This window comes from Agrobacterium sp. NPDC058088 (genome assembly GCF_042885035.1).
Lineage (GTDB): Bacteria > Pseudomonadota > Alphaproteobacteria > Rhizobiales > Rhizobiaceae > Agrobacterium.
Map to the genome: position 1 here is coordinate 947,685 of NZ_JBHVSU010000001.1, position 56,437 is coordinate 1,004,121.

The 56,437-nt window shown below is 58.8% G+C and carries 54 protein-coding genes and 3 tRNA genes (2 of these 57 only partly in view); 31 read left to right on the forward strand and 26 right to left on the reverse strand.

The annotated features are described in order from the left end of the window. Both gor and ACFVTJ_RS04740 read left to right on the forward strand, forming a co-directional pair. A protein-coding gene (gene gor, locus ACFVTJ_RS04735; protein WP_386905025.1) for a glutathione-disulfide reductase crosses the window boundary here: on the forward strand, positions 1-951 show its 3' portion. The gene continues 438 nt to the left of window position 1, outside the view; only the last 951 of its 1,389 coding nucleotides appear in the window; its start codon lies off the left edge, out of view; the stop codon is at positions 949-951. A 240-nt stretch (positions 952-1,191) separates the two neighbouring features. Further along, complete coding sequence (locus ACFVTJ_RS04740; RefSeq protein ID WP_386905027.1) at positions 1,192-2,568, forward strand: class II 3-deoxy-7-phosphoheptulonate synthase; 1,377 nt, start codon at positions 1,192-1,194, stop codon at positions 2,566-2,568. A gap of 74 nt (positions 2,569-2,642) precedes the next feature. Here ACFVTJ_RS04740 and ACFVTJ_RS04745 read toward each other — a convergent pair whose 3' ends face one another. From ACFVTJ_RS04745 to ACFVTJ_RS04770, 6 genes are all read right to left on the reverse strand, one after another. Then, positions 2,643-4,382, reverse strand: a complete 1,740-nt coding sequence (locus ACFVTJ_RS04745) for a TadG family pilus assembly protein (protein WP_386905029.1) — start codon at positions 4,380-4,382, stop codon at positions 2,643-2,645. A 1-nt stretch (position 4,383) separates the two neighbouring features. Next, on the reverse strand, positions 4,384-4,806 hold the full coding sequence (locus ACFVTJ_RS04750) for a TadE/TadG family type IV pilus assembly protein (protein ID WP_386905030.1): 423 nt from the start codon (positions 4,804-4,806) through the stop codon (positions 4,384-4,386). A gap of 148 nt (positions 4,807-4,954) precedes the next feature. Further along, a complete protein-coding gene (gene radC, locus ACFVTJ_RS04755; RefSeq protein ID WP_386905032.1) occupies positions 4,955-5,797 on the reverse strand; it encodes a DNA repair protein RadC in 843 nt (280 codons plus the stop codon). A 13-nt stretch (positions 5,798-5,810) separates the two neighbouring features. Then, positions 5,811-6,644, reverse strand: a complete 834-nt coding sequence (gene map, locus ACFVTJ_RS04760) for a type I methionyl aminopeptidase (protein WP_386905287.1) — start codon at positions 6,642-6,644, stop codon at positions 5,811-5,813. 31 nt (positions 6,645-6,675) lie between these two features. Then, positions 6,676-7,395, reverse strand: coding sequence for a DNA/RNA nuclease SfsA (sfsA, locus tag ACFVTJ_RS04765; RefSeq protein ID WP_386905034.1), 720 nt, complete (start codon positions 7,393-7,395; stop codon positions 6,676-6,678). Between the two features lie 32 nt (positions 7,396-7,427). Continuing rightward, positions 7,428-9,287, reverse strand: a complete 1,860-nt coding sequence (locus tag ACFVTJ_RS04770; RefSeq protein WP_386905036.1) for a PHA/PHB synthase family protein — start codon at positions 9,285-9,287, stop codon at positions 7,428-7,430. A 139-nt stretch (positions 9,288-9,426) separates the two neighbouring features. Here ACFVTJ_RS04770 and ACFVTJ_RS04775 point away from each other — a divergent pair, with 139 nt between their 5' ends. After that, complete coding sequence (locus ACFVTJ_RS04775; protein WP_386905038.1) at positions 9,427-9,852, forward strand: hypothetical protein; 426 nt, start codon at positions 9,427-9,429, stop codon at positions 9,850-9,852. A gap of 503 nt (positions 9,853-10,355) precedes the next feature. Here the strand turns inward: ACFVTJ_RS04775 and fnrN are convergent. Continuing rightward, positions 10,356-11,081, reverse strand: a complete 726-nt coding sequence (gene fnrN / locus ACFVTJ_RS04780; RefSeq protein ID WP_386905039.1) for a transcriptional regulator FnrN — start codon at positions 11,079-11,081, stop codon at positions 10,356-10,358. Positions 11,082-11,295: 214 nt separating this feature from the next. Here fnrN and hemN point away from each other — a divergent pair, with 214 nt between their 5' ends. The 8 genes from hemN to ACFVTJ_RS04820 all read left to right on the forward strand — a co-directional run bounded on the left by hemN (position 11,296) and on the right by ACFVTJ_RS04820 (position 19,388). After that, positions 11,296-12,645, forward strand: a complete 1,350-nt coding sequence (gene hemN, locus ACFVTJ_RS04785) for an oxygen-independent coproporphyrinogen III oxidase (RefSeq protein ID WP_386905041.1) — start codon at positions 11,296-11,298, stop codon at positions 12,643-12,645. Positions 12,646-12,759: 114 nt separating this feature from the next. Further along, positions 12,760-13,044, forward strand: coding sequence for an acyl carrier protein (locus tag ACFVTJ_RS04790; protein WP_386905043.1), 285 nt, complete (start codon positions 12,760-12,762; stop codon positions 13,042-13,044). Positions 13,045-13,129: 85 nt separating this feature from the next. Next, positions 13,130-13,609, forward strand: a complete 480-nt coding sequence (locus ACFVTJ_RS04795) for a 3-hydroxyacyl-ACP dehydratase FabZ family protein (RefSeq protein ID WP_386905045.1) — start codon at positions 13,130-13,132, stop codon at positions 13,607-13,609. A 207-nt stretch (positions 13,610-13,816) separates the two neighbouring features. Then, positions 13,817-15,013 (forward strand): beta-ketoacyl-ACP synthase, encoded by a 1,197-nt coding sequence (locus ACFVTJ_RS04800; protein WP_386905047.1) that lies wholly within the window; start codon positions 13,817-13,819, stop codon positions 15,011-15,013. Between the two features lie 12 nt (positions 15,014-15,025). Next, positions 15,026-16,309: a beta-ketoacyl-ACP synthase gene (locus ACFVTJ_RS04805; protein WP_386905049.1), complete on the forward strand. Its 1,284-nt coding sequence runs from the start codon at positions 15,026-15,028 to the stop codon at positions 16,307-16,309. A 140-nt stretch (positions 16,310-16,449) separates the two neighbouring features. Continuing rightward, complete coding sequence (locus ACFVTJ_RS04810; RefSeq protein WP_077982233.1) at positions 16,450-17,478, forward strand: zinc-binding dehydrogenase; 1,029 nt, start codon at positions 16,450-16,452, stop codon at positions 17,476-17,478. A 5-nt stretch (positions 17,479-17,483) separates the two neighbouring features. Continuing rightward, positions 17,484-18,413: a lipid A biosynthesis lauroyl acyltransferase gene (locus ACFVTJ_RS04815; protein ID WP_386905051.1), complete on the forward strand. Its 930-nt coding sequence runs from the start codon at positions 17,484-17,486 to the stop codon at positions 18,411-18,413. A 279-nt stretch (positions 18,414-18,692) separates the two neighbouring features. Then, entirely contained in the window at positions 18,693-19,388 is a 696-nt protein-coding gene (locus ACFVTJ_RS04820) for a hypothetical protein (protein WP_035240634.1), read from the forward strand. A 32-nt stretch (positions 19,389-19,420) separates the two neighbouring features. On the opposite strand, the gene ACFVTJ_RS04825 is transcribed toward ACFVTJ_RS04820, so the two are convergent. Beyond that, positions 19,421-20,224: a TSUP family transporter gene (locus ACFVTJ_RS04825; protein WP_386905053.1), complete on the reverse strand. Its 804-nt coding sequence runs from the start codon at positions 20,222-20,224 to the stop codon at positions 19,421-19,423. Between the two features lie 181 nt (positions 20,225-20,405). Here ACFVTJ_RS04825 and ACFVTJ_RS04830 point away from each other — a divergent pair, with 181 nt between their 5' ends. From ACFVTJ_RS04830 to recJ, 5 genes are all read left to right on the forward strand, one after another. Next, positions 20,406-21,365, forward strand: a complete 960-nt coding sequence (locus tag ACFVTJ_RS04830) for a nucleoside hydrolase (RefSeq protein WP_386905055.1) — start codon at positions 20,406-20,408, stop codon at positions 21,363-21,365. A 302-nt stretch (positions 21,366-21,667) separates the two neighbouring features. Continuing rightward, positions 21,668-22,888, forward strand: coding sequence for an LL-diaminopimelate aminotransferase (locus ACFVTJ_RS04835; protein WP_386905057.1), 1,221 nt, complete (start codon positions 21,668-21,670; stop codon positions 22,886-22,888). A gap of 60 nt (positions 22,889-22,948) precedes the next feature. Next, positions 22,949-24,259: a homoserine dehydrogenase gene (locus ACFVTJ_RS04840; RefSeq protein ID WP_386905059.1), complete on the forward strand. Its 1,311-nt coding sequence runs from the start codon at positions 22,949-22,951 to the stop codon at positions 24,257-24,259. A 186-nt stretch (positions 24,260-24,445) separates the two neighbouring features. Next, the gene (locus ACFVTJ_RS04845; RefSeq protein ID WP_386905061.1) at positions 24,446-24,670 is read left to right on the forward strand and encodes a hypothetical protein; all 225 of its coding nucleotides are present in this window, start codon (positions 24,446-24,448) and stop codon (positions 24,668-24,670) included. 95 nt (positions 24,671-24,765) lie between these two features. Continuing rightward, positions 24,766-26,574, forward strand: a complete 1,809-nt coding sequence (gene recJ / locus ACFVTJ_RS04850) for a single-stranded-DNA-specific exonuclease RecJ (protein WP_386905063.1) — start codon at positions 24,766-24,768, stop codon at positions 26,572-26,574. 128 nt (positions 26,575-26,702) lie between these two features. On the opposite strand, the gene ACFVTJ_RS04855 is transcribed toward recJ, so the two are convergent. From ACFVTJ_RS04855 to ACFVTJ_RS04880, 6 genes are all read right to left on the reverse strand, one after another. Continuing rightward, positions 26,703-26,777, reverse strand: a tRNA-Glu gene (locus ACFVTJ_RS04855). A gap of 450 nt (positions 26,778-27,227) precedes the next feature. Beyond that, a tRNA-Glu gene (locus ACFVTJ_RS04860) sits at positions 27,228-27,302 on the reverse strand. Between the two features lie 303 nt (positions 27,303-27,605). Beyond that, positions 27,606-28,379 (reverse strand): amino acid ABC transporter ATP-binding protein, encoded by a 774-nt coding sequence (locus tag ACFVTJ_RS04865; RefSeq protein ID WP_386905065.1) that lies wholly within the window; start codon positions 28,377-28,379, stop codon positions 27,606-27,608. 12 nt (positions 28,380-28,391) lie between these two features. Further along, entirely contained in the window at positions 28,392-29,549 is a 1,158-nt protein-coding gene (locus tag ACFVTJ_RS04870; RefSeq protein WP_386905067.1) for an amino acid ABC transporter permease, read from the reverse strand. Between the two features lie 2 nt (positions 29,550-29,551). Continuing rightward, positions 29,552-30,748: an amino acid ABC transporter permease gene (locus ACFVTJ_RS04875; protein WP_386905069.1), complete on the reverse strand. Its 1,197-nt coding sequence runs from the start codon at positions 30,746-30,748 to the stop codon at positions 29,552-29,554. Positions 30,749-30,857: 109 nt separating this feature from the next. Further along, the gene (locus ACFVTJ_RS04880; protein ID WP_386905071.1) at positions 30,858-31,880 is read right to left on the reverse strand and encodes an amino acid ABC transporter substrate-binding protein; all 1,023 of its coding nucleotides are present in this window, start codon (positions 31,878-31,880) and stop codon (positions 30,858-30,860) included. A 376-nt stretch (positions 31,881-32,256) separates the two neighbouring features. Between ACFVTJ_RS04880 and ACFVTJ_RS04885 the strand changes: the two genes are divergently transcribed. Continuing rightward, positions 32,257-33,444, forward strand: coding sequence for a cystathionine beta-lyase (locus ACFVTJ_RS04885; RefSeq protein ID WP_386905073.1), 1,188 nt, complete (start codon positions 32,257-32,259; stop codon positions 33,442-33,444). A gap of 2 nt (positions 33,445-33,446) precedes the next feature. On the opposite strand, the gene ACFVTJ_RS04890 is transcribed toward ACFVTJ_RS04885, so the two are convergent. Then, positions 33,447-34,628, reverse strand: coding sequence for an FAD-dependent monooxygenase (locus ACFVTJ_RS04890; RefSeq protein WP_386905075.1), 1,182 nt, complete (start codon positions 34,626-34,628; stop codon positions 33,447-33,449). 29 nt (positions 34,629-34,657) lie between these two features. Further along, the gene (locus ACFVTJ_RS04895) at positions 34,658-34,903 is read right to left on the reverse strand and encodes a zinc-finger domain-containing protein (RefSeq protein WP_003495891.1); all 246 of its coding nucleotides are present in this window, start codon (positions 34,901-34,903) and stop codon (positions 34,658-34,660) included. Positions 34,904-35,073: 170 nt separating this feature from the next. Here ACFVTJ_RS04895 and ACFVTJ_RS04900 point away from each other — a divergent pair, with 170 nt between their 5' ends. The 3 genes from ACFVTJ_RS04900 to ACFVTJ_RS04910 all read left to right on the forward strand — a co-directional run bounded on the left by ACFVTJ_RS04900 (position 35,074) and on the right by ACFVTJ_RS04910 (position 37,218). Next, positions 35,074-35,850, forward strand: coding sequence for an alpha/beta fold hydrolase (locus ACFVTJ_RS04900; RefSeq protein WP_386905077.1), 777 nt, complete (start codon positions 35,074-35,076; stop codon positions 35,848-35,850). A 198-nt stretch (positions 35,851-36,048) separates the two neighbouring features. Continuing rightward, positions 36,049-36,873, forward strand: a complete 825-nt coding sequence (gene cysE / locus ACFVTJ_RS04905; protein WP_386905079.1) for a serine O-acetyltransferase — start codon at positions 36,049-36,051, stop codon at positions 36,871-36,873. 141 nt (positions 36,874-37,014) lie between these two features. Next, positions 37,015-37,218: a DUF3126 family protein gene (locus tag ACFVTJ_RS04910; protein ID WP_080825055.1), complete on the forward strand. Its 204-nt coding sequence runs from the start codon at positions 37,015-37,017 to the stop codon at positions 37,216-37,218. A gap of 58 nt (positions 37,219-37,276) precedes the next feature. Here ACFVTJ_RS04910 and ACFVTJ_RS04915 read toward each other — a convergent pair whose 3' ends face one another. Then, on the reverse strand, positions 37,277-38,671 hold the full coding sequence (locus tag ACFVTJ_RS04915) for a cytochrome P450 (protein WP_386905081.1): 1,395 nt from the start codon (positions 38,669-38,671) through the stop codon (positions 37,277-37,279). Between the two features lie 113 nt (positions 38,672-38,784). Between ACFVTJ_RS04915 and ACFVTJ_RS04920 the strand changes: the two genes are divergently transcribed. Then, positions 38,785-39,447, forward strand: coding sequence for a TetR/AcrR family transcriptional regulator (locus ACFVTJ_RS04920; RefSeq protein ID WP_386905082.1), 663 nt, complete (start codon positions 38,785-38,787; stop codon positions 39,445-39,447). Between the two features lie 90 nt (positions 39,448-39,537). Here the strand turns inward: ACFVTJ_RS04920 and fdhA are convergent, their stop codons facing one another. After that, positions 39,538-40,728 carry a formaldehyde dehydrogenase, glutathione-independent gene (gene fdhA / locus ACFVTJ_RS04925; protein WP_386905084.1) on the reverse strand — a complete coding sequence of 397 codons (1,191 nt, stop codon included), beginning with the start codon at positions 40,726-40,728 and terminating at the stop codon, positions 39,538-39,540. Positions 40,729-40,889: 161 nt separating this feature from the next. Further along, a complete protein-coding gene (locus ACFVTJ_RS04930; RefSeq protein ID WP_386905086.1) occupies positions 40,890-41,762 on the reverse strand; it encodes an ATP-binding protein in 873 nt (290 codons plus the stop codon). 207 nt (positions 41,763-41,969) lie between these two features. Here ACFVTJ_RS04930 and yajC point away from each other — a divergent pair, with 207 nt between their 5' ends. The 5 genes from yajC to ACFVTJ_RS04955 all read left to right on the forward strand — a co-directional run bounded on the left by yajC (position 41,970) and on the right by ACFVTJ_RS04955 (position 46,806). Continuing rightward, positions 41,970-42,317, forward strand: a complete 348-nt coding sequence (gene yajC / locus ACFVTJ_RS04935; RefSeq protein ID WP_386905088.1) for a preprotein translocase subunit YajC — start codon at positions 41,970-41,972, stop codon at positions 42,315-42,317. 79 nt (positions 42,318-42,396) lie between these two features. Then, entirely contained in the window at positions 42,397-44,961 is a 2,565-nt protein-coding gene (gene secDF / locus ACFVTJ_RS04940) for a protein translocase subunit SecDF (RefSeq protein WP_386905090.1), read from the forward strand. Continuing rightward, positions 44,961-45,353, forward strand: coding sequence for an Mth938-like domain-containing protein (locus ACFVTJ_RS04945; protein WP_386905092.1), 393 nt, complete (start codon positions 44,961-44,963; stop codon positions 45,351-45,353). Before secDF ends, ACFVTJ_RS04945 begins: the two co-directional genes overlap by 1 nt. A 23-nt stretch (positions 45,354-45,376) precedes the next feature. Beyond that, positions 45,377-46,222, forward strand: a complete 846-nt coding sequence (locus tag ACFVTJ_RS04950; protein ID WP_386905094.1) for a phytoene/squalene synthase family protein — start codon at positions 45,377-45,379, stop codon at positions 46,220-46,222. 125 nt (positions 46,223-46,347) lie between these two features. Beyond that, positions 46,348-46,806 carry a hypothetical protein gene (locus ACFVTJ_RS04955; RefSeq protein ID WP_386905096.1) on the forward strand — a complete coding sequence of 153 codons (459 nt, stop codon included), beginning with the start codon at positions 46,348-46,350 and terminating at the stop codon, positions 46,804-46,806. A gap of 18 nt (positions 46,807-46,824) precedes the next feature. Here ACFVTJ_RS04955 and ACFVTJ_RS04960 read toward each other — a convergent pair whose 3' ends face one another. Next, on the reverse strand, positions 46,825-47,760 hold the full coding sequence (locus tag ACFVTJ_RS04960) for a DMT family transporter (RefSeq protein ID WP_386905098.1): 936 nt from the start codon (positions 47,758-47,760) through the stop codon (positions 46,825-46,827). Between the two features lie 193 nt (positions 47,761-47,953). Next, a complete protein-coding gene (gene lipB / locus ACFVTJ_RS04965) occupies positions 47,954-48,697 on the reverse strand; it encodes a lipoyl(octanoyl) transferase LipB (protein ID WP_386905100.1) in 744 nt (247 codons plus the stop codon). A 189-nt stretch (positions 48,698-48,886) separates the two neighbouring features. Between lipB and ACFVTJ_RS04970 the strand changes: the two genes are divergently transcribed. Together ACFVTJ_RS04970 and ACFVTJ_RS04975 are read left to right on the forward strand one after the other, a co-directional pair. Further along, positions 48,887-48,971: transfer RNA gene (locus ACFVTJ_RS04970), tRNA-Leu, on the forward strand. Positions 48,972-49,547: 576 nt separating this feature from the next. Next, the gene (locus ACFVTJ_RS04975; protein ID WP_386905102.1) at positions 49,548-49,973 is read left to right on the forward strand and encodes a PAS domain-containing protein; all 426 of its coding nucleotides are present in this window, start codon (positions 49,548-49,550) and stop codon (positions 49,971-49,973) included. Between the two features lie 73 nt (positions 49,974-50,046). Here the strand turns inward: ACFVTJ_RS04975 and ACFVTJ_RS04980 are convergent, their stop codons facing one another. Beyond that, positions 50,047-50,214: a Thivi_2564 family membrane protein gene (locus tag ACFVTJ_RS04980; RefSeq protein WP_003502827.1), complete on the reverse strand. Its 168-nt coding sequence runs from the start codon at positions 50,212-50,214 to the stop codon at positions 50,047-50,049. Positions 50,215-50,335: 121 nt separating this feature from the next. Between ACFVTJ_RS04980 and ACFVTJ_RS04985 the strand changes: the two genes are divergently transcribed. Further along, on the forward strand, positions 50,336-50,764 hold the full coding sequence (locus ACFVTJ_RS04985; RefSeq protein ID WP_386905105.1) for an OsmC family protein: 429 nt from the start codon (positions 50,336-50,338) through the stop codon (positions 50,762-50,764). Positions 50,765-50,767: 3 nt separating this feature from the next. Here ACFVTJ_RS04985 and ACFVTJ_RS04990 read toward each other — a convergent pair whose 3' ends face one another. Genes ACFVTJ_RS04990 through ACFVTJ_RS05000 form a run of 3 tightly spaced genes read right to left on the reverse strand, consistent with a single transcriptional unit; the run spans position 50,768 to position 53,910 of the window. Next, entirely contained in the window at positions 50,768-51,262 is a 495-nt protein-coding gene (locus ACFVTJ_RS04990) for a peptide deformylase (protein WP_386905107.1), read from the reverse strand. 16 nt (positions 51,263-51,278) lie between these two features. Beyond that, positions 51,279-51,578, reverse strand: coding sequence for a hypothetical protein (locus tag ACFVTJ_RS04995; protein ID WP_386905108.1), 300 nt, complete (start codon positions 51,576-51,578; stop codon positions 51,279-51,281). A gap of 31 nt (positions 51,579-51,609) precedes the next feature. Continuing rightward, positions 51,610-53,910: an FdhF/YdeP family oxidoreductase gene (locus ACFVTJ_RS05000; protein ID WP_386905110.1), complete on the reverse strand. Its 2,301-nt coding sequence runs from the start codon at positions 53,908-53,910 to the stop codon at positions 51,610-51,612. Positions 53,911-54,301: 391 nt separating this feature from the next. Here ACFVTJ_RS05000 and mgtE point away from each other — a divergent pair, with 391 nt between their 5' ends. Both mgtE and ACFVTJ_RS05010 read left to right on the forward strand, forming a co-directional pair. Then, positions 54,302-55,729: a magnesium transporter gene (gene mgtE / locus ACFVTJ_RS05005; RefSeq protein WP_386905112.1), complete on the forward strand. Its 1,428-nt coding sequence runs from the start codon at positions 54,302-54,304 to the stop codon at positions 55,727-55,729. Between the two features lie 71 nt (positions 55,730-55,800). Then, complete coding sequence (locus ACFVTJ_RS05010) at positions 55,801-56,187, forward strand: MerR family DNA-binding transcriptional regulator (RefSeq protein WP_386905114.1); 387 nt, start codon at positions 55,801-55,803, stop codon at positions 56,185-56,187. Between the two features lie 192 nt (positions 56,188-56,379). Here the strand turns inward: ACFVTJ_RS05010 and ACFVTJ_RS05015 are convergent, their stop codons facing one another. Beyond that, a protein-coding gene (locus ACFVTJ_RS05015; RefSeq protein WP_386905115.1) for a heparan-alpha-glucosaminide N-acetyltransferase crosses the window boundary here: on the reverse strand, positions 56,380-56,437 show its 3' end. 908 nt of this gene lie beyond the right edge of the window; the window shows 58 of its 966 coding nt (coding positions 909-966); the start codon falls outside the window, past its right edge — the gene reads right to left on this strand; its stop codon occupies positions 56,380-56,382.

Genomic DNA, 56,437 nt, shown 5'->3' on the forward strand with positions numbered 1-56,437 from the left:
GAGCACAAGGCGCTGCCCGGCCATGAACTGACGATCTCCTCCAACGAGGCCTTCGACCTGGAAGAACTGCCGAAATCGATCCTGATTGCCGGCGGCGGTTATATCGCCGTGGAATTCGCCAATATCTTTCATGGGCTCGGTGTGGAAACGACGCTGATCTATCGCGGCAAGGAAATCCTGTCGCGCTTCGATCACGACATGCGCAGGGGCCTGCATGAAGCGATGGAGGAAAAGGGCATCCGCATCATTCTCGAAGATGTGATCGAGGAGGTCAGCGAGGATGGTGCTGGCGGTTTCGTGGCGCGCACCAAGCAGGGTAGCTCGCTGCACGTCGGTCTGGTGATGCTGGCGCTTGGCCGCGATCCCAATACTAAGGGGCTGGGGCTGGAAAATGCCGGTGTGAAGGTGGATTCCCGGGGCGCGATCATCGTTGACGATTATTCGCGGACCAACGTGCCAAGCATCTTCGCGCTGGGCGACGTCACCGACCGGGTACAGCTGACGCCGGTGGCGATCCACGAGGCCATGTGCTTCATCGAGACCGAATACAAGAACAACCCCACCAAGCCGGATCACGAGCTGATCGCGACGGCAGTGTTCTCGCAGCCGGAAATCGGCACGGTTGGTCTTTCGGAAGAGGAAGCGGGCAAGAAATATTCGGAGCTGGAAGTCTATCGCGCGCAGTTCCGCCCGATGAAGGCGACGCTTTCCGGCCGTCAGGAGAAGACGATCATGAAGCTGATCGTCAATGCCGGCGACCGCAAGGTTGTCGGCGTCCATATTCTCGGCCACGAGGCGGGCGAGATGGCACAGCTTCTCGGTATCACGTTGAAAGCCGGTTGCACCAAGGATGACTTCGACCGCACCATGGCGGTTCATCCGACGGCGGCAGAGGAGCTGGTGACGATGTATTCCCCGAGCTACCGCTTGGTGAATGGCGAGCGCGTGTAACGCCATCGCAAACGCAATACGACATTTGCCTGCCACCGCCTGAAAATCGATGGTTTTTGGGCGGTGGTGGGTTTCTTAAATCGTTTGAATTGAGTTTTATTCGTGTTGAGCGCCCAAAACGGGCGGAATGGGCCTGTTAGCCCTGACATCGGCTATGCAAAGCCTGTGCTTGGAGCTATAAGCCGCTCAATTTTTCGAGGCGGTCGTGCAAAAGTGCGCGGGCGAAAAAAGGGTAAGAACATGGCACAGAATTGGACCCCCGGCAGCTGGCGGCAGAAACCGATCCAGCAGGTTCCCGAATATCCTGATGCGGCAGCACTTGCTGCTACGGAAGCCACGCTTGCGACCTATCCGCCGCTGGTTTTTGCCGGTGAAGCCCGCCGCCTGAAGAAACAGCTTGCCAATGTGGCGGAAGGCAACGCCTTCCTGCTGCAGGGCGGCGATTGCGCCGAAAGCTTCCTCGAGCATGGTGCAGACAACATCCGCGACTTCTTCCGTGCCTTCCTGCAGATGGCCGTGGTGCTGACCTATGGCGCGCAGCTGCCCGTTGTGAAGGTGGGACGCATTGCCGGCCAGTTCGCCAAGCCGCGCTCTTCCAACGTGGAAGTTCAGGATGGCGTGACGCTGCCGTCCTACCGCGGTGACATCATCAACGGCATAGAATTCAATGAAGCCTCGCGCATTCCGAGCCCGGAGCGGCAGCTCGACGCCTATCGCCAGTCGGCAGCGACGCTGAACCTGCTGCGCGCTTTCGCCATGGGTGGTTACGCCAACCTGGAAAACGTTCACCAGTGGATGCTCGGCTTCATCAAGGACAGCCCGCAGGCGGATCGTTACCGCAAGCTGGCTGACCGCATTTCCGAAACCATGGACTTCATGAAGGCGATCGGCATCAGCGCGGACAGCAATCCGAGCCTGCGCGAGACCGATTTCTTCACCAGCCATGAGGCGCTGCTGCTCGGTTACGAAGAGGCGCTGACCCGCGTCGATTCGACATCCGGCGACTGGTACGCGACATCAGGACACATGCTGTGGATCGGCGACCGTACGCGCCAGCTCGACCATGCGCATGTGGAATACTTCCGGGGCATCAAGAACCCGATCGGCCTGAAGTGTGGCCCGTCTCTGACGCCCGACAATCTGATTGGGCTAATCGATGCGCTGAACCCGGCCAACGAGGCCGGCCGTCTGACGCTGATCTGCCGTTTCGGCCATGACAAGGTGGCAGACAGCCTGCCGAAGCTCATTCGTGCAGTTGAGAAGGAAGGCCGCAAGGTCGTCTGGTCCTGTGATCCTATGCATGGCAACACGATCACGCTCAACCACTACAAGACGCGTCCGTTCGAGCGCATTCTGTCGGAAGTCGAAAGCTTCTTCCAGATCCATCGCGCCGAAGGCACGCATCCGGGCGGCATCCACATCGAGATGACCGGCAAGGACGTGACGGAATGCACGGGTGGCGCGCGCGCCGTGACAGCGGATTCGCTGTCCGACCGTTACCACACCCATTGCGATCCGCGCCTCAACGCCGATCAGGCGCTGGAACTGGCGTTCCTGCTGTCCGAACGCATGAAGAGCGGTCGTGACGAGAAGCGTCTGGCAATCGCCAACGCCTGATTCAAGCAACGGACTGCATAAAGCAAAAAAGCCGCCGGGAGACCTTCCGGCGGCTTTTTCGTGCGTGGTGCTGATTATTGCACCAGCGCGGGCTGCTGACAGCGGACATCCGTGACGCGCACATCGGCTTCGCCGATCTTGACGCCGAGAACCAGGAGCACGTTGTAGAGCAGCTGATCGACGGGAGCCGTGACCGCCGCAAGGGTATTGGCAAGCGCTGTCTGGATGCCTGCGAGGCCACCCAAATCAAGGTTGATGAAGAGAAGCCGGATATCGAGATTGAGGTTCTTCAGCAGCGAACTGACAAGAGTGGTAACGGTGTCCTTGGTCGAAACGCTCTTGATCTTGGCCTGTGTGATCTCCGACTGCGTGAAGGTCAGCTTGGTCTTCGTCATATTGGTGGCGTTGATGAGGGCGCTGCCATTGATGGCAAGCAGCGCCGAATCCACGATCGCCGCCTTGGTGACACGCGGGTCCTTGCCGAAATTGGCAAAGGCCGAAGTATCGACATTGCCGAGCGCGATTTCCGCAACGCCGGGAACGACTTCCACATCCACCGTGCCCTGTCCGCCGCCGGTGCATCTGATATCGGCAAGCCGCGCTTCGGCATGGGCGACTTCCACATAGAGCGGAATATTGACCTTCAGACCGGCGATGGCCTGAAGCCCGTCCACCACGACGCTGACCGCCAGCCGGGTCTGTGCGGTGCGGACGATAGTGCCCGGGCTGCCAACGGCGAGAGACGGCGTTTCGACAGGCGGTTCACCGATGGCGAGCGTTGCCTTGACCGAGGCGAGACCGAGAAGGTTGGCGTTGATATTGAGCCCTAGCTGGTTGCCGCCATTACCTGCAACGGCCGCAGCATTGATGAGATCGAATACGCCGGCTGTCACCTTGAGGTTTTCACCCGTACCGATCAGCTTGTCGGAGAAGGGGCCGAGGTTGAGGATTTCCTCAAGCTTGATCTTGACGTTGCTCTTGTTGACGGTTTTTTGAAGCGTGTTCAAAACGTTGACGACCACCGGCTGCAGGCCTGTGGTTTTCGTCAACACCTCAAGAAATTTGCCGTAGCTGATCTCCGTCTGCAGAACATCCTTGTAGGTGCCGGCGGTGAGGTTGAGATCGACTGCAAGCGCATCGACGATTTTGAGCGCATTGACGTCGGCGGCGACAAGGGCCTGATAGTCCATGAGTTTCAGCGATACGGTCGTGCCGAGCAGGCCGCCGAGCAGGCTGTTGAGAATTCCCTCGTCCAGACTGGCAAGCCGTGATCCGACCGAAAATGCCGCGATCTTCTGGGACGACGCCGTTCCGACCGCCGAGACCTTGGGCGGCTTGGTGAAGGCGGAGGCGAAGAATATCTGCCCCTGCTCGACGATGTTCACCTTTATCGCATTGGTGGGCAGGGCGTTATCAACGAAACGCTGGCCGACCGGCACGGTCGCATCCGGCTCGTAGTGACCCTTGATGATTTCGGCGTAACCCTTGCTGCTGGCGAATTCATTCTGGGGATCGAAGGGTTCCAGCCCCTTGGCGGTCAACAGGCCCTTGTCGGTCTTCACCCCGAGATCCATGCCATTGAGGGCGAAATATTGCTGGACCGCCTTTTCGGCATCGGTGGCATTGGCGGCCGCAGAGATGGCCGCGAGATCTGCGGTCTGCTGCAATTGCCGTTTCTGCAATGTCAGGTAACCGTAGTCGACGCCCAGCGCCAATATGCCGATGAAAAGCGGTGCGGTGAGGCCCGCAGAGATTGCGATGTTGCCCGTCTTATCCTTGAGGATGCGGGGAAGCAGGGAAGGAATGGTCCGCATGTCATGCTCCTCCGATCCGGATGGTGGAAAAACGCCGAATGACCGGCTCGGGCATGGTGTAGCTGTAGAGGCTCCAGATCGGCAGGTTGCTGGCGTCGTATTCCACCTTCACCGTGAACTGGTTGGCATTGGCGGGGTCGGTGGCGACATTGACGGTGAAACGCGTCTTGTCCATGAAGGCGTAGCTGAGGTCACTTTTGGTGACGAAATCGCGGGCAAGCTGCTGGCGCTCGTTGGTGTTGAGGCCGGCAACGGCTGTTCTCGCTGCGTCGGCGGCAATCTGCTGCACCGAATAGGCCGCCATCAGATAGATGCCGTAGGCAATCATGGTGAGAAGGACGAGAAAGAAGATCGGCGCGACAATGGCGAACTCGACAGCGTTCGAGCCGGACCGATCGCGAAGGAAACGCACTGCATTACGCATAAAGCACCCCCGTTCCTCAAGGCATCAAGGTTCGACGCCTTGTTTTATTATTTTCGGAAATGCTAATTTATAGGCGTTAATTTTTTATTGATGCCGCCCTTATGGGTTGCAGGCGCGTTAAAAAATTCGCGTCACCACCAGCTGATTTTCAAATAAGCCGAAGCCCTTTGAAGCTGGCGTGGCCGTCCTTGCCGATGATGATGTGATCGTGGACGGTAATGCCGAGCGGCTTTGCCGTATCGATGATCGTTTTGGTCATCTCGATATCGGCCCGCGAAGGCGTGGGGTCTCCACTTGGGTGATTGTGGATTAAAATCAAAGCCGTAGAGGATAATTCAAGGGCGCGCCGGACAATTTCGCGCGGGTAGACCGGGGTATGATCCACGGTTCCCTGACCCTGTACCTCATCGGCGATCAGGACATTGCGCTTGTCGAGGAAGAGAATGCGAAACTGTTCACGCGTCTCGTGGGCCATGGCGGCATGGCAATAGTCGATGACCGACGACCAGGAGCCGAGAACCTGCTTGTTGCGGATTTCGCTTTTCAGCATACGCTGGGAAACGGACGCGACGAGCTTCAGGTCCAGCGCGACGGCCTCGCCAACGCCTTTCACCTCCTGCAGCAGTGCCACAGGGGCGCCGAGAACCCCGCCAAGCGTTCCGAAGCGGGCAAGGAGGGCTTTGGCGATGGGTTTGGTATCGCGCCGCGGGATCAGCCGGAACAACAGAAGCTCCAGCAATTCGTAATCGGCCAGCGCGGCATCCCCGCCATCGCGGTAGCGCGCCCGCAACCGGTCGCGGTGACCGTGATAGTGAGCGGCATCCGTTTCCTGTTCCGCAACGGTTGCGGTGCGCTCGGTCTTCTTCGGCGCGCTTCGCGGTTCTGCGAAAAAGCCGCGCTCGTCCGCCACGTCGAACAGATCGCCTTCGCCTGCCTCAAAGCCTGACGTCGTAGAAAGATCGGCGGACGGCGGGGCGGGGCGTTTTGCCATTGATGGTCTGGCCTTATGCGAGTGGCGGCAGGCCCGGGCGATCAAAGCCGCCCGGTGACAGCGTGAAGATTTCGCAGCCGGTGGCGGTGACGCCAACGGCATGTTCATATTGTGCGGAGAGAGAACGATCACGCGTCACCGCGGTCCAGCCATCGGAAAGCACCTTCACATGCGGCTTGCCGAGATTGATCATCGGCTCGATGGTGAAAATCATGCCTTCGCGAATTTCCGGGCCTTCATTCGGCTGGCCGTAATGCAGGATGTTCGGCGTATCGTGGAACAGGCGTCCGACGCCATGGCCACAGAAATCACGCACGACAGAGCAGCGCTCGGCTTCCGCATAGGCCTGGATCGCTGCGCCGATTGCTCCGGTGCGCGCACCGGGCTTCACCGCCGCAATACCGCGCATCAGGCATTCATAGGTTACTTCCATCAGACGTTCGGCCGCGCGCTTGATCTGGCCGACCGGGTACATGCGGCTCGAATCGCCGTGCCAACCGTCCAGCACATAGGTGACGTCGATATTGACGATATCGCCGTCGCGCAGCGGCTTTTCGTCCGGAATACCGTGGCAGACCACATGGTTGATCGAGGTGCAGACGGATTTGGTATAACCGCGGTAATTCAGCGTCGCCGGCAGCGCGCCGTGGTCGGCACCGAATTCAAAGACGAAGCGGTCGATGGCGTCGGTCGTCACACCCGGCTTGACGATGGCCGCCAGTTCATCGAGGCAACGCGCTGTCAGCTGACACGCCTTGCGCATGCCGTCGAAATCCTCAGGCGTATAAAGGCGGATGACGCCCGTATTCTTGAGGGGGGCGGAGGCTGCGTCGATATAGGTGACCATCATAGTGCTTTCTGTCTCTTCACGTCCCTGTTCATAAAACAGCCGGACGCCATTCGTCCATCTTAACCGTTCCGCTGACCGAAATTTGTGTCGGGGAGACCGCGCATTTCACCGCATAGGCCTCCACGCCGCGCGCCATTGCCCGCTGAAAGGCCAGTGCATAGACCGGATCGAGATCATCACAGATACGCATCCGATCGCAATCGCCCCGCTGGATGAGATAGAGCATCACGGAGCGGTAACCGGCTTCCGCCGCGTCACCCAATTCCTCCAGATGTTTCGCGCCGCGTTTGGTGGCGGTATCGGGAAACTCGGCAAGACCCTTCTCGCGCATGAAGTGCACGTTCTTCACTTCCACATAGGCGTCCGGCCTGCCGGGTTCCGAAAGCAGGAAATCGATGCGGGAGTTGCGGCCGTATTTCTGTTCGCGCCGGATCGTCGAATAGCCGCCCAGTTTCGGGATGCGGCCGTTGATTATGGCTTCCTCTGCCAGCCGGTTCGGCATGCCGGTATTGATGCCGACCATGGTGCCATCGGCCTCGATCATTTCAAACATGTGCCGGTATTTACGGGTCGGGCTGTCATGTTCCGAGAGCCAGATGCGGGAACCCGGCGTCGTCAGCCCGCGCATCGAGCCGGTATTGGGGCAGGAGCCGGTGATCGCCGTGCCGTCTTCCAGAATGGCATCGAAGAGGAAGCGCTTGTAGCGGGAGATGAGCGTGGCGGGGGTAAGCGGGGGTGTGAAGAGCATATGGCCTGAAAAATGTTTGGTGAAGGAGTTGGTCAGGACAGGACATAGGTTCCCGGCGCATCGCCGAGCACCGGGCGCTTGCCGTCTTCCGGCTTACGCGCCGTCACTTTTTCGGCGTTCTGGCTCGCGATCCAGTTCTGCCAGTGCACCCACCACGAACCCTTGTGGGGCGTGGCGGCGGTCTGCCAGGCATCGAAGTCTCCTGACGGTGACGGCCCCGTCCAATATTGGTATTTCTCAAGCTGCGGCGGATTGACGACGCCGGCAATGTGGCCGGATGCGCCAAGCACGAATTCCACTGGCCCGCCGAACAGCGAAGCCCCCGCAAAGACCGATTTCGCCGGCGCGATATGGTCGTCACGGGTGGCGAGATCATAGACGGGGATTTTGATGTCGCCGAGATTGATGCGCTTGCCGCCAACACGCAGCAGCCCGCGAGCGAGATTGTTCTCAAGATAACAATTGCGCAGATAGAACGAATGGCTGGCGGCTGTCACCCGGGTCGAATCGGAATTCCAGTAGAGCAGATCAAAGGGCAGGGGCTCGGTGCCGCGCAGGTAATTATCGACCATGTAGGGCCAGATGAGATCGGATGCGCGCAGCATGTTGAAGACGGTCGCCATGATAGAGCCATCGAGATAACCGACCGCCTGCATGTGCTTGTCCAGAGCCGCCAGCTGGCCTTCATCGATGAAGACCTTGAGGTCGCCGGCGTGGATGAAATCTGTCTGGGCGGCCAGCAGCGTGGCGCTGCGGATGCGCTCATTGCCTTCCTGCGCATGCAGCGCCAGTGCCGAGGATAAAAGCGTGCCGCCGACGCAATAGCCGATGGCGTTGATGTCCTTCTCACCGGTCCGTTCCTTGATGGTATCAAGCGCAAAGTCGATGCCCTCGCGGATGTAATCGTCCCAGCCCTTTTCTGCCAGACGGGCATCCGGGTTGATCCAGGAGACCATGAACACGCTGTGGCCCTGTTCCAGGCACCAGCCGACGAAGGATTTTTGCGGATTGAGATCGAGAATATAGAATTTGTTGATCCAGGGCGGCACGATCAGCAGCGGCCGTTTGAAGACCTTTTCCGTCGTTGGCGCATAATGGATGATTTCGCAGAGCGGGCTTCTCGCCACGACCTTCCCAGGCGTGACGGCAATATTCTGGCCGATGACGAATTTGCTGTAATCGGTCTGGCGCAGTTTCAGATGGCCATTGCCAGCCGCCACATCCTCGGCCAGCTGCGCCATGCCCTTGACAAGATTGGCGCCGCTGGAGGCCACCGTCTCGCGGAAGACCTGCGGGTTGGTGAAGACGAAATTGGCCGGCGAAAGCGCCTCCGTCACCTGCCGCATGTAAAACAGCGCTTTGGTGCGGGTATGCTCATCCAGCCCATCGGCTTCCGTCACCATGCGGTCGGCGAAACCGACTGTCGTCTGGTAGGCTTTGAGCAGAAAATCGAAGAATGGATTGGCCTGCCAGTCGGCATCGGCAAAACGTTTGCTTTTGCGCTGTGCAGGACCGCTTTCGGCCGGCCTCTCCGAGGACGAATCGGCCTCACCGGAAAATTGCGCCACCGATTTTGACCACAGATCGTAATAGCTCGAAAGCAGATGGGTTTGTGCTTCCAGAGACCGCTTCGGTTCGGCCATCCAGTATTCGGCGACATCGGAGAGCGTCTTGACGAGATCGGTCACCGGATCGGCGCTTGCCTGCGGTATTTCACCGCGCTCGCGTGGTGCCAGCCATTCGGAGGCGGCCTTGCCGAGATTCTCGAGCGCGCGGGCGATGTTGATCGCGAATGTTTCGGGATCGCGGATCAGGTAAGCCTCGGCGGAACTGGCGTCGAAGCCGGGCGTTTTGCGACCCTTTTTCCCCGCCCCGCCGTCAACACCTGCCATGCACGATCCTCCACCAAATTTGTGTTTGCACATTCTGCATGAAAACGAATACAAGTTCCACCAGCAAGGGGAGGCCGCCAGGGGCCGAACCGCAGTCGAATTCGATATCGGCAGATATCCTTACAGGCGGAACATGACGATGGGCAAGCACATGGGCACATGGGGAACATATGCGGAAAATGCGGCAAGAATCGCTGTGCTTTCGCTCTCCGGCGTGATGCTCGCCACGACACTTGCCGCCTGCAAGGCCCCGGAGCCGATCGTCGCTCCCGCCCATATGCGCCGCCCGACGACCGAAATCGTCGGTCCGCGCCCGGTCAGCGACACGGCGGTGAGCCAGAAGCGCGACACCGGCACCTATCCGACCTTCTCGCAGCCGCTGACGGCGGCTGGCACCCAGATGGGTGAGGATGAGGCTTCGACCATGGAATCAAACCTTTCGCGTCTCGGCGCTGCCCGGAAAAACGGCCAGATTTCCGAAGCGGAATATAATCGCCGGGTTGCCGAATTGCGGGCGCTTGCCGAAAACCAGAAACCGGTTGCGACGCCTGCTGCTTCGCAGTGAGATCATGTCGCGCATTTTGCGCGATATAAGGTTTGATATGGAGCGAGCTCACGCCCCTTGTTCTTCTCCCCGCCGGGGAGAAGTCCGCGGCAGCGGGATGAGGGGCAAGCTCTCCGAAATCCTGCAACGTGCCCCCCTCATCCGACCCTTCGGGCCACCTTCTCCCCGGCGGGGAGAAGAAACTCGCGGCGGCGCCGAGTTCTGCAACAGTGGCATTTGTGGGCGTAGCGTCATGCGGGCATGACATCATAACCCCTTCTTTACCCTGCCTCTGAACCTTCCGCTTACCCAAGATGTTAAGCGGATGGATGCGGTTTGCCGGCTATGATGCGGGCATAACAAACAGGCCGCTTAAAAAAAGCGGGGCACAGGGTGAAATATCATGAAATGCATCGCCGCTTTGCTGGTTCTTGCCGGTTTTGCGCTCGCACCCGCTCAGGCGCGGGCGCCACATATCTATTTCGGCACTCCCGCTCTTATGGGGCGGTGATAGGGTAATCTCGTCAGTCGTTGCCGGCGGCTTCGCTCAGCGTGTCGAGATCAGGCACGGTAATGTGGCGGTTGTTCTCGATGCGGATAATGCCTTCCTTGCGCAGCTTGGTCATTTGCCGGCTAACTGTCTCGATGGTGAGCCCAAGAAAATCGGCGATATCGGCGCGTGACAGCGGCAGGTCGAAAGCCGATTTGTCATCTTTTTCCGGATCGATATGGGTGGCGATCATATAAAGAAAGCTTGCAACTTTTTCGAGCGCCGATTTGCGTCCCAGCGTCAGCATCCAGTCGCGCGCCTCGTCCAGTTCCTTTAGCGACTGGTTGTGAAGCTTGCGTTCCATGTCAGGCACTTCGGAGACCATGCGGTCTACGACGCGGCGCGGGAAGAGACAAATCTCCACATCGGTTGCGGCTTCGGCGGTCATCTTGCTTTCCGCCATGAACGGGCGGCCGAGAAAATCGGGAGCGAATTGCAGACCGACGATCTGCTGGCGGCCATCCGACATCATTTTCGACAGCTTCACCACGCCGTTGAGGATATTGCCGTAGGAGGTGACGAGTTCGCCCTGACCGAGAAGCTCATTCCCTGCCTCCAGTTTTTTACGGCTGGAGTGACGGTTGAGGTCGCAGAGCTGCTGCGGTGTCAGCGTGCTGCAAAGACCGCCGTGACGCGCCTCGCAGGAGCGGCATACAACGGGATATTCCGAATTGTGGATGGTCTTCTGCAGCGTGTCCATAAGCCTTTTCCAATGCTGGCTTTTTAAAGGACGATTACGACCGTGGGTATAAGTTTCGGTCTCTGTGAAGGCTTGCGCCGTGTAGCCGTCGCCCCCGCGTCTACTTTAGCAAGAACTTATGGCGCAATTTGATTGAAGTCAAAGTTGCAAACTGTCGCAGCCGTTACTGAAAGAGAGGAAATCGACATTTTCTTGATAAAAGGCAAATCGGGCGATGAATACCGAACTTCTTCACAAATATTCGGGTGCAGTGCCGCGTTACACGAGCTATCCGACCGCGCCGCACTTCCACGAGGGAATCGATAATGGCACCTATCGCGGCTGGCTCGGCGCACTCGGTCACAGGAATCGCCTTTCGCTTTACCTGCATATTCCCTATTGCGACCGGCTGTGCTGGTTCTGCGCCTGTCATACCAAGCACACGCTGAAATACGAGCCGATTGCCGTTTATCTTGAGGCACTTAAGCAGGAGATTGCTGCGGTTGGTGCGCTTGTTTCGCCTGATGCTGTCGTGAGTGCGGTGCATTTCGGCGGCGGTTCGCCCACCATGCTGAAACCGGAGGATATGGTGAGCCTGATGGACTGTCTGCGGCGTCATTTCACCTTCGGGCTGGCACCCGAAATCAGCGTCGAGATGGACCCCAATGATCTGGACGACAGCCGCTATGATGCGCTTGCGGCCATCGGCATGTCGCGGGCAAGCCTCGGCGTGCAGGACTTCGATGACAAAGTGCAAAAAACCATCAACCGCATCCAGTCTTTCGAACAGACGAAATCTGTCGTGGATGCGGTGCGCGCGAGGGGCGTTCACTCGGTCAATTGCGACATTCTTTATGGGTTGCCATTTCAGACCTGCGTGACGTTGGAAAAAACGGTCAACCAGATTGTGTCGCTCGATCCTGATCGCATCGCGCTTTTCGGTTATGCGCATGTTCCGTGGATGAAAAAACATCAGTCGATGATCCCCGAGCAGGCGCTGCCGGATATTGCCGAGCGCTACCGCCAGATGACCCTGGCGAGCGACATGCTCCAGCGGGCCGGTTACAGGCAGATCGGCCTCGATCATTTCGCCAAGCCGTCCGATACCCTGTGCCATGCGGCGGAAGCCGGCGCTTTGCGGCGGAATTTCCAGGGCTATACGACCGATACCGCCGACGCGTTGATTGGGCTCGGTGCATCCTCGATTGGCAGGTTGCCGCAGGGCTATGTGCAGAACATGGTGGCGACGGGCGAATATCAGCGCATGGCAGGTGAGGGCGGGCTTGCCGCCGTCAAGGGGATTGAATTGTCGCCGGACGATCATCTGCGCTCGCATGTCATCGAAAGACTGATGTGCGATTTTTCGATCGATCTTTCCGAATTGCAGCACCGTTTCGGCAAGGTAAGCCACTCCGTCATGGATCAGGCGCAGCGGTTTGCCGCAGGTGACAGGGACGGCGTTGTGCGCCTGGACGCCGATATTTTTGCCGTAACCGAGGCTGGAAAGCCGTTTGTACGTAACATTGCGGCAATCTTCGATACCTATCTCGGCAATGGGCGTGGTCGCCATTCGGTTGCTGTTTAGGCAACAGTTTTGGGGCAAATTTCAAAGTTACGTCACGAAACCATTGGCTTTTTTGTGCGACTTGCCTATGTGGTGCGTCAGAAAGAATAATTCATACGAACGACAATAAGGATTATGGGCGTGACAGCTACATTCGACAAGGTTGCCGACATTATCGCCGAAACCAGCGAAATCGACCGCGAAACCATTACGCCGGAGAGCCACACGATCGACGATCTGGGCATCGACAGCCTCGACTTTCTGGATATCGTTTTCGCGATCGACAAGGAATTCGGCATCAAGATCCCGCTTGAGCAGTGGACGCAGGAAGTCAACGAAGGCAAGGTTTCCACTGAAGAATACTTCGTGCTGAAGAACCTCTGTGCCAAGATCGACGAATTGCGCGCAGCCAGGGGCTGAGACGAAGATGCCCGCTTCAGGCGGGCATTTCTTTTTAAAGCCCGCCGTCATGGCGGGTTAAACCGACCAGAGACGGGCCGGACGGATGCTGCTTGAATATTTTCAGATGATCGACAAGGTCGAAGCCGTGGACATGGCGACGCGCACGTTGAAGGCGCGGTCCGTCGTTCCCGACAAGAGCCCTGTTTTTGAGGGCCACTTTCCCGGCATGCCGCTGGTTCCGGGTGTGCTCTTGATCGAGACCATGGCGCAGGCCTCCGGCATGATGGTTCTGGCCTTTAGCGATTTTGCGTCCATGCCGTTCCTGATGTCGGTCGATGGCGCCAAGATGCGCACCTTCGTGGAGCCCGGCGCTGTTCTCGACATCGAGGCCGTGCTGGAACATGACGGTTCGGGCTTTGCCGTTACCAAGGCGAAGATCACCAGCGGTGGCAAGAAGGTCTGCGACGCGCAGCTGAAGTTGCGCACCATGCCGTTCAGCGACATCCCGCTTGGGCCTATCGTCAAGAAGCGGGCCGAGGAAGTCGGCCTGATGGCGGCGATTGCCGCGGATGCGCAGAAATAAGCGTTTTTGCCCGTCTGAAAGACGAGCGTTTTTTCCTCGACCCGGTTTTGAAGCACGAAAATCGTGGGCTCGCGACGGCGGATCGGGCCTTCACCATTGCCAATCCGCATCGCGCGCTTTATTCCGCAACGCATGAAGTGGTTGTTCGCAACCGCCGTGGATAGCCGTGACCGTTTCGGCGGGGCCGGCTGCAAAGGATGACAGACGATGAAATCTGACAATGATGTGGTGATAACAGGGGTCGGCATCGTGACCTGTCACGGCGTTGGCAGCCAGGCGCATCTGGCGCTTCTTTCTGGAGCCGCCGCGCCGGCGACGATTGTCGAGACCGAAAAATTCAAGCCCTATCCAGTCCATCCCATGCCGGAGATCGACTGGTCGGCCCAGATCGCCAAGCGCGGCGACCAGCGCCAGATGGAAAACTGGCAGCGTCTCGGCGTTTTTGCCGCCGGTCTTGCACTTGATGATGCCGGCTTGAAGGAAAATGCCGAAGCCTGCGCCACCATGGACATGATCGTTGCCGCCGGCGGCGGTGAGCGCGACATCAATGTCGATACGCTGATCGTTGACGAGGCTTTGAAGCGCAACGACCGAGAAAAGCTGCTGAACGAAAAGCTGACGACGGAACTGCGCCCGACGCTGTTTCTCGCGCAGCTTTCCAACCTGATGGCCGGCAATATCTCCATCGTGCACAAGGTCACCGGGTCTTCCCGCACCTTTATGGGTGAGGAAGCGGCCGGCATTTCCGCCGTCGAAACCGCTTTTCATCGTATTCGTTCGGGCGAATCGAGCCACGCCCTCGTGGGCGGCGCCTTCTCCGCTGAGCGTCCAGACATGATCCTGCTTTTCGAAGCCATCGGCGCACACGCGCAGGGTGGCTGGCAGCCGCTGTGGTCGCGTGGCGACCAGGACGGCGGCGGCATGATTTCTGGTTCGCTCGGCGCCTTCCTCGTGCTGGAATCACGCAAGCATGCCAGCGAACGTGGGGCGCGTATCTATGCCCGCATCGACGCCATCGAGGGTGACCGCGGCAGCCGCGACGACGGCAAGATGGAAAAGCGCATGGAGCGTTTGCTGGCCCCGGCCAAGGACAGCGCTACGACCGTCGTATTTTCCGGTGCAAGCGGTTATGACGATGTCACGACCCGCGAGAAGGATATTCTCGAAAAGGCGCTGCCAAAGGCTGCCATTCGCGGTTTTGGCGGTATCACCGGCCACGGACTTGAAGCGCAGTTTCCGCTCGGGCTGGCCCTGGCCGCGCTCACGCTTGAAAGCGGCGCAAAGGTTCCTACCTTCGACGCGGCTGCGGAAAAGCCAATGGGCGAGGCGGCTACCGAGGCCGTTGTCACCACCGTCGGTCATGTGCGCGGCGAAGGTGTCGCCGTTCTGTCCCGCGACGTTTGAGGAGAAAAGACCATGGCTTCCAACTTCAGGGATCATCTCGGTCGCCCGATCGTCGCTGTTACCGGCATGGGCATCATCACCTCGCTTGGGCAGGGACTTCAAGACAACTGGGCGGCGCTGACGTCAGGCAAATCCGGCATTCACAAGATCACCCGTTTCCCGACTGAAGGGCTTTCGACCAGGATCAGCGGCACGGTGGATTTCATCGATATTCCGGTTCCGAATTCCGTCGAACGTTCCTATGCCTTCGCGCGCGAAACCACCATCGAAGCGCTGGCGGAGGCCGGCATCTCCGGTGACTTTGACGGTCCCCTATTTCTCGCAGCGCCGCCGATCGAGCCGGAATGGAGCGCCCGTTTCGAACTCGCCGACAGGTCTCCGCCGGCCTCCCAGCCGGGTGACGCCTATGAGCGTTTTCTGACGGCCTTCCGCCAGCGGCCCGATCCGGCATTCCAGGAGGCAGCACTTTTCGGTGCGATTTCCGAACGCCTTTCCGATCGTTTCGGTACGCGCGGCCTGCCGGTCACGCTGTCGACCGCCTGTGCATCCGGAGCGACCGCGATCCAGCTTGGCGTCGAGGCCATCCGTCAGGGCCGCACCGAACGGGCTTTGACGGTCGCGACCGATGGTTCCGTGAGCGCCGAAGCGCTGATCCGCTTCTCGCTTCTCTCGGCGCTTTCGACCCAGAACGACCCGCCGGAAAAGGCTTCCAAGCCGTTCAGCAAGGATCGCGATGGTTTCGTGATCGCCGAAGGTGCCGCAACTCTGGTGCTGGAATCGCTCGAAGCCGCCGTTGCACGCGGCGCCAAGGTGCTGGGCATCATCAAGGGTGCAGGGGAAAAGGCTGACAGTTTCCACCGTACGCGCTCTTCGCCCGATGGCGGCCCGGCGATTGCGACGATCCGTGCGGCACTGGCCGATGCGGGCGTGGCCGAAAGCGATATCGGTTATATCAACGCCCACGGCACCTCGACGCCTGAGAACGACAAGATGGAATATGGCTCCATGCTCGCCGTCTTCGGCGAAGGCCTGAAGAACATTCCGCTGTCGTCCAACAAGTCGATGATCGGTCATACGCTGACCGCCGCAGGTGCCGTGGAAGCGGTGTTCTCTCTGCAGACCATGCTGACCGGCACGCTGCCGCCGACGATCAACTACAACAATCCCGATCCGACCATCACGCTCGACGTGGTGCCGAATGTGAAGCGGGATGCTGAGGTGGGTGCGGTTCTGTCGAACTCCTTCGGGTTTGGCGGGCAGAATGCAAGCCTTGTCATGACGCGGGAACCGGCTTAACCGGTTCGTTACAACAGGGGCGTTTCCGAATGACTTGCGGAAACGCGCCCGTTTCTTTGATTTCGCATTCCAGCCGCAAAACCGTTACAGAGTTTTGCTGGAATGATTTTAGATAACGCCTTCGGGCGAAGGACTGATATATGCGCGCTCTTCAACTCGTCGACGACCGGAAGCTCGAAAAAGTGGACCTGCCCGAACCGGACGCTCCGGGCCCGGGCGAGGTGACGCTGCGCGTCAAGGCCGTGGCGCTCAACCATATCGACGTGTGGGGCTGGCGCGGCATGGCTTTTGCCAAACGCAAGATGCCGCTCACCATCGGTGCCGAGGCCTCGGGCGTTGTCGAGGCCATTGGTCCCGGCGTTTCGAACGTGCTGCCGGGCCAGCTCGTCTCGGTCTATGGTGCGCGTACCTGCGGGCTTTGCAAGCCCTGCCGCGAAGGCCGTGACAATCTGTGCGAACATGTTCAGGGCGTTCACGGTTTCCATCTTGATGGTTTCGCGCAGGAAAAGATGAATATTCCCGCCCGTCAGCTCGTGCCGGCACCGCATGGCATCGACGCCGTTGCCGCTGCCTTGGCACCAGTGACGTTCGGTACCGTCGAGCACATGCTGTTCGACAATGCCAAGCTTGAGCCTGGCGAAACCATTCTCATCCATGCCGGCGGTTCCGGCATCGGCACGGCGGCGATCCAGCTTGCCAAGAAGATGGGCTGCACCGTCATCACGACAGTCGGTTCCGATGATAAGATCGAACGGGCGAAGGCGCTCGGCGCCGATCATGTCATCAACTATCGCACTGACCGTTTCGAAGGCGTCGTGCGCAAGCTGACGAAAAAGAAGGGTGTCGACGTCGTGTTCGAGCACGTCGGCAAGGACACCTTTGTCGCTTCGATGTTCTCGCTGAAGCGCGGCGGCCGCCTTGTCACCTGCGGCTCCACATCGGGTGTCTCCACCGAAATCAATCTGATGATGCTGTTCCAGCAGCAGCTGAAACTGCTCGGCTCCTTTGGTTGCCGCATGGAAAACATGGCCAACGCCATGCAGAAAATGGCGCGCGGCATCGTTCATCCCGTTATCGATACCGAAGTGACCTTCGACGACATCGACCGGGCGCTGGAGCGCATGGAGACACGCCAGGTGTTCGGCAAAATCGTGCTGCGGATGGACTGAGCATCTTGAAGCTTTTCCTGACACGGATTGTCCTGAAACTGGACCACTTCCGGCAGTGGCTGATCGCGACACTCGCCTTTGGTCTCCTCAACCTGCTGAAGCTCTTTCCCGCCGATGCGGGCATTCGCGCCGCCGACCGGCTGGCGCGCTGGGTGGGGCCGAAAACCGGCCGCCACAAGCTGATGCTTTACAATCTGGCCCGCGCCTTTCCGGAAAAATCCGAAGAGGAGCGGCTGGCAATCGCCATGGACAGCTGGGCCAATATGGGCAGGCTCGCGGCGGAATATGTGTTTCTCGACCGGCTGTTCGATTTCGATCCGGAAAAAAATGACCCGGGCCGTATCGAGGTCGAGGGCATTCCGACCTTCCTCGAGTTGCGCGACAACCCGCGACCGTTCATCGTCTTCACCGCCCATAGCGGCAATTTCGAGCTCTTGCCGGTTGCCGGGTCGGCTTTTGGTCTGGATGTGACGGTATTGTTCCGTCCGCCGAACAATCCTTTCGTGGCCGACAAGGTATTCAATTTCCGCAAGGAGCGCATGGGCAATCTCGTGCCCTCGCATGCCGGTTCCTCCTTCGCGTTGGCGCGGCAGCTGGAAAAGGGCGGTGGTGTCGGCGTACTCGTCGACCAGAAATTCGGCAAGGGCCTGACGACGAAGTTCTTCGGCCTTGAAGTGCGCACCAATCCCTTGCTTGCCAAGCTGGTGCGGCAGTTCAACTGCGATGTCTATCCTGCCCGTTGCGTGCGTCTTCCCGACAATCGCTACAGGCTGGAAATAGAGCCCAAGGTTGAAATTCCGCGCGATGAAAAGGGCAACGTCGACATTCAGGCGACGGCACAGCTGCTGAACGACAAGGTGGAAAGCTGGGTGCGCGAATACCCCGGACAATGGCTGTGGTATCACGACCGATGGGACGTGAAGCACCAGATTTAAGGTGATTGCCGTGCGGTCGGATCTTGTACAATTTTTACGATATTCGGCCAGAGCGTGAGGCGTTTCAATATTTTTCCGTGGTAGCGGAACCTCATTTTTCGTTCATGGATTATCGAAATTGAAAAATTGGCTGCTGTTGTGGTATTTTGGACAACAATCCCCGTGGCGTTCCTGCGTTTCGTTACGTCATTTTTAAGCGCAAAGACGCTATAATCAGGGGGCAAAGGGTTAATCCGTTCGCATTGGGAACCGGGTTATGCCCGTTCAGGGAGATTTGGGTTGAAAGATTTGATTGAGTTGTTCTGGCTGCGCTATACGGAACTGCAATCTGCCGTTGGTAAAAACGAAGCCGACAAGATTGCCGTGCTGGAGCGTGAACTGGAACAGCTCCTCGAGCGGGTTGTCGGACGCAAGACAGAAAATTCCGAAGATATCCGCGAGCAGTTCCGTTTCGCCATCGACCTCCTCAACCACGAGGCGGAGGATCTGGGCTGCGTGCAGCGCAACTCCGAGCTTCTGCGGACACTCGTTGATCGTTACGTCGGCATGCCTTCGAAGGCTAAAGTCGTTGGTGACGAGGACGAGGACACGCTGGAGTGGCATCATCGCCACTTGATCCTCGATGAAGACATGCTGAACGATCTGGACGATCCCGTCGTGATCGTTACACCCGGTTATCGCGTTTCGTTCGCCAATTCTCTCGACGCATTTCAGCGCAATGCGCCGGAAGGGCTTGTGGGTTGCCATATTGCGGAACTGGTGGGCGTTCACCGTTTCCAGAACGACCTCAGGGACAAGCTGGATAATTGTTTCAAGGGCGATACGTCGAAGTATACCTACGCGGAAGACCAGAACGGCCGCACGATCGTGAAATCGTTGGAAATGTCGCCGTGTTATTCATCTGCCTACAAGCTTGTCGGCGCCATGGTCGTCATCCGCGAAATCGAGGACCGCAGACGTCGCGCGACGGCATGATGTTATACGCGCGTCTTTGACGGCAATCCCGTTTATTTCGGGAATATCGTTTCCCATATCGTCGCGATGGACCACGCGGATGAAGCGTCGATAAGAAGCTTCGTCGCCATGGCCAGGCAGGAAAGCACCAGCAGCGGGCGGATGATTTTCGCGCCGTTTTTCATGGCGAAGCGGGAGCCGATCTGTGCGCCGATGAACTGGCCGACGCCCATGGCGAGGCCGAGCTTCCACAAAACCGCACCCCCTATAGCAAATACAACGAAACCGCCGAAGTTCGAGCCGAGGTTTAGAAGCTTGGTATGGGCGGTCGCCTTCAGCATGCCGAAGCCGGCGAGCGCCACGAAGGCGAGCATGTAGAAGGAACCCGCGCCGGGGCCGAAAACGCCGTCGTAGAAGCCCACCAGCGGCGCGATGGTGAGGCCGAACACGAAGGGGGTGATACGGCGGTGGCTGTCGATATCGCTCAGCTGCGGCTTGAAGGCGAAATAGAGCGCAATCGCGATCAGCAGGAACGGCATGATGGTGCGCAGCACGCTCGAAGGCACGAAGCCGGCGGCGACCGCTCCGAGCCCGCCGCCAAGCATGGCCATGACGGCCATGGGCAATTGTTCCCTCAGATTGACATGGCCGCGCCGGGCATAAGCGATGGTCGCGGAGGCCGAGCCGAACTGCGATTGCAGCTTGTTGGTCCCAAGCGTATCGAGCGGCGCAATGCCCATGATCAGCATCGCCGGAATGGTGATGAGACCACCGCCGCCGGCGATGGAATCGATAAAGCCGGCAAAGATGGCGACGCAGAAGAGGACGATGAAAACGTTGAGGGCGATGTCTTGCACTTGATATGTCCGGGCGGGCGGAAAGAGAGGGCTTCTTCTTTCACCGAAAGTGCCATGGCGCAATCTCTTTCTCTGCGTCCGGCAACGGGCAGGGGATTGCGGTGCGGCCGCTTATCGCTATGTTTCCGTGGCGCGTCGCCGGAAGGACGGATGACGCCTGATACCGATGGATGAGGGCATTATGCATAAAGTGATATTCGATACGGACCCCGGTGTGGATGATGCGATGGCGCTTCTTTTTCTTCACCGTCACCCCGATATCGATCTGATCGGCGTCACCACCGTTTTTGGCAATGCGCCTATCGACATCACCACCCGCAATGCGCTTTTCCTCAAGCGGGAATGGCAGATGACCGCGCCGGTCGCAAAAGGCGCGGGCGTGACCTTTGATCCTGCCCGTAAGGAAGGCCATTGGCCGACCTTCATCCATGGCGAAAACGGCCTCGGTGACATCGATATCCCCGCCACCATCGACCTCCCGCTCGACCCGCGGCCCGCGCATCGCTTCATCATCGAAACGGTCAAGGCCAATCCAGGCGAAGTGACGTTGATCGCTGTAGGCCGAATGACCAATCTGGCGCTGGCTTTGCGCGAAGAACCTGACTTCGCCGCTCTGGTGAAGGAAGTCATCGTCATGGGCGGTGCCTTCGACATCAACGGCAATGTATCGCCCGCGGCCGAGGCCAATATTCATGGCGATCCGGAAGCGGCCGATCTTGTCTTCACCGCGCCGTGGCGCGTCGTTGTCGTCGATCTCGATGTCACGACGAAAACTGTGATGACGAGCGCCTTCATGGCTGAGATGGCAGAGGCGGGCGGCAAGCCGGTGCAGCTGCTTTCGGACCTGTCGCAATTCTATATCGATTTCTACAAGACCCGTACCGGTGACGGCATGGTGGTGCATGACAGCTGCGCCTGCGTTTATCTCGTCGCGCCGGAACTGTTTACCACCCGCAGCGGCCCGGTGCGTGTCGTCTGCGGCGGTCTTGCCGATGGCCAGACCATCCAGAAGCCTGACGGACGCGCCTTTCCGCCGGGCGACTGGGACGGGCATCCGAGCCAGCTCGTCTGCACGGATATCAAGCCGGAGCGCGTGCTTTCGGTCATCCGCGCGGCAATTGTGAAGGGCGAGCGCGGCTGAACGACAGGAATGGCCGTTCTTGAGCATGGCTTGCCTTGCATTTTCCCAGAATCTGGCGTTATGCAAGTTCCCTGATCATAGTGCGCGATCCGCCTTGCCGGAGGGGTTGAAGAGGCCGTGCCGGAACGACGGGCGGATCACCGCTAGGCGGCGTTGGCCCGAGAAAAGCCTTGTGGGTTTTCCCGTGCTTTGCGCTACAATGAATAACGCCTGCCGGGTCGGTTCGTGTCGGCGGCGTTTAACAACAAAAACGAACCTTCGTTATGGGCCGGCAGCACCGGTCCATTCCCATGAGGAAAGTGATGGAAGAGTTTCACAAGGTCCGGCGTCTGCCGCAATACGTCTTCGAACAGGTCAACCGTTTGAAAGCGAGCGCGCGAGCGGGTGGGGCCGACATTATCGACCTCGGCATGGGCAATCCGGACCTTCCGACCCCCAAGGCGATCGTCGACAAGCTTTGCGAGGTCGTTCAGGACCCTCGCACCCATCGTTATTCCTCGTCCAAAGGCATTCCCGGCCTTCGCCGCGCGCAAGCCGCCTATTATGCCCGCCGTTTCGGCGTGAAGCTCAACCCCGATACCCAGGTCGTCGCCACCCTCGGCTCCAAGGAAGGCTTCGCCAATATGGCGCAGGCCATCACCGCGCCGGGTGACGTGATCCTCTGCCCGAACCCGACCTATCCGATCCACGCCTTCGGCTTCCTGATGGCGGGCGGCGTTATCCGTTCGATGAATGTCGAGCCGGATGAGAGCTTCTTCGGTCCGCTGGAGCGCGCCGTGCGCCACTCCATTCCGAAGCCGCTGGCGCTGATCGTCAACTATCCGTCGAACCCGACGGCGCATGTCGCTTCGCTCGATTTCTACAAGGACGTCATCGCTTTTGCGAAGAAGCACGAGATTATCGTGCTCTCTGACCTTGCCTATTCGGAAATCTACTTCGACGACAACAATCCGCCGCCTTCGGTTCTTGAGGTTCCCGGCGCCATTGACGTTGCGGTGGAGTTCACTTCCATGTCGAAGACTTTTTCCATGCCCGGCTGGCGTATGGGCTTTGCCGTCGGCAACGAGCGGCTGATCGCGGCGCTGACCCGCGTGAAGTCCTATCTCGATTACGGCGCGTTCACACCAATCCAGGTTGCGGCGACGCATGCGTTGAATGGTGACGGTTCCGATATCGCCGAAGTGCGCAATGTCTATCGCCGCCGCCGCGATGTGATGGTCGATACCTTCGGCAAGGCGGGCTTCGAAGTTCCACCGCCGGCAGCGACCATGTTCGCGTGGGCGAAGATCCCTGAAAAATTCCGCCATCTCGGCAGCCTGGAATTCTCCAAGCTTCTGGTCGAGAAGGCCGATATCGCCGTTGCTCCCGGCATCGGCTTTGGCGAGATGGGCGATGACTACGTCCGCCTCGCGCTCGTGGAAAACGAGCATCGAATTCGTCAGGCAGCGCGCAATCTGAAGCGTTTCCTGTCGAGTGCAGACGAAACGATGCACAATGTCGTTTCGCTGAACGCCCACAGATAAGGGCAACCGAAGGCGGCCGGGCCTCGGCCGCCACCATCACCAGCAATCAGGAACATACCCATGGCAGATTCATTGAGAATCGGCATAGCGGGGCTCGGCACTGTCGGCGCTTCGCTCGTGCGCATCCTCCAGCAGAGAAGCAACGAACTTGCGATTACCTGCGGACGCGCAATTGAGATTATTGCGGTAAGCGCGCGCGATCGTTCGCGCGATCGCGGCATTGATCTTGCGGGTATTACCTGGTTCGACACGCCGGAGCAGATGGCGAGCGAAGCGGATATCGACGTTTTCGTCGAACTGGTCGGCGGTGCTTCCGGCCAGGCGGAAAATGCGGTGCGGGCCGCGCTCGCACGCGGTCTCCATGTGGTGACAGCGAACAAGGCGCTGCTGGCCAAGCACGGCGTCGAACTGGCGACCCTGGCCGAAGACAAGGGCGCGCTGCTGAACTTCGAAGCGGCAGTGGCCGGTGGCATCCCCGTCATCAAGGCGCTGCGTGAGTCTCTCACCGGCAACCATGTGTCGCGCATCTACGGCATCATGAACGGCACCTGCAACTACATCCTGACCAAGATGGAAAAGGAGGGGCTGTCCTTTGAGGCGTGCCTGAAAGAAGCGCAGCGGCTGGGTTATGCCGAAGCCGATCCGGCTTTCGATATCGAGGGCAATGACACCGCCCACAAGCTTGCCATTCTGACGACGCTTGCCTTTGGCAACAAGATTTCGGCTGACGATATCTATCTGGAAGGCATCACCAATATCTCCAGCGAGGACATTCAGGCGGCCGCCGAACTCGGTTACCGCATCAAGCTTCTCGGCGTGGCGCAGGTGACCGAATCCGGCATCGAGCAGCGCGTACATCCGACCATGGTACCGCTCGATTCCGTTATCGCCCAGGTGGATGGCGTGACCAATGCGGTGGCGATCGAATCCGACATTCTCGGTGAATTGCTGATGGTTGGCCCGGGTGCAGGCGGAAACGCCACGGCGTCCGCCGTGCTGGGTGATATCGCCGACATCGCCAAGAGCCGTCCGGGCGCCCAGCAGGTGCCCGTACTCGGCCGTCCTGCGAAGTCTTTGACGGAGTACCGCCGCGCCAAGATGAAGAGCCATGAGGGCGGTTATTTCATCCGTCTGACGGTGAAAGACCAGGCCGGCGTGTTTGCCTCCATCGCAACCCGCATGGCCGAAAACAACATTTCGCTCGAATCCATCGTGCAGCGCCAGCGCGTGCATGTGGAAGGTGCGCCGCAGACCATCATCCTCGTTACCCATGCGACGATGGAAGATGCGATCCGCAAGGCGGTGAAGGCGATCAAGAACGAGAAATATCTCGTGAGCGAGCCGCAGGTTATCCGCATCGAGCGGACCTGAGACGCTTCGCTTTTCGATAACATTGACAAGCCGCGCTTCCACCCGGAGGCGCGGTTTTTCGTTGGGGCGCCTGCCATATCGCGCCCTTCGCGCGCCTTCTATAAAATTCGGGGGAGGGTGTCGGAAATACTGGAAAACAAGGCGATTCGGCACTATGGTTAAGTCTGTTCACCAAGCGAGGGAGGCGTGGCCGTGACATCGATCATCCTGTTCAAGGACAATAAGCGCGCAGCCGCTGTGGCCGCCCATCACCGGGCGCGGCCTCACAATGCGAATGACAATATTCGCACGATGGAATTCGATATGGGAGAGCATGAGCGCAACTGGTGTTCGCTCGCCGTCTTCTCTTTGCTGCTGCTTGTTGGTGCTGTCTCGATCGTCAGCCCGTTTTTCTCGATTTTTTCGGTCTGAATCTTCATATGCGCGTTTTTGCTTGAAAAACACGCCATCGCCATTTAGCCCGTTCTAAAAGCGCGATCAGGCGCACAACAGGACGAATGGACGGAATGGCAATGTTGGAGCCGGCCGATACGGTGGCCCGCGCATTTTTAAGCGTGGAGCGGTCGGCGACAGAACAGCGCTGGGTATCGCGGCTGGATCAGGCCGGGCAGAACCGCGCTCTGGCCATGTCCCAGATCCACGCCATTCCCGAATTGATCGCACGTGTTCTTGCCGGGCGTGGTGTGGGTGTCGATGACGCCTTGGCGTTCCTCGATCCAACCATTCGTTCCCTGATGCCCGATCCGCATGTGCTGACCGATTGCGAAAAGGCCGCCGAGCGGCTGGTGCGGGCCATCGAGATAGGTGAGAAGGTGGCGATCTTCGGGGATTACGATGTCGACGGCGCTGCTTCGTCCGCCTTGATGTATCGCTTTCTTGCACATTTCGGTTTGACGCCTGAGATCTATATTCCCGACCGAATTTTCGAGGGCTACGGGCCAAATCCGGCGGCGATGCAGCAACTTGCCGCCAATGGCGCGACGCTGATCGTGACGGTTGACTGCGGTTCCACCAGCCATGAATCGCTGAAGGCTGCCAGGGATGCAGGAACGGATGTGGTGGTGATCGATCACCATCAGGTCGGCACGGAACTGCCGCCGGCCGTGGCGCTGGTTAATCCCAACCGAGAGGACGATCTTTCGGGGCAGGGGCATCTCTGTGCGGCGGGCGTTGTCTTCCTCGTGCTGGTCGCCACGTTGCGGCTGCTGAAGGACAGGCGCAACAGGCAGGCCTTCACGCTTGATCTGCTGTCGTTGCTTGATATCGTCGCGCTTGCGACGGTCTGTGACGTGGTGCCGCTGAAGGGGCTGAACCGCGCCTATGTGGTGAAGGGGTTGATTGCCGCGCGGCACATGAACAATGCCGGTCTCGCTGCGCTGTTCAAGAAGGCGGGTTTGGGCGGACCCGTCACGCCCTATCATTTCGGCTTCCTGATCGGACCACGCATTAATGCCGGCGGCCGTATCGGCGATGCGGCGCTCGGCAGCCGTCTGTTGACGATTGATGATTCCTCGCAGGCCGAGGTGATTGCCGAGCGGCTGGATGAGTTGAACCGCGAGCGGCAGGCCATGGAAGCAGCCATGTTGGCGGAGGCCGAGGCGGAGGCGCTGTTCGAATATGGCGACGGCTCCGGTGCTGGCGTCATCGTCACTGCGCGCGAAAACTGGCATCCGGGTATTGTGGGTCTGCTCGCCTCGCGCCTGAAAGACCGTTTTCGGCGCCCGGCTTTTGCCATTGCTTTTGATCCTTCCGGCAAGGGCACCGGCTCCGGCCGTTCGATCAACGGTTTCGATATGGGCCGCATGGTGCGCGCCGCCGTGGAGGCTGGTTTGCTGGTCAAGGGCGGCGGGCATGCCATGGCGGCCGGACTGACCGTGGAGCGCGCCAATCTCGGTAAGCTCAGGGCTTTCTTCGAGGAAGCGGCCGCAAAGACCGTGAATGAGTTGGTGGAAAGCAGCGTGCTGAAGATCGACGGCGCTATCGGCGCGTCGGGTGCGACATTACAGCTTGTCGACCAGCTGGAACAGGCCGGTCCGTACGGATCAGGCCACTCGCAGCCGATCTTTGCCGTGCCGGCGCATCGCCTGCGCGATGTCCGGCTTGTGGGTACAGCCCACGTCAAGATCACGCTGGAAGCCATGGATGGATCGCGGCTGGACGGTATCGCGTTTCGCGCTGCAGAAGCGCCTCTGGGGCAGATGCTGCTGAATGCGCGTGGCAGGAACATTCACGTCGCAGGCACCGTGGGCGCCGATCTCTGGCAGGGCCAGAGGCGCGTGCAGCTGCGCGTTCTGGACGCGGCTTTCGCGCCCTGAGGGGCCCGCGAACGATCTTCAATTTTATGGAAGCGAGGCCTTGCACGTGGAAGCGCCATGCATGTGGGCGTCTTTACGCAATGCGTGAAGAGTTTCGTGCAGACTACTGATTTTAAGAGAGAAGCAAGTGGCACGCCCTAGGGGAGTCGAACCCCTCTTTTCAGAATGAAAATCTGACGTCCTAACCGATAGACGAAGGGCGCGTGCGCTTGTGGTGTGGCGCCCTTATAGTCAGGCTCCGGTTGCTCCGCAAGCGGAAAAATTGATTTTTCTCGCTTCGCGACGAGTTTTTTTACGGAAGCCCGAAGGTCTGTGGAAAACTGCGTTGGATCCGGCCAAGGCCTTGAAATTTCGCCGCTATCGCTGTGCGCCGGTAATGCCTCCATGTCGCGTGGAAGGTCCGGGGCAGGCTTCTCCGACCCTTAGCCGGCAGCCGCTGGCCGCTGGAGAGAATGGAGATTTTGTTGGGCTGTAAGGGGAAAGGCAAGCCGGTCGATTTGCCCTCTGGCGCTTCATCCGGCTTGCCTTCCATCGGGGGGACAGCACTCTAACGTGCCGACCGGCAATCGGTTCCGACGCATCGATCACACGTGACAAATTCGCGGTTTGCGAAGCTGCTTTATATTTTTGAAAGGGAAAAACACGAAGGCAAGTGGCACGCCCTAGGGGAGTCGAACCCCTCTTTTCAGAATGAAAATCTGACGTCCTAACCGATAGACGAAGGGCGCGTGCGCTTGTGGTGTGGCGCCCTTATAGTCAGGCTCCTGAAGGTCTGCAAGCGGAAAAATGCATGATTTGACAAAAAAATGACATCGGCCGCCAGATACCCTGAGAAACAAGGATTCCTGTTTCGTAACAAATGGTTAAACTGTGATGTGGCGCCCGGTTTTTTGCTTTTTGTGCCCCGCGAACAATGGAATCAAAAAGTCGGGACCTGCGCGCTCGTACATGAAGTTGGCGATTCCAGCGGGTATCCAAAAACGAAAACGGGGCCGAAATGGCCCCGCTCGATATGCGTATTGATCTGCGGCTCAGTGCAAAATCTGGCTGAGGAAAAGCCGGGTGCGCTCGTGCTGCGGATTGTCGAAGAATTCGGCGGGCGAATTCTGTTCGACGATCTGGCCCTGGTCCATGAAGATGACGCGGTTTGCGACCTGGCGGGCAAAGCCCATTTCGTGGGTCACGCACAGCATGGTCATGCCGTCTTCGGCGAGGCTGACCATGGTGTCGAGCACTTCCTTGACCATTTCCGGGTCGAGCGCCGAGGTCGGCTCGTCGAACAGCATGATCTTCGGCTTCATGCACAGCGAGCGGGCAATCGCCACGCGCTGCTGCTGGCCGCCGGAAAGCTGGCCGGGGTACTTGTTTGCCTGCTCGGGGATTTTGACGCGCTTCAGATAGTGCATCGCCACTTCTTCGGCTTCCTTCTTGGGCATCTTGCGAACCCAGATCGGCGCCAGCGTGCAGTTCTCGAGAATCGTCAGATGCGGGAAGAGGTTGAAGTGCTGGAACACCATGCCAACTTCGCGACGAACTTCATCGATCTTCTTCAGATCGTTGGTGAGTTCGATACCATCAACGACGATGCTGCCCGACTGGTGTTCTTCCAGCCGGTTGATGCACCGGATCATGGTCGATTTTCCCGAGCCCGACGGGCCGGCGATGACGATGCGCTCGCCCTTCATGACCTTCAGGTTTATGTCGCGCAGCACGTGGAAATCACCATACCACTTGTTCATGCCGGTGAGTTCGATTGCCACGTCCGTTGCCGAGACGGTCAGTTTTTTTGCTTGGGTTTCTGCCATTTTGAGCGTCCCTTATCTTTTATGCCCGGTGTCGAGGTGCCGTTCCATGAACAGCGAATAACGCGACATGCCGAAGCAGAATATCCAGAATACGAAGCCTGCGAAGATATAGCCAGTCATCGCCGTGACGGGCGTGGCCCAGTTCGCATCCGCTTGGTTGAGTGTGACAATGCCGAGCAGGTCGAACATGCCGATGATCGAAACCAGCGACGTGTCCTTGAACAGCCCGATGAAGGTGTTGACGATGCCCGGAATGACGAGCTTCAGCGCCTGCGGCAGCACGATCAGCCGCGTCTTCTGCCAGTAGTTCAGGCCGAGCGAGTCAGCACCTTCATATTGTCCCTTGGGAATGGCCTGCAGGCCGCCACGGATCACTTCCGCCATATAAGCGGAGGAGAACAGCGACACGCCGACAAGCGCGCGCAGGAACTTGTCGAAGGTCCAGCCATCGGGCAGGAACAGCGGCAGCATGATGCTGGCGAAGAACAGCACCGTGATCAGCGGAATGCCTCTGATGATCTCGATGAAGAGCACGCAGAGCATCTTGATCACAGGCAGATTCGACCGCCGGCCAAGCGCAAGAAGGATGCCGAAGGGCAGGGAGACGGTGATCCCGAAGAAAGACAGGATCAGCGTCACCATCAGACCGCCCCAGAGCTGCGTTTCCACCTTCGGCAGGCCAAAGACGCCGCCGATGAGCAGGAAAAACGCAATGAAGGGCAAGATGATGAACAGCACCAGGGCGTTGAGTTTTTTGAACGGCGCCTTGGGAATGAGCATCGGTATCAGCAGGATGGCGAAGGTCACCATCACGAGGATAGGACGCCAGCGTTCGTCGATCGGATAGCGGCCGAAGACGAACTGTCCAAGCTTTGCCGAAACGAAAGCCCAGCACGCACCGGACTGGCCGTCCGGCAGCGCACCGCCCTGCGAAGCGGTGAGGCAAGCGATACGATCGCTGCCGGTCCACACCGCGTCGATAAACAGCCAGTCGATGATCGGCGGCAAGATATAGACGAGCAGAGCGATGGCAAGGAGGGTGAGAACCGTGTCCTTGGGCGTGGCGAAGAGTTTGGTGCGCAGCCAATGGGTTACCCCTACCGCGCTTGATGGCGCAGGACGGGCTTCTTCAATGGTCTGCCGCACGAAGGCGTGGTTGCTGATCGTCATCGTCATCTCTCCACCAAAGCCATTTTCGCGTTGAACCAGTTCATGACCACGGCCGTGAGCAGGGACAGCGAGAGATAGATGACCAGCCAGATCGCAACGACTTCGACTGCCTGTCCCGTCTGGTTCAGGATCGTGCCGCCGACGGAGACGATGTCAGCGAAACCGACAGCGACCGCAAGCGACGAGTTCTTCGTCAGGTTGAGAAACTGGCTTGTCAGCGGCGGGATGATGATGCGCATCGCCTGCGGCACGATGATGAGGCGCGTCGTGGTGCTGGAGCGAAGCCCAAGCGCATCTGCAGCCTCCGTCTGGCCTTTCGCCACCGCCTTGATGCCGCCGCGAACGATTTCGGCGATGAAGGAGGCGGTGTAGAAGGACAGGGCCAGAAACAGCGACATGAATTCAGGTGCGACGACCGCGCCGCCCGAAAGGTTGAAGCGCCCCGCGATCGGATAGTCGAATGTCAACGGTGCCCCGAGCGCCAGGAATGTCGCGAGCGGCAAACCGATGAGGAGGAGCGTGAGGGTGATGCCGGTGCGGAACTGCTGGCCGGTTCTTTCCTGTCTGGCCTTCGCCCAGCGGTAAATGAAGACGCTGAGAACGATGGCGACGAGGAAGGACACCGGGATGAGCCAGGTGCCGTCACCCCAAAGGGGCTTCGGAAAGAAGAAGCCGCGATTGTTAAGATAGCTTCCAAGCGGAAGCTCAAGCGAATCGCGAGCCTGCGGCAGAACCGAGATGACGCCCTTGTACCAGAAGAAGATGACGAGCAGCGGCGGGATGTTGCGGAAGATTTCCACATAGGCCTGCGCGAGCTTCGAGATCAGCCAGTTATTGGACAACCGCGCGATACCGACGATAAAACCGATGATCGAGGCGGCGATGATGCCGAAAAAGGCAACCTGGATCGTGTTGAGAATACCAACGAGCAAAGCCCGGCCATAGGTCGCGTCGCTGGTATAAGCGATCAGCGACTGGCCGATATCGAAACCGGCGCGTCCGTTGAGGAACCCGAAACCGGATGAAATGTTTGCCCGTTGAAGATTGTTGATCGTATTCGTCACGATGATCCAGACGAATGCGGCCAGGATGACGACTGTCAGGACCTGATAGAAAATGCCGCGAATACGTGGATCGTAGATTAGTGACGACGCGCTTTGCGCGCGCGATCGTTGCGAACTGACCGCGTTGCCTGCCATAGGCACCTTTCCCTTTTATATGCTCTTTGCGAGCTTATTTATATAATTCTAAAATGGAGGCCGGGCGTTGCCCAGCCTCCCGTCGTGATCTAGCCGATGATGAGGCGGATCAACGGACCGGCGGTGCGTATTGCAGGCCGCCCTTGGTCCACAGCGCGTTCTGGCCACGCTCGATCTTCAGCGGGGAGCCGGCGCCGACGTTACGGTCGAAGACTTCGCCGTAGTTGCCGACCTTCTTGATGATGTTATAGGCCCAGTCGTTGGTTACGCCGAGATCGGTACCGATCTTGGTGCCTTCTTCCGTGCCGAGCAGGCGCTTCACGTCCGGATTGGCGCTGTTCTTCTGCTCGTCGACGTTCTTGGAGGTAATGCCAAGCTCTTCGGCGTTGACCATGGCGTAGTGAACCCAGCTGACGATGTCGAACCACTGGTCATCACCCTGGCGAACGGCCGGCCCAAGCGGCTCCTTGGAGATGACTTCCGGAAGAACGACGTTTTCGTCGGGGTTCTTCAGCTTCAGACGGATAGCGTAAAGACCGGACTGGTCGGTGGTGTAGACGTCGCAACGACCGGAATCATAGGCAGACGTCGCGTCGGATTCCTTTTCGAAAACGACGGGGTTGTACTGCAGATTGTTGGTCTTGAAATAGTCGGCGAGGTTAAGCTCGGTGGTGGTACCGGTCTGAACGCAGACAGCGGCGCCGGAAAGCTCAAGCGCGGACTTCACATTGAGGCTCTTCTTGGCGATGAAGCCCTGGCCGTCATAATAGTTGACGGTACGGAAGTTGAAGCCAAGCGACGTGTCGCGGCTGATCGTCCAGGTGGTGTTACGCGTCAGAACGTCAACTTCACCGGACTGGAGCGCGGGAAAGCGGTCCTTGCTCGAAAGAGCGACAAATTTGGCCTTCGTAGGATCGCCGAAAACCGCAGTGGCAATACCACGGCAATAGTCCACGTCGATGCCGGACCATTCGCCCTTGTCATCGGGATTGGAGAATCCCGGAATGCCAGCGCTGACGCCGCAGGTGACGAAACCTTTTCCCTTCACGTCCTGAAGCGTCGCAGCCGAAGCGACCGAGGCTCCTCCCAAAACTGCTGCGCCGATCACGGCTGACAGAATTGCCTTTTTCATTTTTCCCAACCTTTGTTTGTTATCGTCGATGGAAGGGGACCGGCATCTTTTGTTTTACCCCAGCTCCCCCTTCAGCAAGATCTTTTCGATCCGCTTTTTCTATCACAATCGCAATTGGCAGCGGGGTCAAGACGTGCAGACAATAATTGTGCCTATAAAACGGAATTTTCCAGATTTTGGTCGGGAAGTGTGCAAAGGGTGAAAATATAAGCATATTTTTGCGAGAAAATGCACTTGCACGAATTTTGTATACTTTTTGTATGCTGTGAAATGATGGATCAATTTGCTCCGCCCTCCGGCTCTTTGCAGGGCTTGACCTTGCCCCTGGCTCTCAGCATTGTCGCACGCGTCAATATTCTTCGAAAGCTGATCTGAAATGACCAAGACAAATGACCTGCTTTCCGCCGCAGGTGTAAATACGCGCCTGACCCATGGCGGCAACGATCCCGCGGACTGTTTCGGTTTCGTCAATCCTCCCATCGTGCGCGGTTCGACCGTGCTTTTTCCGGACGCAGAGACGCTTTCGACTGAGAACCAGAAATATACCTATGGCACCCATGGCACGCCGACGACGGACGCGCTCTGCAGTCTCGTCAATGAGCTGGAGGGTTCGTTCGGAACTATCCTCGTGCCCTCGGGCCTTGCCGCGATCACCGTGCCTTTCCTCGCCTATCTCGGTGCGGGCGATCATGCTTTGATCGTTGATTCCGTTTATTTCCCCACCCGCCGTTTCTGCAACACGATGCTGAAGAAACTGGGGGTGGAGATCGAATATTACGATCCGGCGATCGGGGAAGGCATTGAGGCGCTGATCCGCCCGAATACGAAGCTGGTGCATCTGGAAGCGCCGGGCTCCAACACGTTCGAGATTCAGGATGTCCGGGTGATCACAGACATCGCTCACAGGCATGATTGCGTCGTGACGATGGACAATACCTGGGCGACGCCGCTTTATTTCAAGCCGCTGGATTTTGGCGTCGATGTCTCCATCCACGCCGCTACCAAATATCCTTCGGGTCATTCGGATGTGCTGATGGGCTTCGTCTCGGCCAATGAAAAGCACTGGAAGGCACTCTATCAGGCCAATACCAATCTCGGCATCTGCGTCACCTCTGACGATGCCTATCAGATCCTGCGTGGCATGCGCACCATGGGTATCAGGCTGGAGCATCATCAGAAGAGCGCGCTCGATATCGCGGGGTGGCTGGAAGGCCGAGATGATGTCGTGCGTGTTCTGCATCCGGCCTTGCCCAGCTTTGCCGGGCATGACCTCTGGAAGCGCGATTTCAAGGGCGCGAGCGGTGTGTTTTCCTTCGTCTTGAAGGCGCAGGAGGGCAAATACAAGCAGGTGGCCTCGGCCTTCCTCGACGCGCTGACCTTCTTTGGGCTCGGTTACTCCTGGGGCGGATACGAATCGCTTGCCGTATCGGTGTCGCTCGTCGATAGGACCATTGCAAAGGGCCCGTCAGAAGGTCCGGTTATTCGCCTTCAAATCGGGCTTGAAGACGTTGCCGATCTCAAGAAGGACCTTGAGGCTGGATTTGCGGCTGCGGCCGGGGTTTAGCCTCAGCCTTTGGCGCGATAGCCGTACAGCCAGTCGAAGTCTTTCAGGAAGGCTTCCGAGGGGCGCGTCGAGAACACCAAGTCCCGCGCAATACGCACCGGACCTGTGGCATGATAGGCAAAACGATTGAGAGAGGCCCGCTTGCGGGCCTTTTCTATTCGCGGCAGGCGCAGCGCTTCGTAGGCGGCGAGGGCGTGCGGCACGGGCAGGGGCTTTTGGCCGCTACTGCCCGCCATCGTTCCCGCAAGTTCGAATGCATCCTCAATCGCCATCGCCGCACCCTGGGCGGCGAAAGGCATCATGGCGTGTGCTGCGTCACCGATCAGCACGGTATCGCGGCCATTATGCCAGCGTCCTGGGCCGGCGTGATAGAGTGGCCAGAAGGTGGGCTTCTGGGCTTTTTCCAGCAGTCGCAGCAACTCAGGGCTCCAGCCGCGAAATTGTTCGAGCAGCATGGCTTTCTGCTGCCCGCTTGATTCGGCGCGCCACGTCGCGCCGGGATCGGCACCGAGCGCGATGGCAACGATGTTGAAGCCGCCGACTTCTTTCAGCGGGTAAGCGACGATATGGCCACCCGAACCGAGATAGGCGGTGACGGCGCTTTTGTTGATGGCGGACGGCACATCGTTTTCGCTCACCGTGAAACGCCAGGCGACATTGCCGGAGAAGGTGGCGGTGGGCGCGGAAGGCACCGCAAAACGAGCCGCCGACCAGACGCCATCAGCGCCGACAATCAGATCGTGATCGCGGAATGTGGTTGCGGCGATGACATCGGCGGTGGCGTTTTCGATGCGCTTGCCAAGATGCAGACGGCAGAGCGGATTTCGTGTCACCGCCTGGAGAAGCGCGCTTTGCAGCGTCGAGCGGTGCAGCACGCCGTAGGGTGCGCCCCAGCGCGTGCGGGCCACCGCACCCATTGGCAGCGACAATAGCGTGGTCAGTGATTTTCCGGAGGCGAGATCGACGCTGACCGGCTCGGTCCAGCGCGCCTCGATCTCGGGCAGCACGCCGAGTTCGGCGAGAATGCGGGCGGCATTGGGTGAAAGTTGCAGGCCAGCGCCGACCTCCGCCAGTTCGCCGGCCTGTTCAATGATGTCACAGTCGATACCGTGCCGGGCAAAAGCAAGGGCGGCGGTGAGACCGGCTATGCCGGCACCGACAATGGCTACGGATTTCATGGGCATGACGCGCCCCGATCAGAAAAAGTGGAAGGTCAGGCGGCCTTCACATGGAAGACGCAGCCCGGAGGGTTGGTCTGCTCGGCCTTCAGCGACGGATTGTAGCGATAAAGGGTGGAGCAGTAGGAACAGACCTTCTCATTGTCGTCGCCCATATCGATGAAGATGTGCGGATGATCGAAGGGCACGGAAGCGCCGGTGCACATGAATTCCTTGACGCCGATCTCGATCACGCTGTGTCCGCCATCGTTCTGGAAGTGGGGAATGGAATGCCCGGCCATGTTCGTCTCCAAATGCAATATCGTTATCGAGCCGCAATCCGTTTTCTCGCATTGGCTCGTCGTTGCGGATATGTAGCCTCAAACGCATTGCATCTCCATAAAAATCGTCAGCAAAACATGTTCAATCTTGCGCTTTCCTGCCATATGGTCCGGCAAAAAGGATGTCCTTGATGAATCTCAATACGCCGCAATTTTCAGATTTTTCCCACGACGGCCTTCGTCTTGCCTATTTCGATGAGGGTGATCCGGCGGGCGATCCGGTTTTGCTGATCCATGGCTTTGCTTCCAGCGCCAATGTCAACTGGGTGCATCCCGGCTGGGTGAAGACGCTGGGCGAGGCGGGTTACCGGGTGATCGCCATCGACAATCGCGGCCACGGCGCAAGCGACAAACCGCATGATCCGGAAGCCTATTATCCCCCTGTAATGGCCGGCGATGCGGTAGCGCTGCTCAATCATCTCGGCATCGCGGAAGCGCATGTCATGGGTTATTCCATGGGCGCGCGTATTTCGGCTTTCCTCGCCATGGCCCATCCAGAGCGGGTCCGTTCGCTGGTCTTTGGTGGGCTCGGCATCGGTATGGTGGAAGGTGTGGGCGACTGGGATCCGATCGCCGATGCGCTGCTTGCCCCGTCGCTCGACGTGGTCACCCATGAGCGCGGACGCATGTTCCGCGCCTTTGCCGAGCAAACGAAAAGCGACCGGCTGGCGCTTGCAGCCTGTATCGCGACATCGCGTGTTCTCGTCACCCGCGAACAGGCCGAAAAGATCGACGCGCCGACGCTGATTGCGGTTGGAACGAAGGACGATATCGCTGGCTCCGGTGAAGAACTCGCGGCCATCATGCCGCACGCCCGGGCGATCGACATTCCTGGCCGTGACCACATGCTGGCCGTCGGCGACCGGGTGTTCAAGGCGGCGGTTCTGGAATTTTACCGTTCGCTTTAAAGCACAGCATGTCCGGGAAAAGCGCAGCCGGGTTTAGGTGCGGCATGCGGCAATGCTTGAGACGGCAAGAAACAGTTTTTCAAGCTGCATGAAGAAAAACTGATGCCTTGCCGCCTTTAAAGTCGTCATTCGAATCCCATTTCTAAAGCGCGTCTTTTTCTGTATAAAGAATGACCACTGCAAACGAGGAGACCATTCATGGTCGCACGTACCGAGGCGCGTCAGCCTGAACAGCTGGCGATCGTCGATCCGATCTGGGGCAGCCTGCTCAATGAAGCGCGCAGCGCCGCCGCTCAGGACCCGCTGCTTTCCGCCTTTTTCTATTCGACGATCCTCAATCACCACTCGCTGGAAGACTGCGTCATCTATCGGATTTGCGAGCTCCTCGACCACCCGGACATGCAGGCCGTTCTGCTGCGCCAGACTTTCGCGGACATGCTGGATGACTGGCCGGAATGGGGCAGCGTGCTTCGCGTGGATATCCAGGCGGTTTACGATCGTGACCCCGCCTGCACGCGGTTCATGGAGCCTGTGCTCTACTTCAAGGGGTTCCACGCCATCCAGACCCATCGCCTGGCGCACTGGCTTTGGACGAAGGGTCGGCGCGATTTTGCGCTTTATCTGCAAAGCCGCTCCTCAAGCGTGTTCCAGACGGACATCAACCCTCAGGCCAAGGTCGGCAAAGGCCTGTTTCTCGACCACGCGACGGGGCTGGTCGTGGGTTCGACTGCCGTCATCGGCGACAATGTTTCTATCCTGCAAGGGGTAACCCTTGGCGGTACCGGCAAGGAGACAGGAGATCGCCATCCGAAAATCCGTAGCGGTGTGCTGATCGGTGCCGGGGCGAAAATTCTCGGTAATATCGAAATCGGCAGCTGCTCTCGCATCGCGGCTGGTTCCGTTGTGCTCAAGCCGGTTCCCCCGAACGCAACTGTCGCAGGCGTTCCCGCGAAGATCGTGGGCGAGGCCGGTTGCAACGAGCCTTCCCGCATCATGGACCAAATCATCGGCGCTGATATCTGACCAGCGCCGTCACGGTCTGATAGGCCCGGCATTTTCACTGTCGTCCGTGTGGAAGACGCGGATGACCTGCCGCTTTCACTTTACTTTGGCCTTTATCCCATGCCAAAAGCGGGCCAACGCGAACCGCACAGGAGAAGACTGGTGAAAGCCGACGAAATCAAAAAACTCGACGCCTATTTCAAGCGCACCTTCAACGAGAAGATGATTGTCAAGGCGCGTCCGCGCAAAGACGATTCCGCCGAAGTGTATATGGGCGAAGAGTTTCTCGGTGTCGTCTACATCGATGACGAAGATGGCGACCGCTCGTACAACTTCTCCATGGCGATCCTCGACGTCGATCTGTGATCGTCACCATCCGGTGACGGATGGGTTTTCGCATCAATAAAACAGTCGCCCGTGGTGGTTACGCCGCGGGCGATTTGTTTTCACGGTGGGTGATCTGCATCATCAGCCGCTCCTGCGGTCGCAATGTCACCCGCATCAACGGTTCCGCCGTGGCGGTGGACCTGTTTTCGAGGTGGACGGTCTGCAGCAGAACTGCAAGGATCGCCACGGCCTCCATCATGGCGAAGGCATTGCCGATGCAGACGCGCGGCCCGGCTCCGAAGGGCATATAGGCGTAACGATGGCGTGCTTTCACCTTCTCGGGTTCGAAACGCGACGGGTCGAAGCGTTCGGGCTCGTCCCACAATGCGGCATGTCGGTGCACGGCATAGATCGGCACATAAAGAACGGTTCCGGCGGCGATGTCGTGATCGCCAAGCCTGAAATCCTGCAGCGCCGTGCGGGTGATAACGGGGGCGGGCGGGTAAAGCCGCATTGCCTCCGAAAACACCTGTCTCGTATAGGTGAGATTGGCGATGTGCTCGGCCGCGACAGGCGCGCCGCCGGTGACGGCCTGAATTTCCTCGACGACTTTTCTTTCCGTTTCCCCGTTCTGCGACAGAAGGTGGAAGGTCCAGGCAAGACCGAGCGCCGTCGTTTCATGGCCGGCGGTGATGAAGGTCAAAAGATTGTCGATGATTTCCTTATCGCTCATCATGCGTCCGGTTTCCGGGTCTTTGGCTTCCAGCAGCATGGAGACAAGATCGTTTCTGTCTGTGGGGTTTTCCCGCCGGCCTGCGATCACCGTTGCAAGGCTGGCGCGCAGATAATCAACAGCTGCGCGCGCCTTGCGTCGACCCGGATGCGGCAGCCATTCCGGCGCGCCCAGCATGGCGAGCGCAAAGGTCCATCCAGTCGGCTTAAGGTAATCGGTAATGCTCTGTTCCACGCGGCCGATATCGATGCCGTATCCGCCGGACATCATGGTTTCGACGATGATGTCGAAGGTGGTCCGCATCATTTCATGGCCGATATCAATGTCGGCGGTAGAAGATGAACGCCAGCGCGTTTCAGTGCGTCGTGCCGTCTCGATCATGACGGGCAGCAACTCCAGCAGCTTTTCATGGCGGAAAGCGGCAGCGACGGATTGCCTTTGCCATTTCCAGTGATCGCCATCGGCTGTCAGTAGACCCTGCCCAAGCGCGGGACCGAGCGCCCGGCGTACATCCTCACCCTTACCGAGCAGAGGGGCGTTCTTTACCAGAGCTTCGTGGATCAGCGCGGGATCGGCCAGATGAACCCGCATGATTCCGCCGAGGCGGTTAAAGACCACCGGTTCGCTGAAAATCTCCGGCGGCAATGCCTTCAAAGGATTGCGGATTAGGGAAATGGCGAGACGCGCGGTGGCGAGTTTCGATAAAAGTTGCGTCCCGGTCGTATCGTTGGACGGGGTGCGAAGGCCGGTTTCGGTCATCTGCTGGTCCTTTGCTCGTTGAACAGTGACAACTGGCTGTTAAGGTATACACCTTATTTTGAATAATTTAAGGTGGCCACCTTAAATTTCAACGGCGGGATGCGATTTCGACAATGAGCAATGATGCAAAACGACCGGCGCGATCGCGATCCTCTACGCGCGACAGGATTCTCGATGCCGCTCTCGATCTCTTCAACGGGCGCGGCCCGGACCGCGTGACGACCGCGGAGATTGCCGAATCGGTGAAGATTAACGAGGGCAATCTCTATTACCATTTCCGTACCAAGGAGCTGCTGGTTCTTGCCCTGTTTGCGCGCTTCGAGGCCGATGCGGTGGCACTGGTCGCAACCGTCGATGGGGCGGATGAGGGGGCAGCGGAAACCTATGCCGGTTTCCTGCGGCAATGGTTCTCGCTGGTGTGGAACTACCGCTTTCTATTTCGTGATCTCGTTGGTCTGGTTGCGCTTGCGCCGGGGCTCGTGGAGCCGGTCAGGACGATAAGCGCCGCGATGCGGCTTGCCGTCGCAGACATCATCGGGCGCATGCAGAAAGCGGGGCTGGTGACTATTCCCGAAAGTGAGCGCAACGCGGTTTTGACCAATCTGTGGATCGTGTCGACCTATTGGGCGGCCTATCTCACTCTGCAGGAAGGTGTCAGCGAGTTCGGACCGCAGCAATTGGAGTGGGGGCTGCAGCAGGTCTCCAGCCTGTTCAGGCCCTACCTCTCGGCGGAGGCGATTGCCGCGCTTGACGCGCTTGCTAAAAGTGAAATGTAATATCTCCAGTCGGAGACATGGAAGCCAGAAAAACGCCCGCGACGAGATCGCTGCGGGCGCTTTCTTTCTCTGGAAGAAGTGTTGGCTAGATCAAGCGGCCTTCAGCAGATCGCCATGCGGGTCGAGCACGAACTTGGTGGCGGCACCCTGATCGAAGCTCTCATATCCCTGCACGGCATCATCGAGCGCGATGATCTTGGCGTTGACGATATCGGCAATCGGCAACCGATCGTGCAGAATGGCCTGCATGAGCTGACGGTTATATTTCAGCACCGGTGTCTGGCCGGTGTGGAAGGACTGCGCCTTTGCCCAGCCAAGGCCGAAGCGCAATGACAGCGCGCCCTGCTTTGCAGCATTATCAACCGCGCCGGGGTCTTCGGTAACGTAAAGTCCGGGAATGCCGATGGAGCCGGCGGCACGGGTGATCTCCATCATCTGGTTGAGAACGATGGCCGGCTGTTCGCCGCCGGAATGGCCGCGCGCCTCGAAACCGACGGCATCGATGGCGCTGTCGACTTCGTTGGTGCCGACGATTTCGGCAATCATATCGCCCAGCCGGTCGCCCTTGGAAAGGTCTACGGGTTCGAAACCGACGCGTGCCGCATGCGCAAGGCGATCCTTGTTGAAATCACCGACCATGACGACGGCCGCACCCAGAATGCGGGCGGAGGCGGCGGCTGCAAGACCGACCGGGCCGGCGCCCGCCACATAAACCGTGGAGCCGACGCCAACGCCCGCCTTGACCGCGCCGTGGAAACCGGTCGGCAAGATGTCCGAGAGCATGGTGAGGTCGCGGATCTTCGACATCGCCTTGTCGCGATCGGGAAATTTCAGAAGATTGAAGTCGGCATAGGGGACCGTCACATAACGGGCCTGTCCGCCGATCCAGCCACCCATATCGACATAACCGTAAGCGCCGCCGGCGCGGGCAGGGTTCACCGTCAGGCAGACGCCGGTATCCTGCGACTTGCAGCAGCGGCAACGCCCGCAGGCGACGTTGAACGGCACGGAGACGATGTCGCCAATTTCGAGCATCTCGACATCGACGCCTTTTTCAATGACTTCGCCGGTGATTTCATGGCCAAGAACAAGGCCCGGCATAGCCGTTGTCCGCCCGCGCACCATGTGCTGATCGGAGCCGCAGATATTCGTGGAAATAACCTTGAGAATGACACCGTGCTCGATGCGGCGGCCATCCGGGGCCTCAAGCTTGGGGTCGTCAATGTCGCGGACTTCGACCTGACCCGGCCGCATGTAGACGACGCCTCTGTTCCTGCTCATATCCATCTCCTCCATGGTTTGAACACCGTACCTGTCCGCTCCTCCGCGGCAGGATGACTCCGTGGGTGCAGCAAACCATGAGAGGGGAGATGTGGCCTTCGGGAATACGACACGCGGTGTGGTCGTAACGACACTGCGTTTCGCCTGGCGTCACGGTGGCGTTATCTGTCGAGCGGTTTTCGGAGGCGGCCGGCGGCGTCCTGAATATATTGCCAGGCCACACGGCCCGAGCGTCCGCCGCGGGTTGTCGCCCATTCCAGCGCCTCGTGATGCAGTGTTTCGCGGTCGAGACCCAGATCGAAATGCGTGGCATAGCTGTCGATCATCGTCAGATAGTCTTCCTGACCGCATTTGTGGAAACCGAGCCACAGGCCGAAGCGATCGGAGAGCGATACCTTTTCTTCCACCGCTTCCGATGGATTGATGGCGGTGGACTGTTCGTTCTCCATCATGTGGCGCGGCAGAAGGTGACGACGGTTGGAGGTCGCATAAAAGAGGACGTTGTCTGGACGACCCTCGATGCCGCCGTCAAGCGCTGCTTTGAGCGACTTGTAGGCCGTATCGTCATGATCGAAGGATAGATCGTCGCAGAAGACGATGACGCGCTGGCCGGAGGCTTTGAGAATGTCGAGCAGCGCAGGCAGGGTGTGGATGTCCTCGCGGTGCACTTCCACCAGCTTGAGCGAAACACCGCTTGCTACACGCACATCTTCGTGAACGGCCTTCACCAGCGAAGACTTGCCCATGCCGCGCGCACCCCACAGGAGCACGTTGTTTGCGGCAAAACCCTCCGCGAAACGCAGCGTGTTTTCGTGCAGGATATCACGGACATGATCGACGCCGCGGATGAGTTTCAGCGCGATGCGGTTGGGGCGGGGAACCGGCTGGATAAAGGAGTTGGCTGGCGTCCAGACGAAACAATCCGCCGCATTCCAGTCATTTACGGCGGGCGCGGGGCCGGCCAGACGTTCCACGGCGATGGTGAGCCGGCGCAGCTCTGAAAGAAGCAGGGAGGCCGTTTCTTCTCGAATCATGGTGTTTCTTCCGCTTGTCTGGTGTTCAAAACGCTGTTTTGCGACCGGCCTAGCATGGCGTTTCCGCACCATAAAGGTTAAGAGGTCCGGAATCGGTACGGCGAGGGCCCTGCATCTGTTGCAATCCCGGCGTTCCCCACTATATTCCGGCGGCTTGAAAGCTGGGGCGGCATACGAGGTCGTGCCGTAATCGTTGAGGAGTTTTATATGTTCATTAGTCAAGCTTTTGCCCAGGACGCAACGGGCGGCGCATCGGCCTTCGGTTCCGGCCTGGAAATGCTTTTCCTGTTTGCGCCGCTTATGGTCGTCTGGTACTTTTTCCTCATCCGTCCGCAGCGCGCGCAGATGAAGAAGCGCCAGGAGACGCTGACCAATATTCGCCGTGGCGATCAGGTCGTTCTGGGCGGTGGCATCGTTGGCAAGGTGACCAAGGTCATCGATGACAGTGAACTCGAAGTCGAAATCGCCGAAGGCGTGAAAATCCGTGCTGCTCGCGCTTATATCGCCGAAGTGCGCGTGAAGGGCGAAGTGGTCAAGACGGAAGCCGCTTCTTGATCCTGTCGGACAACCGATGCCTGCTTCCGAATTTTGACGGGTTGCGCGTCGCGCGACCCCAACCTTGACCGAGATCGAAATGCTTCATTTTTCCCGTTGGAAAACAGTCTTCATCTGGCTGCTTGTGCTGGCAAGCGTCGTTATCGCCTCTCCCAACCTGTTTACGGACAAACAGCTGGAGGGCATGCCTGCCTGGTACAAGAACAACAAGGTAACGCTCGGTCTCGACCTTCAGGGCGGCTCGCACATCATGCTCAAGATCGAGCGTTCCGATATTGTCAAGGAACGGCTTGAAACGATCGTGGGCGATGTGCGCACGCAGCTTCGCGACGCCAACATCAAATATTCGGGGCTTACCGGTAACGGCCAGCTCGTCCAGGTTCGCATCAGCGATCCAGCGCAGATGGAAGCCGCCAAGACCGCACTTCGCGATCTGACGCAGCCGGTGTCCGCCGGAACGCTGGTCGGCGGCTCTATCACCGAAGTCACGATGAACGACGGCGGCGACAATCTGCTGCGTCTCAATCTGACGGATGAGGGCATCGATTACCGCCTGTCTTCGGCCGTTTCACAGTCTATTGAAGTGGTGCGCCGCCGCGTTGACGAAGTCGGCACCACCGAACCGCTCATCCAGCGCCAGGGTTCCGACCGCATCATCGTGCAGGTGCCCGGTCTTCAGGATCCGCAGCGTCTGAAGTCGCTTTTGAACCAGACGGCAAAGCTGTCCTTCCGCATGGTCGACACGACGATGCCGGTACAGGAAGCGATGAACGGCCGTCCGCCCGCAACTTCTGAAGTTCTCTATTCGCAGGACGATCCGCCGGTTCCTTATCTGGTGGAGCGGCGCGCGCTCGTTTCCGGTGACAATCTCGTCGACGCGCAGGCAAGCTTCAATCAGCAGACCAATGAGCCTGTCGTTACCTTCCGCTTCGACAGCCGCGGAGCGCAGCGCTTTGCGCAGGCGACGCAGCAGAATGTCGGCAAGCCTTTCGCCATCGTGCTCGACAATCAGGTCATCTCGGCGCCGGTCATCCGCGAGCCGATCATCGGCGGTTCGGGACAGATTTCCGGTAGCTTCTCGGTGCAGGGCGCGAATGATCTCGCGGTTCTGCTGCGCGCGGGTGCGCTGCCGGCCACTCTGACGGTGGTTGAAGAACGCACCGTCGGTCCGAGCCTTGGTAACGACTCCATCACCGCCGGCCTCACGGCCAGCGTCATCGGCGCCGTTGGCGTGCTCATCTTCATGTTCGTCTTTTACGGCTTCTTCGGCCTGCTGGCGAATATCGCGCTTATCGTCAACGTCGTCATGCTTCTGGCCGTCCTCAGTGTGATCGGGTCGACACTGACCTTGCCGGGTATTGCCGGTATCGTCTTGACGATTGGTATGGCGGTGGATTCCAACGTTCTGATCTATGAGCGAATACGCGAAGAGGTGAAAAGCGGTAAACCGCTGATCCAGTCACTGGATAACGGCTTCACCCGCGCCTTTGCGACCATTATCGACGCCAACCTGACGACGCTCATCGTGGCAAGCGTGCTGTTCTACATGGGCACCGGACCGGTCAAGGGCTTCGCCGTGACGCTCGCAGTTGGTATCATCACCACCGTCTTCACCGCCTATACGCTGACGGCGTGGATGTTCGGCTACTGGGTTCGCCGCAGTCGTCCGAAGCACCTGCCGAAGGGTGTTCGCACCGCCATGTTCGACGGTCGCGACATTCCGTTCATGCGCTATCGCCGCGTGGTGTTCCTGATCACCGGCGCTGTTATGCTTGCCTGCATTGGCGGTTTCGTGACCAAGGGTCTGAACCTCGGCATCGATTTCCAGGGTGGCTCGGTCATCGAAGTGCGTGCCAAGCAGGGCGAGGCCGATCTTGCGGATATCCGTGATCGCCTGAACCAGCTCAACCTCGGTGAAATCCAGGCGCAGAATTTCGGCACACCGCAGGATGTTCTCATCCGCATCCAGGCGCAGGACGGCGGCGAAAATGCCGAACAGTCCGCCATCACCCTGGTGCGTGGCGAACTTGAGGACAAATACGACTTCCGCCGCGTGGAAGTTGTCGGTCCGGCCGTGTCTGGAGACCTTACGTACACGTCCACCATCGGCATCCTGCTCGCGATGACGGCGATCATGGTCTACATCTGGGTGCGCTTCGAGTGGCAGTTTGCGCTCGGCGCGGTCATCTCGATGGTGCATGACGTGGTCTTCACCATTGGTCTGTTCGTCTTCCTGGGGATAGAATTCAACCTCACCAGTATCGCGGCGATCCTGACCATCATCGGTTATTCGCTGAACGACACCGTCGTCATCTATGACCGTATTCGTGAAAACCTCAGGCGTTATAAAAAGATGCCGCTGTCGATGATCATCGACGTATCGCTGAACCAGACGTTGTCGCGTACGATCCTCACCGGTCTGACGGTTCTTCTGGCGCTGCTGTCGCTGTATCTCTTCGGTGGTGAAGTCATCCGCTCCTTCACCTTCGCCATGCTCTTCGGTGTCGGTATCGGCGTGTTCTCGTCGCTCTACATCGCCGCTCCGGTGCTGATCGCCTTCAAACTGCGTCCCGATAACAAGGATGCGGAAGACGAGAAGGATGAAAAGCCCGGTAACGCCATCGGCGGCAAGCCTGCCGTCTGATGGCCGGCGGGATTGAAATACGCCCGGCCCATTTTCCCGGCCGGGCGCCCATAGATGCCTATGGCAATGGCGGGTTCCGCTTTGCCGACATGTCGCACCGCGGCTCTCTTCTCATGTTGCCTTCGGGCATTTACGGGTGGGAGCCCGTTGATGCGAAAGAATTGACCGTCGGGCATTTCGAAAAGGTTCTGGCGGAAGCGCAGGATATCGAAGTGCTGCTGATCGGTACTGGTGACGGCATGCGGATTTTGTCGAAAGAATTGCGTGCCGCCTTCAAGGAGGCGGGAATTTCGGTTGATCCGATGAGCACGGGGGCTGCCGTGCGCACCTATAATATCATGCTTTCGGAATCGCGCGCCGTAGCCGCGGCGCTGATTGCCGTCGAAGGCTGAAGGCGTTTCGCGCGCGGGGAACCATGGAACCCACAGAAAATCTCGACGTCTGCCTCGCGATGCTGCGCGACACCGATCGTGACCGCTATCTCGCCTGCCTTCTGTCGCCGGCTGACAAGCGCAACTCTCTCGCCGCACTTTATGCCTTCAACGCCGAAATCGCCCGCATCCGCGATTCTGTGCGCGAGGCGCTGCCCGGTGAGGTGCGCATGCAATGGTGGCGCGACCTTATCGACGGCAATCCGCACGGCGACAGCCAGTCCCACCCGGTTGCCGCAGCGCTTCTGACCACAATCGAGCAATATCGCCTGCCGCGCCCGGTGCTCGGCAATATGATCGAGGCGCGTATCTTCGATCTCTATGACGATCTGTTCGAGGATCGCAATGCACTTGAGGGTTACTCCGGCGAAACGGCCTCGGCCCTGATCCAGCTGGCAAGCCTGGTGCTTTCCGCTGATGATGCCGCTCAAAGTGCTGAAGCGGCGGGACATGCGGGTGTGGCTCAGGCCATGGCCGGAATGTTGCTGCTCATGCCGCTTCACCGGCGACGTGGGCAGGTCTATATCCCCGCCGACATGCTGGCGGCGGCTGGTCTCGATCGCGAAACCTTTCTCGAAGGTGAGGACAGGCAGCGCATCGGTATTGCTGTGGAAATATTCGCCGCCCATGCGCTCGATCATATCGAGAAGGCAAGGCGCGCGACGATCGCAAAAAATCTCTTTGCTGCCTATCTGCCCGTTGCCTTGTCCGGCCCGGTCATCGCGGCCGCCAGAAAGGCGGGGGCGGGGGTATTTGATGGCGATCTGCAATTGTCGCAGCTTCGCCGGCAATCGCTACTTGCGAAAGCATCTTTCCTCAAGCGTTTCTGATCGCACAAGGCGGCTGTCGCCGCGAGCCACACTTCACGCAAGCCTCGAGCTTTATGAACCCAGATTGGGTTCGTGTCGTTTCGAGTCGCGAATCGAGGGGTTTCGGTACTGAGGGAGCGTCCCGGATGAATTTGGCGATCTGGATTATCGTTTTCGTGCTGCTTTCTGTCTTTGCCGTTTATGCCTGGCGCATGTCGCGGGCGACCGAAGAGGACAGCAGCCATGATGTGGGGCAGGCGATCATGGATTTCGCCCGGGCCTTTCCCAATGAGGCGATCAGAAGCCTTCACATGACGGCGGATGGAGGCGCGGCTTTCGTGCGGCTGCACGATAACAAGGCCGGTTTCATGCGCAACATGGGTTCGCACTATGTCTGCGTGATGATCTATCCCGAGCGCATCCGGGTCGAGAGTCTAGAAACCGGCGATGGTTTCGTCGTCACCTTTTTCGACATGCCGAAATATAGCGGCTCATACCGCTTCAAATCCGCCGGAGAGGCGGCCGAGGTTTCACTTTGGCTGCTTGGCAGCCTTGTGGAGGCGCAGGATCATCACGACGAAGGGCCGCTGCCCTCAGGCGCCTGAACGGCTCCTCAGCCGCTGTCATTGCCCGTTGAGCGGCGGGGTGGCAGCGGACTGCTGGCCCTCGCGCCAGATGATGAACAGGCCGGATGCGACAATGATGAGGATGCCGAGCCATTTCGATGGGGTGGGGAAATCCGAAAATAGCGCGTAACCGAGGATCGTAGCCGAGATGATCTCGAAATACTGGAATGGCGCCAGCAAGGACAGCGGCGCCAGCCGGAAGGCCCTGACGATCAGCAGGTGCATGTAGCCGGATATCGATCCAAGCAGAACCAGCAGGACCAGCGCAAAGGCGGATTGCGGAAGCGAGACAACAAAGTCCTTGTCTCCCAGCGCATCGCCGACAAAAAGTGCGGCCGCCATGAACAGCGTGCCGGCGATGCCGGACATGGTCTGCATGACAAGCGGGCTGTCGGCATTACCGATTGCACGGTTGAGGAACAGATACAGCGTATAGAAAAAGGCGCAGGCGACGGGCAGGAGCGAGGTCCAGCCGAAGATCTCGAAACTCGGCTGGATGACGATCAGCGCGCCGCCAAAACCCACCACGATCGCCGTCCAGCGCTTCCAGCCCACCTTATCGCCCAGGAAGACTGCCGACATCATCGACAGCATGAAGGGTTCCACGAAATAGATCGCGAAGACGTCGGCCAGCGGCATGTATTTGACGGCAGCGAAGAACATCAGGCTTGCGGAGGCGTGCAGCACGCCGCGCAGGCAGTTCACCCACGGTCGCTTGGCTTTGAACAGTGCCCCGGGTGACACGGCCAGCAGCAGCGGCAGGGTGCACAGGACCTGAAAAAAGAATCGGTAAAAGGTCACCTGCGCCGGCGACATGCCACCGCTGACCGCCATGTATTTGGCGATTGCATCCATGACCGGCAGCACCAGCATGCAACCCGCCATGATGGCCATGCCCTTGGCGATATCGTTGAAACCGGTCCGGCTGGTCATTTGGAATACTGCACTTTCGGGCGGGAGGAGAGGTCAAAGATGACGTAAACAGTCGACCCGTCTCCAGTGCCCTGGCGGATTTCCGGTGCGTCAAGATCTTCATATCAACGACGAAGCATCAACGCACATTGCTTTTTATCATGCGTTTATCAGCGCCGCTGATACATCCGCGGCTATCGAACCGACGACGCCGTCAGGGCAGCGATTGTGCCGCAATGGCACCTTCAGTCACTGCCTCGCCAAATACCTCCTCAAAGGCCTCGCGCAGCAGAACGTCGACATCGCCGATCATAACCGGCAATCCGAGATCGACAAGGCTGGTAACGCCGTAGGCGCTGATGCCGCAGGGTACAATGCCGGAAAAATGTGAGAGGTCGGGATCCACGTTGATCGAGAGACCGTGAAAGCTCACCCATTTGCGCAGACGGATACCGAGCGCGGCGATCTTGTCCTCTGCCATGCTACCGTCCGGCAGGAGAGGTTTTTCCGGCCGTCTGACCCAGACGCCGACGCGGTCCTCGCGCCGTTCGCCGCGGACGTTCATCTTGTCGAGCGTGCGGATGATAACATCTTCCAGCGCCGCTACATAAGCGCGGACATCTTGCCGCCGGCGTTTCAGGTCGAGCATAACGTAGACGACGCGCTGTCCGGGACCATGATAGGTGTATTCACCGCCGCGCCCCGTGGCGAAAACGGGAAAACGGTCCGGCTCGATGAGATCGGCGACATCAGCACTGGTGCCCGCAGTATAAAGCGGCGGATGCTCCAGAAGCCAGACGAGTTCGTCGGCTCCGCCGTTGGCAATAGCGGCAACCTCACGCTCCATCTCTTCTATAGCCTGCCCATAAGGGACGAGACCTTCCGAGATTCGCCAGCGAACGGGCGGCGAACCAGCAGCGGGGAACATATTTGTCTCGATATCGGTGCGTGTGAGCATGAAAAAGTCCTTTCCACAGCCTTCTCGCAAAATGGCGAGAAGGCCGCAACCCCAGCATTTCCGGGCTTCCTGCATATAGGATGGTGCAGTGCGATTTTTAATTTCAAAAAACTGTCACGACGCTCTTGTGCACCCAAAATCCTTTTGCTACATGCACCCCCGTCGGCGCAAGTCGACGCCTACCACGATGCGGTCGTGGCGGAATTGGTAGACGCGCAGCGTTGAGGTCGCTGTGGGGCAACCCGTGGAAGTTCGAGTCTTCTCGACCGCACCAAAGAAACCCGCTTCGGCGGGTTTTTTCTTTTTAGCCAATTGCTTAGCTCTTGGCGTTCTGGACGCCGACAGGCTCGTTGGACCGAAATGGGCAATTCTCCGGTCACGCCGATGTGATTTTCTCCACAGCTGTATACTTGAGTTTTGGGGCGGCAAATCATGGGATTGCCGCCATCACGGCTCGTTGCGCGCTAGCGTCGGATAATATTCGATGCTGTCCCGTTTCCCTGATGGTTGCCATCGCCGACGCGATAAGGATCGCCGTCCATGACCTGATCCATCCGCCATTGACTTCCGCGATATGGGCTCTCCCACGTTTGGCATCCCGTGAGAGCGACTGTCACGATCAGCATTCCGAGAGCGAGAGTGGATTGTCGCATATTGGCCTCCTTTGAAATTTCTTCGCTGGATTATGTAGGAGCAGGTTTCCGGCTTTGCGATATCTCGTCGACATTTATCGGTCCGCCGAACGAGCATGCGTATCAAACCGCGAATAAATTTCGGTGGATATCAATGCACGCTCTGGTGGCTTGCTGTTCGACCCTAATAAAACAAGGGGTGGAATATCAGAGGTCTGATGTTAGCTTTTGTCAGGAAAAAATGTCTGGGGGTTTTCGTGCTGGGAGACAAAACGGATTCAGACAATGCGCTTGGCTACTACATGTGGAGCATTTCCGATAACCGGCTGATCATGGATGCGGTCACGGCGGAATGTCATGGCTTTTCCCAAGAGGTTGCGTCACGCGGCGTGACGATCGAGGAGATTCTGGAGAGAATCGATTTCGAAATGCGTGACCAGGTGGCGCAGGCGATTTTTGAGAGCATTACGACAGGCGTCTTTTTCGACCAGCGTTACAAGGTTCATCTGCCTGATGGTTCGAGCCGTTGGATCGTGGCGAAGGGCAGGGCGATTTTTGACGCTGATAATACGCCGTTTCTCGGCATCGGCAGCGTCCGGGACATCACCGTCAAGAAGGCTTTTCAGTTCGAGCCTCGCCAGTAGCGACAAGGTCGGCGACCACTGCGCATAAAAAAGGCGGCTTTCGCCGCCTTTTTCGTTTCGCTCCGCCGGGACATCAGAAAACGGCGAGATATTTCAGTAGCGAAATAATACCGATTATGATGACAATCACCTGGGCGATCTGTTTTGCACCGCCGCCGACCGGCAGTCGCGCGATGAGCCACAAGACAAGCACGATCACCAGGAAGGTGATGAGAATGCTGACGAGCGTAGATGTAACCATATGTCCCAGCTCCCTGTAAAATAAAGGTTCAACGGTCGTTCACCGTCGTGTGAATAAAAAGCGCCAAACGGTTTTTTGTTCCATACGGTTGGTTGCGCGCGATTAAATTTGGATTCTCTTGATGGTGGATGGTGCAAAAGTGAAGCTGAGACCGGTGGGCGCCAAGGCCAAAGTCGGGCGGCTTGGCCGGCCGACGGTTTCGTCGGTGACCGGCGGTTCTCTGGAGATCGTGACAGGTGTATCGGAGCCCGGCTTCAACCCGATCGATCTTCTTTATTCGTCGCTTGCAGCTTGCCTTGCGCTGAGCGCCCGGATTGCGGCAAGCCGGTTGGGAGTGCTTGATCGCTTCGAAGGTGTCGCCGTCGACGTTTCAGGGGAAAAATCCGCAGACGAGCCCTATCGTATTCTCCGTTTCGATATAAGCATCGAGATAACAGGCGCTTTCGATGACGCGGCCCGCGACGCAATCGCTCATATGGCGGAGGATATCTGTACCGTCAGCAACACGCTGAAGGGCAATGCGGAATTTGCGCTGTCGATAACTGGCTGACCGTCACGGTTTTCGGGATTTTTCCCACTTCTTCACCAACCGGTCGCGCTTGAGCTTGGAGAGGCGCTTAAGCCAAAAAATACCGTCAAGCTGGTCGATCTCGTGCTGGATGCAGATGGCGTGGAATCCTTGGGCGGTTTCCGCGTGTTCCGCGCCATTTATGTCCTGAAACCTTACCTCGACCGTAGAAGGCCGCTCCACCTCGTCGGTGAAGCCCGGCATCGACACGCTGCCTTCAACATGCCGCATGGTTTGAGGGGAATGGCTGATGATTTCGGGATTGATGTAGGTCAGGACGGTGCCCGGCGTCAACTCGAGCACGAAGACGCGTTGTAGCACACCAATATGGGCCGCTGTGATGCCGACGCCCGGAGCGGCGCGCATCGTGTCGACCAGATCAGTGACCAGTTGCCGCAGATGGTCGTCAAAAGCCGTAACCGGCCCGCAGATCTCGGAAAGACCAGCATGGGGGTAGGGCAGGATCGGCCTGATTGCCAAGGAATGCTCCTTCGTTTCAAATGCGCAAGCATGGGGCGGCAAGCGCCCGTCCTTCAGCGCTGACCTCCAGAAAGGTGCGCTGGGTCCGGGCGTCTCGTTTCGTCTCCCGCAGGAAGCGGGGCGACAGGCTTGTGATTTCGCGCAGAACGAGGGCATGCGCAAGCCCCAGCCGGTTGGCGATGCTGCGGCTATCGGTTGCAATGTCCTGATGGATCGCAAGAAGGATTGCGGCTCCCGTCGCTGTCAGCGCTGGGGAGGCTTGCTGGAGTTTTCCCACAGCCGCCAGAAATGCCGCTGCGGATCGTTCTTCATCCATCAGGCGACATCTCGCTCACGGGGCATCCGTTTCATCGGGCATCGGCGAGCAAGCGGACGGAAACCAACACCGATTTCGATGTCGGCGTGAAGCTGCCTTCGCCGTGGCTCGCCAGAGGCACCAGCACGTTCAGTTCCGGATAATAACCGCCGACGCTGCCGCGCGGGATATTATAGGGCACCAGACGGAAGTTCCTGGCGATGCGCTCCACCCCGTCGCCATATTCGCCGATGACATCGACACGCTGGCGGGAATGGGCGCCAAGCGCCTCCATATCCTGTGGGTTCATGAAAATGACCTGGCGCTCGCCATAGACACCGCGATAGCGGTCATCCATGCCGTAGATCGTTGTGTTGTATTGATCATGGCTGCGGAAGGTTTGCAGGACGAAGAGATTGTCGCGGGTCAGCGCCTGCTGGTGCTCGGTCTTTTCAGGCAGGGGGCCGCTATAGAAGGTGGCCTTTTTCGCCGGCGTGTTCCACTGCCGTTCGGCGGCCGCGTTGCGCAGATGAAAACCGCGGGGAATGCGGACGCGCTCGTTGAAATTGTCGAAACCCGGAATGACCCGTTCGATCATGTCGCGGATGAGGTCGTAATCATCGGCGAGCGCCTTCCAGTTCACATTGATATTGCCGAGCGTCGCTTCGGCAATGCCAGCGATGATGGCGACTTCCGAACGAAGCATATCCGATGCCGGCGGATTGATACCGCCGGAGCCATGCACCATGCTCATGGAATCCTCGACGGTGACGATCTGCGAGCGACCGGCAGAATTGCGGTCGATTTCCGTTCGGCCGAGGCAGGGCAACACGAAGGAGGTTTCGCCCGGCACCAGATGCGAGTGGTTGAGCTTGGTGGCGATGTTAACGGTGAGCCTCTGTTTTTCGAACGCCTTGACGATCAGCGGGCTGTCGGGCGTTGCCCGCATGAAGTTTCCACCGAGCGCGATGAAGCTCTGCGCCCTGCCATCCAGCATGGCGGCCACGGCCTCAACGGTATTGTGGCCGGGCTTGCGCGGCATGGGAACCCCAAGCTCTTTTTCCAGTGCATCAAGAAGTGCCGGCGGTGCTTTCTCGTCGATGCCGACGGTGCGGTCGCCCTGCACGTTGGAATGGCCGCGCACCGGGCAGAGGCCAGCGCCGGGACGGCCGACATTGCCCCGCAGCAGCATGAAATTGGTGATCTCGCGAACGATCAGGACCGAGTGCCGGTGCTGGGTGACGCCCATGGCCCAGGTGGCGATGACGGAACCGGCATCCATGTAGATGTCGGCGGCTTCCTCTATTTCCGCGCGGGTCAGGCCGGACTGGTCGAGGATGCTCTCCCAGCTCGTCGCATCGACGGCGGCGCGATAGGCCTCGAATTCGGCCGCATGTTCGGCAAGGAAGTCGTAGTCGATGATGGCGGGCTCGCCCGCCGCCCTTGCGGCATCATCGGCGGCAAAGATCGCCTTGCTCATGCCGCGCACCGCCGCCATGTCACCGCCCTGACGCGGCTGGTAATAGTTGGTGGCGATCTTCGTGCTGCTGCCGGTGATCATTTCGATCTTGTCCTGCGGGTCGGCGAAACGCTCCAGACCCTTTTCCCGGATGGGATTAAAGACGGCGATACGAGCACCGCGGAGGGCGGCGCGGCGCAAGTCGCCCAGCATGCGGGGGTGGTTGGTGCCGGGATTTTGCCCGATGACAAAAATGGCGTCGGTCTGTTCGAAATCCTCGAGCAGCACCGTGCCCTTGCCGACGCCGATCGATTCCTTCAGGCCGACGCCGCTTGCTTCGTGGCACATGTTGGAGCAATCGGGGAAATTATTGGTGCCATATAGCCGCACCATCAACTGATAGAGGAAGGCGGCCTCGTTGGAGGCGCGGCCGGATGTGTAGAATTCCGCCCGGTCGGGGCTGTCGAGGCTCTTGAGGATGCGGCCGATCTCGGCAAAGGCATCGTCCCAGGAGACGGGCAGATATTTGTCGCTCGCCTGGTCATACCGCATCGGATGGGTAAGGCGGCCCTGTTTTTCCAGATCATAATCGGACCAGCCCCGCAGTTCGCAGACGGTGTGGCGGGCAAAGAAATCCGGTGGCACCCGGGCCTCGGTCGCTTCCCATGACACCGCCTTGACGCCGTTTTCGCAAAACTCGAAGGAGGAACCGTGTTCGGGGTCGCCCCAGGCGCAGCCCGGGCAGTCGAATCCGTCTGGCTGGTTGGTCTTTAACAGTGTGCGTGCGCCGGAAATTGGCGCACCGGATTCCAGCAGGCGTTTACCGACGCTTTTGAGTGCGCCCCAGCCTCCTGCGGCGGAGGATGCCTTGCCGATGAAATCCGTCTTGCTCATGGTCATGATTCCCGGGATGTGTCTTCTTGCGCCCGCCTGCCGGCGTTTGCCGTTTGTCAAAATCAACTTCAAAAGCGCTGATCCACATCGCCTGTCAATGTCTTAATTGTGCATTGCAGTAAAACCAATATGGCCTGTGCGACACTTGAAAAGGGAACGTCGTAAAGGGGGCGGGCGTTGTCGCAAAGCAAGCCGCAAAGATTGGCTAAACATGCTTATGGCCACGGGCTGAAACCCCGCGGACAACAGAAAGAGGAATGTTGAATGGATTTTTCGCCGCAGTCGGAAAGCTTGTTCATTTGCCGCTATCCGGTTGTTGACAATATACCTTTTAACGCCATTCTGCCTGCGCATCCGTGCACTGCGGCATTTGAATACAAGGGGACGCCAGATGACAGACCGTGACGACGATCCTGTCGCGCCCGAAGACGTGAAACCCACGGAAGCGCTCTCCGATATCTACGCAGAAGACGGTTCTGTGCGCTCCGACTTTCTGACGATGGTGGGTGCGGCAATCGCTGACCGCGACCTGCTTTTCCTGCGCAAGAACGTCGCGCGGCTGCACGAATCCGAACTCGGTGATGTCCTCGAATCCATCCTGCCCGAGCAGCGCCACGCTCTCGTCAGACTGCTGGGTTCCGATTTCGACATGACGGCGCTGACGGAGGTGGATGAGGGCATCCGTCTCGATATCGTCGACCAGATGTCAAACGAGCAGATCGCCGCCGGTATCGGCGAGCTCGATTCGGACGACGCGGTCTACATTCTCGAAGACCTCGATGACGAGGACCGCGAGGATATTCTCTCGCAACTGCCGTTTACCGAACGCGTGCGGCTGATGCGGGCATTGGATTATCCGGAGAGCTCAGCCGGCCGCCGCATGCAGACGGAATTCGTCGCCGTGCCGCCGTTCTGGACCGTGGGACAGACCATCGACTACCTGCGTGAAGAGGAGGAACTGCCCGATTCCTTCACGCAGATTTTCGTCATCGACCCGACCTTCAAGCTTGTCGGGGCGCTTGATCTCGACAAGGTGCTGCGCGCCAAGCGTCAAGTGAAGATCGAAACGATCATGCACGAGACCAACCACTCCATTCCGGCCGAGATGGACCAGGAAGAGGCGGCGCAGCTTTTCGAGCAATATGACCTTCTCTCCGCCGCCGTGGTCGATAATAATGGCCGGCTGGTCGGCGTTCTCACCATCGATGACGTGGTCGACGTCATTCAGGAAGAGGCGGAGGAGGACTTGCTTCGTCTGGGCGGCGTGGGCGACGAAGAACTGTCGGATAGTATCGCCAGTACGTCGCGCTCGCGTGTGCCATGGCTTGCCGTCAATCTTATTACCGCCTTCCTCTCCGCTTCGGTCATCAGCTTGTTCGATGCTACCATCCAGCAGATTGTCGCGCTGGCAATCCTGATGCCGGCGGTTGCCGGCATGGGCGGCAATGCCGGCTCGCAGACCATGACCGTTTCGGTTCGGGCGCTTGCCACCAAAAGCCTCGATATTCACAATGCCGCCCGCATTATCAGGCGCGAGGCTGGTGTGGGTATCTTGAACGGCATGCTGTTCGGCTGTGCCATCGGTATTGTCGCCGGTGTCTGGTTTCAGGATATCCATATCGGCGGCATCATCGCCACGGCCATGTGTCTCAACATGCTGGCAGCGGCGCTTGCCGGCATTCTTATTCCGCTGGTTCTCGACAAGTTCGGCGCGGACCCCGCCGTTTCCTCCGCTGTCTTCGTGACGGCGGTGACGGATATTGTCGGCTTTTTCGCCTTTCTGGGGATCGCGACCTGGTGGTACGGTATTTCCGGATAGCGGAGATGGGCAAAAATTGACTTTTACGTGAAGGTCAAATAATATCTTCCGGTTATGAATCGGATAGGCCCTTGGACAAGTATTATAGCATAACCGAACTGACACGCGAATTCGGTGTTTCCACCCGCACCCTGCGATTTTACGAGGACGAGGGGCTGATTCACCCTGAACGTCGCGGTCGCACACGGCTTTTCAGGGCTGCGGACCGCCGTTTGATCCAGGAAATCCTGCGCGGTCGCCGTATCGGTTTCACGATTTCCGAAATTCGCGAGATCATTCACGTCTACAAGGAACCGCCGGGCGAATCGGGTCAGCTGGTGATGCTGATGAAGAAGGTCGATGAAAAGCGCGCCGAGCTTCGGCAGAAACGCAAGGACATCGAAGAGACGCTGGCGGAACTCGACAATGTCGAAGAAGCCTGTCTGACGCGGCTTGCCGAAATCGGCGTAGGGACTTGAGCGAAATTTCGGGCGTTATCAGCGCTGCGTCATCGGCTAAGAATTAATATTTCTCCTCCGTCATCCTCGGGCTTGTCCCGAGGATCTGCTACCGTTAAATTTTGGGGAAGCCTGGACAGATCTTCGGGTCAAGCCCGAGGATGACGCCGAGTGCGAATGGGACCGCTCGAATACGTCGGCCCCATCAGCCCTTTACTGCGCCTCAACCGTACACTGCTGTGCCACGTCGCTGACCTGCGTCTGCTGATCC

Coding starts and splice junctions, on each gene's coding strand:
- ACFVTJ_RS04740 (WP_386905027.1), top strand. CDS start 1,192: ATGGCACAGAATTGGACCCCCGGCAGCTGGCGGCAGAAACCGATCCAG.
- ACFVTJ_RS04745 (WP_386905029.1), bottom strand. CDS start 4,382: ATGCGGACCATTCCTTCCCTGCTTCCCCGCATCCTCAAGGATAAGACG.
- ACFVTJ_RS04750 (WP_386905030.1), bottom strand. CDS start 4,806: ATGCGTAATGCAGTGCGTTTCCTTCGCGATCGGTCCGGCTCGAACGCT.
- radC (WP_386905032.1), bottom strand. CDS start 5,797: ATGGCAAAACGCCCCGCCCCGCCGTCCGCCGATCTTTCTACGACGTCA.
- map (WP_386905287.1), bottom strand. CDS start 6,644: ATGGTCACCTATATCGACGCAGCCTCCGCCCCCCTCAAGAATACGGGC.
- sfsA (WP_386905034.1), bottom strand. CDS start 7,395: ATGCTCTTCACACCCCCGCTTACCCCCGCCACGCTCATCTCCCGCTAC.
- ACFVTJ_RS04770 (WP_386905036.1), bottom strand. CDS start 9,287: ATGGCAGGTGTTGACGGCGGGGCGGGGAAAAAGGGTCGCAAAACGCCC.
- ACFVTJ_RS04775 (WP_386905038.1), top strand. CDS start 9,427: ATGGGCAAGCACATGGGCACATGGGGAACATATGCGGAAAATGCGGCA.
- fnrN (WP_386905039.1), bottom strand. CDS start 11,081: ATGGACACGCTGCAGAAGACCATCCACAATTCGGAATATCCCGTTGTA.
- hemN (WP_386905041.1), top strand. CDS start 11,296: ATGAATACCGAACTTCTTCACAAATATTCGGGTGCAGTGCCGCGTTAC.
- ACFVTJ_RS04790 (WP_386905043.1), top strand. CDS start 12,760: ATGGGCGTGACAGCTACATTCGACAAGGTTGCCGACATTATCGCCGAA.
- ACFVTJ_RS04795 (WP_386905045.1), top strand. CDS start 13,130: ATGCTGCTTGAATATTTTCAGATGATCGACAAGGTCGAAGCCGTGGAC.
- ACFVTJ_RS04800 (WP_386905047.1), top strand. CDS start 13,817: ATGAAATCTGACAATGATGTGGTGATAACAGGGGTCGGCATCGTGACC.
- ACFVTJ_RS04805 (WP_386905049.1), top strand. CDS start 15,026: ATGGCTTCCAACTTCAGGGATCATCTCGGTCGCCCGATCGTCGCTGTT.
- ACFVTJ_RS04810 (WP_077982233.1), top strand. CDS start 16,450: ATGCGCGCTCTTCAACTCGTCGACGACCGGAAGCTCGAAAAAGTGGAC.
- ACFVTJ_RS04830 (WP_386905055.1), top strand. CDS start 20,406: ATGCATAAAGTGATATTCGATACGGACCCCGGTGTGGATGATGCGATG.
- ACFVTJ_RS04835 (WP_386905057.1), top strand. CDS start 21,668: ATGGAAGAGTTTCACAAGGTCCGGCGTCTGCCGCAATACGTCTTCGAA.
- ACFVTJ_RS04840 (WP_386905059.1), top strand. CDS start 22,949: ATGGCAGATTCATTGAGAATCGGCATAGCGGGGCTCGGCACTGTCGGC.
- recJ (WP_386905063.1), top strand. CDS start 24,766: ATGGCAATGTTGGAGCCGGCCGATACGGTGGCCCGCGCATTTTTAAGC.
- ACFVTJ_RS04865 (WP_386905065.1), bottom strand. CDS start 28,379: ATGGCAGAAACCCAAGCAAAAAAACTGACCGTCTCGGCAACGGACGTG.
- ACFVTJ_RS04870 (WP_386905067.1), bottom strand. CDS start 29,549: ATGACGATCAGCAACCACGCCTTCGTGCGGCAGACCATTGAAGAAGCC.
- ACFVTJ_RS04875 (WP_386905069.1), bottom strand. CDS start 30,748: ATGGCAGGCAACGCGGTCAGTTCGCAACGATCGCGCGCGCAAAGCGCG.
- ACFVTJ_RS04880 (WP_386905071.1), bottom strand. CDS start 31,880: ATGAAAAAGGCAATTCTGTCAGCCGTGATCGGCGCAGCAGTTTTGGGA.
- ACFVTJ_RS04885 (WP_386905073.1), top strand. CDS start 32,257: ATGACCAAGACAAATGACCTGCTTTCCGCCGCAGGTGTAAATACGCGC.
- ACFVTJ_RS04890 (WP_386905075.1), bottom strand. CDS start 34,628: ATGCCCATGAAATCCGTAGCCATTGTCGGTGCCGGCATAGCCGGTCTC.
- ACFVTJ_RS04895 (WP_003495891.1), bottom strand. CDS start 34,903: ATGGCCGGGCATTCCATTCCCCACTTCCAGAACGATGGCGGACACAGC.
- ACFVTJ_RS04900 (WP_386905077.1), top strand. CDS start 35,074: ATGAATCTCAATACGCCGCAATTTTCAGATTTTTCCCACGACGGCCTT.
- cysE (WP_386905079.1), top strand. CDS start 36,049: ATGGTCGCACGTACCGAGGCGCGTCAGCCTGAACAGCTGGCGATCGTC.
- ACFVTJ_RS04915 (WP_386905081.1), bottom strand. CDS start 38,671: ATGACCGAAACCGGCCTTCGCACCCCGTCCAACGATACGACCGGGACG.
- ACFVTJ_RS04920 (WP_386905082.1), top strand. CDS start 38,785: ATGAGCAATGATGCAAAACGACCGGCGCGATCGCGATCCTCTACGCGC.
- fdhA (WP_386905084.1), bottom strand. CDS start 40,728: ATGAGCAGGAACAGAGGCGTCGTCTACATGCGGCCGGGTCAGGTCGAA.
- ACFVTJ_RS04930 (WP_386905086.1), bottom strand. CDS start 41,762: ATGATTCGAGAAGAAACGGCCTCCCTGCTTCTTTCAGAGCTGCGCCGG.
- yajC (WP_386905088.1), top strand. CDS start 41,970: ATGTTCATTAGTCAAGCTTTTGCCCAGGACGCAACGGGCGGCGCATCG.
- secDF (WP_386905090.1), top strand. CDS start 42,397: ATGCTTCATTTTTCCCGTTGGAAAACAGTCTTCATCTGGCTGCTTGTG.
- ACFVTJ_RS04945 (WP_386905092.1), top strand. CDS start 44,961: ATGGCCGGCGGGATTGAAATACGCCCGGCCCATTTTCCCGGCCGGGCG.
- ACFVTJ_RS04950 (WP_386905094.1), top strand. CDS start 45,377: ATGGAACCCACAGAAAATCTCGACGTCTGCCTCGCGATGCTGCGCGAC.
- ACFVTJ_RS04955 (WP_386905096.1), top strand. CDS start 46,348: ATGAATTTGGCGATCTGGATTATCGTTTTCGTGCTGCTTTCTGTCTTT.
- ACFVTJ_RS04960 (WP_386905098.1), bottom strand. CDS start 47,760: ATGACCAGCCGGACCGGTTTCAACGATATCGCCAAGGGCATGGCCATC.
- lipB (WP_386905100.1), bottom strand. CDS start 48,697: ATGCTCACACGCACCGATATCGAGACAAATATGTTCCCCGCTGCTGGT.
- ACFVTJ_RS04975 (WP_386905102.1), top strand. CDS start 49,548: ATGTTAGCTTTTGTCAGGAAAAAATGTCTGGGGGTTTTCGTGCTGGGA.
- ACFVTJ_RS04980 (WP_003502827.1), bottom strand. CDS start 50,214: ATGGTTACATCTACGCTCGTCAGCATTCTCATCACCTTCCTGGTGATC.
- ACFVTJ_RS04985 (WP_386905105.1), top strand. CDS start 50,336: ATGGTGGATGGTGCAAAAGTGAAGCTGAGACCGGTGGGCGCCAAGGCC.
- ACFVTJ_RS04995 (WP_386905108.1), bottom strand. CDS start 51,578: ATGGATGAAGAACGATCCGCAGCGGCATTTCTGGCGGCTGTGGGAAAA.
- ACFVTJ_RS05000 (WP_386905110.1), bottom strand. CDS start 53,910: ATGAGCAAGACGGATTTCATCGGCAAGGCATCCTCCGCCGCAGGAGGC.
- mgtE (WP_386905112.1), top strand. CDS start 54,302: ATGACAGACCGTGACGACGATCCTGTCGCGCCCGAAGACGTGAAACCC.